This is a genomic window from Parabacteroides sp. CH2-D42-20, from assembly GCF_003670185.1.
Taxonomy (GTDB): domain Bacteria; phylum Bacteroidota; class Bacteroidia; order Bacteroidales; family Tannerellaceae; genus Parabacteroides; species Parabacteroides distasonis.
The window spans coordinates 57672-115342 of the sequence record NZ_RAYG01000008.1; the positions used below are offsets into that span (position 1 = coordinate 57672).

The window sequence follows — 57671 nt, forward strand, 5'->3', positions numbered from 1 at the left end:
CTAGCATGGATCGTTTCTTTCATTGTTTATCAAACGGGGAATTTCTTTGTGGGTTTATTCAGCTAAGAACTTTCCTATGTTTTATTTAGTTATATATAGGAGGTAAATTTATAGGTATGTGGCAAGATATAGCAGTTTGCGTTATTGGTATCTCGGTTATCGGATATATCGCATATAAGGTTTATCGAATGCTTACGAAACCGAAATCCAGTGATCCTTGTTGCGGATGTAGTGGGTGTTCGTTGAAAAAAGAGTTTAGAATGAAGGAATAACAAAATATTTTTTATATTTGCGTTATTCTAATACACCATAGGTTATGAATAACACGGCCTTACAAATATATGCCCTTTTTATCCTGCTGATCTTATCAGTAGGCTGTAAAGATGATTGGAAAAACCTTAACTTGCGTAGCGGAGAGAATGAACCTTTTTATTGGGAAAACAATAAGCTCGCAGCTCAGAGACTAGCGAAAATCATGTACAATAAAACAGATAGTGGAAGTTATGAACGTTTTAAGATCGTCCATATTTCGGATTCTCATTTATCCTCTTGGTCTCCGAGCAATAATTACGAGTTACCTATAAATCTACGACAATCCATCCAATTCGCCAATCAACAAGAACTGCGAATCAATGCGATAATCGCTACGGGTGATTTTATCTCTATTGATAAGAAAAAGAAGGCGAAAGAATATATGCACTCATTTATTCATTACCTTTATGATGAAAATCATGTTCCCACCTTTATTTGTACAGGAAATCATGATAGCAATTCCGAGGAAGAGATAGGCAGTACCTTCTTTTATAAAAACGAGATCAACGAAATATTATTCGCCAACAGTAATTATTCGAAGAATCGAAATAGTGCCGAGAATTATTACTATTCGGATGTAGCAAACCCTCAAGGAGGTACGATCCGTTTCATCGCCCTCGATATGTTAGACCAACCAGCATCCCAATATAATACTTTATCTTACGCATATTTCTCCCAGAAACAAATAGACTGGCTTATAAACACCGCATTGAAAAATGGCATGACAGACCATCATAGCGTCATTATCTTAACTCATTACCCATTTCAACGCCGTAGTGTAAATAACGATACCTATTTATGTGATGGGGATTATGTCCATTCGTGGAATATGATTCCCGAAATCATTGAAGCCTTTCGTACTCGTTCCTCATTAGAAAAAGTATATCCAAATCAATTCAACCTAGACCCCATCAATGTCAAAGCAGATTTCAGTGACCGCAAAGGAGAATTTGTCTGCTATCTAGGTGGACATATCCACTGCAACGCCTATTTTGACGTGACTGGATTAGAAAACGAAAGCACGGAACTCGTTCCACAAAAAATGATCCTTTGTACCAATCAAGCTCCAAGTGAAAAAGGCGTGGTATACAACAGGGTCATACGTGAAGAGGATAGCCTATCAAGTAACAGTTTTTGTATCTATGCCGTAGATACAAAAGAAAAGAAGATTTACATCACCTATTTCGGTGCCTATAAACCTTCTAATGATTGTAACTATTCGGAGATTCATACAATCTCGTATAATTAAAATTTACCGACCTATACAATGATAGATAAAGCCGGCTTCCTCTAACTCTGTCTTGTCATAAATATTACGTCCGTCTAAAATTAAAGGCGTGGACATCAATTTCTTGATAACAGACCAAGAGGGCATACGAAATTCTTTCCATTCCGTAACAAGCAACAGAGCGTCCGCGTCTATCACGGTCTCATAAATATCTTTGCCATATGAAATCATCCCCACAGGTAAACGTCTTTGAGCCTCGGGCATTGCAACCGGATCATAGGCGGAAACTACACATCCAGCTTCTTTCAACTTTTTGATTAAGACTAGCGAAGGAGCCTCTCGCATATCATCCGTTTCCGGCTTAAATGCCAATCCCCATAAAGCAATTCGCTTACCTTGTATATCTCCTCTAAAATGTTTCATTAATTTACGGAACAATATCGATTTCTGCTCCTCGTTTACGGCTTCCACCGCTTCTAGGATACGCATTTGGTAACCACTGTTGGCTGCGGTCTTCACAAGCGCCTTAACGTCTTTAGGAAAACAAGACCCACCGTATCCACAACCCGCATATAAGAAACGACTACCTATACGGGCATCCGTACCGATTCCTTTACGTACCATATTAACATCCGCCCCAACTATCTCACACAAATTGGCAATATCATTCATAAAACTGATGCGAGTAGCCAACATAGCGTTCGCCGCATATTTTGTCATCTCCGCAGATGGCACATCCATGAAGATTACACGGAAATTATTTAACAAAAAAGGACGATACAATTTCGCCATCAACTTCTGAGCACGATCAGACTCAACCCCAACAACAACCCGGTCTGGACTCATAAAATCCTTGATAGCCGCACCTTCTTTCAAGAATTCAGGATTAGAAGCGATATCAAATTCAATACTCACATCTCGCAAGGCTTGTTCCTCCTTGATCGCTTTCTTGATTTTCTGGGCAGTGCCTACCGGAACCGTACTTTTCGTAACAACCAAGATATATTTATTCATATAGCGTCCTACCGTACGGGCAACCTCAAGCACATACTTCAAGTCTGCGCTACCATCCTCATCGGGAGGTGTACCAACCGCACAAAACAGTACCTCGACCTCATTCAAACATTCTTTTAAATCAGTCATAAAATGAAGACGACCAGCTTGGGAATTGCGTGCCACCATCTCGTCTAGCCCCGGTTCATAGATAGGAACTATGCCTTTCTTTAGATTCTCAATCTTTACCTTATCCACGTCCACACAAAAGACCTCAGTCCCCATTTCCGCAAAACAAGTACCCGTTACCAACCCGACATAGCCTGTACCTACAATCGCTATTTTCATATATATCTATTACTTATGTTTATAGTGCATTTAAAAGAGATACAAAAGTAAGACTATTTCAAGAATTATACATAACTTTGGAAGCTTTTTTGGCATAAGCATGAACTAAAAAAGGAAGTCAATATGAAAATTATCTCTGAAAATCAGATTAAGGATTTAGGAATTACGCCTGCGACCTGTGTAGATTGGGCGAAAGAAAGTTTCTCTATAAAAAACAAGGCTCAATTACCCGCAAAAATAAGTGTACACCCCCAAGGTAATGACTTTTTCACTTCCATGCCCTGCCTCTTACCCCAAGAATTCTCTAGGTTTGGAATCAAGGTGGTTCATCGTATTGTAGGTGGCATACCTGCTTTAGGAAGCGATATCCTACTCTATGATTCCAATACGGGAGAACTATTAGCCCTATTGGGTGGAGATTGGATAACCGCTATGCGTACAGGAGCTGTCGCCACTCTCGCTATCCAAACATTAAAAGCGACCGATGCCACTACTTACAGTTTCATCGGCTTAGGAAATACAGCTAGAGCAACTATGTTATGTTTACTTGATAGCCAAAAAAATACGCATCATACAGTTCAGCTATTAAAATATAAGGATCAAGCGGATTCCTTTATAGAGAGATTCGGGGCTTATCCCAATGTTACATTCTCGATCATAGACAATATAGAGAATCTCATATCCAACTCAGATGTTATTATCAGTTGTATAACAGACGCAAGCACCTTGATCTGTCCGAAAAATGACCTATTTAAAGAAGGATGCCTAGTCGTGCCGATACATACGAGAGGATTTCAAAATTGCGATCTCTTTTTCGACAAGGTATATGGCGATGATACCGATCATGTGAAGGGGTTCCGTTATTTTTCCCAATTCAAACAATATGCCGAGCTAGAAGACGTTTTATCAGGTAGAACGGCTGGCAGAGAAAATGACCATGAACGGATATTAAGTTACAATATAGGTCTTGGTCTACATGATATTCTATTCGCAAGTAAAATTTATGATAGTTTATCTGCGCAATCTCCAGAGATTAAGATAGAAAGAGAGGTATCAAAATTCTGGATATGATATCGGTTTACATTATATGCAGCGTTTTAGATAATAGAATCATCTTATAAAGACAACCCCTTCTCGGTTATGTACAGTCAAATTAATATTTTGACAGTAAAATCGACAGGGGTATTTGTTTATACAATTAAAAAAGAATAAGATATGCAAGCGATCATATTAGCGGCAGGCATGGGCAAACGCCTTAAAGAGTTGACAAAAAACAACACAAAATGCATGATTAAGGTACATAATCAAACCTTAATCGAACGTATGCTTAAACAACTGGAAGCTCTATCCCTGAAACGTATAATTATCGTGATAGGTTATAAAGGAGAAAAGGTACGTGAGCTTATCGGAGATAAGATAAACAACACTCCTGTTCTTTATGTAGAGAACAATGTATATGATAAAACAAATAATATATACTCGCTATATCTCGCTAAAAACTATCTGGTGGAGGACGAGACAATTCTACTTGAATCCGATCTAATTTTTGAGAACTCCATTCTCAGCAAATTGATAAACCATCCCTATCCAAATTTGGCAGTAGTTGCCAAATACCAAAGTTGGATGGATGGTACCGTCGTACGGCTGGATGAGGATAACAATATATTGAACTTCATCTCAAAGAAAGCGTTTCAATTTTGCCAAAAGGAGTCTTATTACAAGACCGTAAATATATATAAATTCAGTAAGGAATTTTCCACTAATAAGTATATTCCGTTCTTGGAAGCTTATTGTAAAGCCCTCGGTAATAATGAATACTACGAACAAGTTCTAAAGGTAATATCCTTATTAGACAGACCGGATTTAAAGGCCTTGACGATTACAACCGAAAAATGGTATGAGATAGATGACCAACAGGACTTAAATAATGCGGAAGCCTTATTTTCGGAAGGCAAGCAAGCTTTATCTTTATACGGCAAACGTTACGGTGGATACTGGCGTTTCCCTATGTTATTGGATTTCTGCTATCTTGTCAACCCTTATTTTCCAAATACCCGATTGAAGGAAGAAATGAAAGCTAATTTCGATACTCTCCTTACCGAATATCCTTCCGGTATGCAAGAAAACGCTCAACTAGCCGCCCGTTATGCGGGAATATCCTCCGAACAAATCATCGTAGGAAACGGAGCGGCCGAGTTAATCAGTGGTTATATGCGTATGACCTCTAAGTATACCACAGGAGTTATATTACCAACATTCGAGGAATACCCGAACCGTTTGGCCCCTAAGCAGCTGGTGTATTATACTCCCAGCAACCGAGACTTCTCTTATACTGCTTTAGACATTATATCTTTCTTTGATAACAAAGCGATTGAGCAACTTTTGATAATTAACCCTGATAACCCATCTGGAAATTTATTATCTAAAAATGAGATATTTGCGCTAGTCGAATGGTCCGAACGAAAAGGGATTCGTTTAATCATAGATGAATCTTTCCTTGATTTCGCAAATCCTGAAAATAAACTTTCCCTGTTAGATAAAGAGCTTTTAAACAAATATCCACATTTGATTGTCATTAAGAGCATATCAAAGTCATACGGCGTTCCCGGATTACGATTAGGTTTTTTAGCGTCGGGAAACAAAGATCTCATACGAGCGTTAAAAAAAGATATATCAATTTGGAATATCAACTCCTTCGCAGAATTCTATATGCAGATTTTCATAAAATACAGTGATGACTACGACAAAGCCTGCCATAAATTCTTAAACGAAAGAGAGCGTTTCTTCCAAAATCTACAGGCCGTCTCATATCTTAGGGTTATTCCCTCAGCCGCAAATTATTTCTTATGTGAAGTAACCGATACTTACACATCGGAGGAACTTTGTAGCTCTTTATTGTCGGGAAATAGTATCTTGATAAAAAACTGTGGAACTAAAGCAGGGTTCGAAGGGAAACAATATATCCGAATCGCTATCCGGAATAAGGAAGACAATGATAAGCTAACAGAAGCGTTGACTTCATTGAATAAATAAGGAAATTCAATCCGGTCTTTATTATATGGAAATAAAAAAGAAGCTCAAGAATCCTATGGTTATAAATTTTATCTCCTTGGCATTGCTCCAAGGAGTTAATTATTTATTACCTTTATTATCATTCCCTTTTCTTTTCAGAGTACTCGGTGTAGAACGCTGGGGGCTCGTGACGTTCGGCTATGCCTTGATGCAATATTTCATTATGTTCACGGATTTTGGCTTTAACCTATCAGCCACGAAATATATCTCTGAGCATAAAACGGATTTAGGTAAAATCAACTCTTACCTAAATAGCACAATGCTTGGACGTTTCTTTTTATGCGGGGTCAGTTTCGCCATACTACTCATCCTGATCACTTGTTTTGATAAGTTTAAATCAGAGTCTTCTTTTTATCTCCTATATTTTGGTATGATCATAGGCAATGTTATGTTCCCTATGTGGTTTTTTCAAGGCATGGAGAATATGAAATACATTACGGTATTCAATATCGTAGCGAAATCATTGAGTTTCCTTCCCTTTTTCATCTTCATTCGAAAACCGGAAAATTATATATACGTACCGATATGCTATAGTTTTGGCTTTATTCTTGCCGGGATCGTTAGTATCTTTATTGTTTACTTCAGAATGGGGATGAAATGGTACTTCACATCGATCGAAGAAGTTAGTAACTCCTTAAAAGATAGTTCCACTTATTTTCTCTCCCGGGCCTCGACCTCTTTGTTCACCACAAGCAACTCGTTTCTATTGGGTTTGATTTGCGGAAACACAGCAGTGGGTTACTATTCGGCAGCAGAGAAGCTATATCAAGCGTACAATCAGTTATTGACACCATTCACTGGGGTTTTATTTCCGCATATAGCGAAAAGTAGAGATGTCTTGTTCTTTAAAAAAGTATTCTATAGAATAACATTCTCCAATTTCTTTTGCGTAACGACCGTACTTTTATTCTCAAGTTACGTATTAAGATTTGTCTATGGGACAGCCGATCCGGATATCTTAGAAGTATTCCGGATACTTGTAATCGCTTGTTTCGTAACCATCCCCTCTATGTTACTAGGATATCCATTTCTGGCGGCCATGGGGCACCCTCTATATACGAACTATACAGTTATGACCACCTCCATGGTACACATCACTGGATTAGCGATCCTATATGTTTGCGGAATGATCGCCCCTATCACGGTAGCAATGATGGTAGTCGTGTCTGAGACACTTCTTTTCCTTTTCCGTATTTGGGGGATACGTAGGTTCGGGCTATTCCGAGCGTAAGAAGCTGAGGCAAATTTGACAAGCGATTTAAGAAAAGACATATCTTAGCTTCATCAACCAAGTATCTTAGGTTCGTTGGCAAAGTATGTTAAGTTACTTTGCCGATGAAGTTAACTTACTTTTTTGCCCAACTTTCCCACAAAACGCAAATTCCCGATAAAAGGTCGTAATAGCCATAAAGATTTAAAAGTTTATGGCTATTACAACATATAGTTCATTGTATTAAAATGTGTGTATTTGGATGCACATTAAAAGTAGTAGAAGAAAATTGCTTTGCGGTCACGTACACGGTTTCTACACTATCAAGCCCAGTAAACCTAAACAAAGAAAGGCAAGGTCTCACGTCTACTGTTCGTAAAACATAGTTCGATGAGCAATCAATATATTGCAACGCAGGATTACCAGATAAATCTAACGACTGCAAAGCACAGGACCTACAATCCAAGTTTTGCAGGCTAGGATTACCTTTTATATTCAACATCTTAAGTTGAGAATTTGATGGACACCTCAAGGTTTCCAATAACGGGGAATTACTCGTATCCAAACATTCTATATCCATGTTAGAACATAGAAGATAAATTAAATTAGTTTTCTCGCTCAAGTCTAATTCTTTAATGCCCACCCATTCCATTGTTACCTCTTCCAACGCTCCGCAATCAGCGAACGACAACTCATCTTGATATAAATGATAAATTTTCAAGTATTTAAGAGATTGACATCCATTCAAACGTAAAAAAGCACTAGGATTATAATTATAAAATTCCAGATGCTCAAGGGAAGCACATCCACTAAGATCCAAGCCGGAAAACTTTCAGTTGTATATAGTTTTAGGCCTCGGATACTTTTATTGAAATCCAAGCAAGTTAATCCATAGCAATCTAAAAACAAATTAGGACAATCACTAACATCGACTTCCCCCGCATTTCCCTCCAACCGGGTATTATCAAGGCTCGTACAACCTTTAAACTGTAATGAGGTCAGGAGGCTAGAAGTTATATACAATGATTCCAACGCTGAACAATTCTGGATATCAACAGAAGAAGGTTGGGCATCCGACCGATAAGTCAAATTCCGCAAATTAGGATAAAGACTTCCTTTTAGTTCTTTTATCGTCATATTATATACCGTGATACTTTCTAAAGCATGATTCTTACTTAAATCCAAAACACCATCTCCACTATCAATAAATATTCCCTTCAAACGAATACAATCTGATAGGTCTATATTGCCAATGCGTCTACTTTCAAACGTTTCCAAGCCAACACACCCTTCCAAGTTAATCGAATACGCATAATCAGCGGCTAAACTTTTTAAAGACTTACAACCTTTCAAGTTCAATGCATAATTCTTACCTGTAGGAGTAAATTCCTCTAATGCTTCGCAACCACTCAAATCAATATCCATTAAACCAATAGCTCCCGTAAAAGCAATGCGCTTCAAACGTTTATTATTCTTTAAATCTAAGTTTTGGAAACTAGCCCCATCTGAGTAATATGCGATAGATGATAGCTGCTCCAAGGACGGCAAATCATTAAGAATAACTCCTGTTGTCTTTATTTTGAGGCATAAATTCTTTAATTGCTTACAAGCATTTATATCTATCGATTCAAGAACCACCGTAGAACAAGTCAAACTATCTAACTTACAATCTTCGGGAAGCTTCAGATAATTGGTATGGGAATTACATACCAAGATCTTTAATGCTTTATTCTGACTAAGATCTACAGAATCAACCAGTGCGTAAGTCAATGACTCTAACGAAGTGAAAAACTCAATCCCTTCATTGATCCGTAAGATTTGAACTCTTCTCCCGGATCCATAATGTAATCTTCCCATTCAGCCCTCCTTTACTAGGAGGAGTTGGGGTCGGATCAGGAATCGGGTCTTCTTTTCCACATCCCACAATAAACACAATCGCAAACACATAGGCAAACCATTTCAATGTTTTCATAATTATCTCCATCTAATATTATTAGATATAAATGGAAAATAGAAACATATATTATCGTATATTCCTTATCTAATATGTAATGTATTTGAAGAAAATATCATTTTACCATTTCTTCTACCTATAGTATAACCAATATCTGATAATCCAGCTGTCGGCATATAACCACATTCTGGAGAATAATTTGAAGTAACAATAAAATCCTCAGACTCATAAACGTCAATTTCACCCTGCCTCGTATCAACAATATATATTGTATGCGGCAGAACGCCTACCAACTAAGCCGTTGAAGTATCAAACGCCATTTTAATATTAGAAGAAAGAATTCGTATCGCACTACACCCTCTAGCCACACAATATTCATTAGTTCTTGATATTGCTCTCAGATTCTCAGGTACAACATCTGTTGTATCCTGCATATTTATAGACAAACATGCTCCATCTCTCACTCCCAAATTAGAATTTAACAAATCTTCATTTGAGCAAGAAACAAATAAAGTCAAACAAAATAAAAATATGCATATAGATAATTTTCCTAAAAGAAAAAAAATTCAATAATATCTCAGTTCTTCATTTTCACCAGATACAAACAAAAATCTATCAATCAACAATTTACACACTTTCATACAAACCACAAAAAGCAAATAAATGCAAAAAGGATGATGAAACATAGTTTATTCCAAGAATAACCCATAACTTTGTTTCATAATATAAATATGTACAAGTTACTCAACGTACTCTTATAAAAGTATGATACAGTCTTTGATTAATAAACATTTTTTCAATCTGCTTCTTTTCACCTTGACTTTTGGTATATTGTTATACGATGCCATCGGGTTTGATTACACAGATGAAATTTGCGCCTTATTCCTGTTCGTTTTATTCGGTATATATCTGTTTTCCACATCCGACTGGAACTTCAACAAGGGCTTTTTAACAACCATTGGTATTTTCCTGTTCTATTTTTGCTACTCCCTATACATTGGAAGTAATACGAAAACAGCGATAATATCAGATATGTTAATCCAGATCAAGCCTTATCTCGCTTTTTTCTGCGTATACTCAATGATGCCAAGATTTAGCGAATCCCAGAAAAATATCATGAAATCAATATGTCTTGTATTTTGGTTTCTCTTGCTTCTGATGGGACTAGGGAAAGCTGTAGAGCCTAGGATTTTATTCCATCTCATGGGACATCCGGCTTATTATGCGGCAGCCGTTGTATGCGTTTCCCTTTGTTATTTGTATTGCAGTAAGTTCACTAATCTTGATAAGATTACATTTGTTGCTTTATTGTCTATTGGACTAATATCTGGTAGATCTAAATTCTATGGATTTTTCGCTCTAGCCACATTTATCACGTTCTACTTCTCAAATATAAAGCAGTTCAAGTTAGACGCAAAGAATATTACGATCATATTACTAACTATTGTCGCAGTATTATTTGTCGCTAGAGAGAAAATCTATTTCTATTTCTATCAGACATTAACCAGCGAGGTAGACAAAGACATGATCGCCCGGTATGTATTATATGCGACCGCCCCACAGATATTAATAGATTACTTTCCTTTCGGTAGCGGGTTCGCCAGCTTTGGGACTTTCTCCTCAGGAGTGTATTATTCGAGTATCTATTCAAAATATGGAATAGATGGAGTATGGGGTATGAGTAAGGACCATTACAACTTTATAGCGGATACCTACTACCCTTCTTTAGCTCAATTTGGCATTGTAGGGATTATCTTATACATCACTTTTTGGATCTATATCCTTATGAAGGCAATTAAATTCCATAAAAGGACATATAATATGAAATGCTTATCGATGGTATTGATGATCATTGGTTTCTTTATCATTGAGGGCACTACCGACTCAACATTTACAACGCATAGAGGCTTTTTTGTCCTTATGCTATTAGGTTTAATATTATCAGATTTGAAGAACGGGGTGACAGATGAAGTTCATCCAAATGCAAAAGAGTTACAAGATGAAAATACTTCAGATAAATAAATACTTTTTCAAAAAAGGAGGTGCGGAAACTGTCTTTTTCAACACGATTCAGCTCCTCGAGAGACATGGGCACACAGTTATCCCATTCAGTCTTAAGAATAAGAAGAACGAACCTTCTCCTTATGAGTCGTATTTTGTAGACTATCCAGAACTATCGGAGTCTTCTTTACCCAAGAAAATAAAAAATTTACCGGCTTTTATCTATAATAAAGAAGCCGCACGTAAATTAGAGAAGTTGATCCAAAAGGAGAAACCGGATGTAGCACATATACATCTGATGTTTAATAGTATGTCTGTATCGATCTTACCAGTCCTCAAGAAATACAATATTCCTATTATCATGAGTGTCCACGACTATCGTTTAGTCTGTCCTGCATACACATTCACGGATGGAAAAAGGAATTTTTGTGAGCGTTGTAAGACCGGGAATTACTACAATTGCATAACACACAAATGCTCAAAAGGTAGCCTCATCAACAGTTTCATGTTGAGCATGGATAGTTATTTCCGATCAAAATTCTATTCTCCGATCGATTACATCAATCGATTCATATTTGTCAGCAAATTCTCTATGAATAAGCATATTCAAGTAGAGAACCGATTCAAGGATAGATGTACTTATTTGTATAATTTTACCCCGAAGGTAAAAGATTACAGTTCAACAAAAGGAGATTATATCTTTTTCTTTGGAAGAATATCCGAGGAAAAAGGTATCCTCACCTTATTGAATGCGATCAAGCAAGTTCCTGATATAAAATTAAAATTAGCTGGAACCGGACCTTTATTGGAGCAACTAAAGTCTCAATGCCCTCCAAACGCAGAGTTTCTGGGATTCAAACAAGGAGAAGAACTGCGGGAACTTATTCACAATGCCTCTTTTGTTGTAGTCTCATCCGAATGCTATGAGAATAACCCGATGACAATCATTGAATCCTATATGATAGGAACTCCTGTTATTGGTAGTGATTTGGGAGGAATACCAGAGCTGATTATTGAAAACAAAACCGGATATACATTCAAGCCAAAATCATTCGATGACCTAAAAGAAACGATTACAAAGGCTTGTTCTATATCAGAGGAAGAATATGCGAGAATGTCGGATGAGGCGAAGAAATTCGCAATGGATAACTTCTCAGAAGAAAGCCATTATCAAAAACTCATCAAAAACTATCAACTCATTATCGATCAGAATAAGCGATGAAAAATGTCTATGTATTTGGGACAAGAGGCTTTCCGAATGTACAAGGAGGCGTAGAGAAGCATTGTGAGCAACTTTATCCGGAACTGACTTCTAAATATAACATTTCTATATTCAGAAGGATTCCATTCTTAAAGAAAAATGCGGAAAAGGTATATAAAGGCATACGATTCATAGATCTACCTTCTACACGAATAAAAGGGTTTGAGCCTTTTTTCCATTCATTCTTGTGCACTATATATTGTATTATTAAAAGACCAGATATCGTACATATCCATAACATTGGTCCCGGAATGTTTATACCACTCCTTAAACTCGCTGGGTTGAAAGTTGTCCTTACGTATCATAGCGCAAACTATGAACATAAGAAATGGAATTACATATCCCGAAAAATATTAAAATTCAGCGAATGGATAGCTGTTAATGGTTCTACAGCCGTAATCTTTGTCAATAAAAAGCAAATGTGTCTTTTCAATGATAAAATTCAGCGTAAATCCACTTATATACCGAATGGAGTATATCGCAAGCAACTAGCGACAAGGACTGATTATATAGAGAAACTTGGGTTACAACCTCAAAAATATATTTTAGCTGTTGGACGTATTACACAGGAGAAAGGATTTGATTATCTGATTGATAGCTACGTACAATCTTTACCTCATGACTTCAAGCTCGTTTTAGCTGGAGGAGTAGACCATAGCTCCTCCTATTCGTCCGAGATCAGCGAAAGAGCCCAAAAACAGAATGTAATCATGCCCGGATATGTGGATGGAGAATTTCTAAGGCAATTATACTCCCATGCTAGACTCTTTGTATTACCTTCCTATAATGAAGGTTTCCCATTAGTACTTTTAGAAGCGATGAGTTATCATCTACCTATATTGGCAAGTGATATACCCGCTAATAAATTACTTGAGCTAAATCCAGGGGACTATTTCAAAACAGGGAGTGCTTTGGATTTATCTAAGCACATAAAACAAAAACTGGCTCAAGAATTTACCAGAGTTGACTATCCACTTGACGAGTATACGTGGCAGAATGTCAGCGACAAAGTAACTACAATCTTTGACAAGATATAAAAATATCCCTCAAAATAGCTAAACAGTATTTTGAGGGATATTTTTATATAATTGGCTTTATTTCATGAGCATGTTGCGCAGCCAAACGCTGCTTCTCAGGAGGTGGAGTCATATAATTAGGACCATATAATGTCGTTAAATATACATCTGGTCTATGAGGCGCAAAAAACTTTGAATCCTCAAAGTCTATCTCTACTACAGGAAAGATATCGTCAAATCGAAGATATCTTTTCCACAAGGTATCGAAACCATGACCAAGGCGGCAGTCTGTACCTAATCCCCTATTCTTATCAATAAGCTTCTTTGCGAATTTCATATATTGAAGAACCAGTTTATGGAATACGGGATGAAAAAAAGCCAATATCTTTTTATCTATAGACTCATCCTTGAAATATATCGCATCCAAGCTCTTGCATATAAACGTATTATAGACCTTCACCATTTTTTCAAACATAAAAGGCAATTTCTGTTTATGATAACGATCCATAGGAAATATATCTATAAACAACCCCTTCTCGCACTCTTCATCCTCATATCCCGGAGATAATATAAAGCTTTTCTTGTCTCTAACCTTACAAGGTAAAGGCAAATAATGGTAATGAGGATCAGTCTCTCTGGTCTGCAACATCATATCTTCAGGGAACTCATTCACGGCAATCTCTACAAAACGCTCATAATCCTCACGAATCATACAGATATCCAAATCATCGTCCCAAGGTATGAAACCTTTATGACGAACCGCACCTAATAAGGTACCCGAGCACATCCAATAAGAAATATCATGCTTTCGACATATATAATCAATAATCTTAAGCATCCTCAACATCACTAATTGCGCTTGACGCAATACCGTTTCTCCTTCTTGACGATTGTCAGGATATAATTTCGAGAAATCAACAACACTCATAAAATATTACTTAGAATCTTTACTTTGCTTTTTATATTCTTGGATAAGAAGAGACGATTGTCTTCTTACAAATAAGTAAGATATAGGTATCACCAATGTTAAGACCAACATTCCAATAAGCGCAAATAACTTACGAGGACCGACAGGCTTGCTCTTTACATAGGCAGGATCAATCACCCTAGCCTTATCTCTTGTCTGACCTAAGATAAGAGCGGTCTCCTCTCGCTTCTGAAGTAATATCAAATAAACGCCTTGAATAATTTCCTGTCTACGCTTCAACTCTACAAACTGTCTTTCCGCAACCGGATAATTATTCATTTTACTATAAATTTCCTGCTCCTTCGCTTTTACATCCTTTATTGACCGCTGCATTCCTTTTTGAGCATTACCGATGGTTTCTATTACGCTTCCACGTAACTTATCCGCTTGCTCAGTCAAAGTTCCGACCAGCGGGTTATTGATACTCGAATTTTGAATTACGCGTGCACGTTCTAGCAAAACTTCATTATAACTAGTTAACGCACTTCCTTTCTCCCCTTCCTGAGCGGTCAATAAAACAGGTACCAAATTATATTTATTCGCAGGATCTTTCACGAATTCATCCATCATATTGATGACATTGGATTGAGCCTCCAATTCTATCAACTTTGTTTGTAGTTCTTTCATTTGCTCCACATAGAATTGAACGTCATGCTCTATATCCATCAATTGGTTCTTGCTCTTATATTCTTCAATCTGGTTTTCGACAGCGGCAAGTTCCGCTATAATATTCTCAATCCTCCCATCTAAGAAAACCAAAGATTTACGAGCCTCTCCTTTTTTATACGCCTCAGCTTCTTTGTTATAGATCGCAATTAATGTATCTAGCATATCCGTACCCCGATTCTTTTCATAATCAGTGCAACTCAACTCTATTACATTTGAAGTCTTGGAGCTTCCTTCTATTAAAAATTCTTTCTCCAAATCCTCTGCGACCCACCCCGCAGGATTATATGTAATATCAAGTTTCGCAGAGGTAACATCTTTTTTTCCCGATGCAAAGTCCAAGATGAAGTTTCCCATTGGCAACTCAATCGAAGCAGGCAATGATGGAAAACTAAAATGTTTCTTTTTCATATTAACAGACTCCGCTGAAACCTCCGCCTTACCATTTTTCACGAAAACCAAGAACTCCACAGCTTCTGCCAAGCGTGCGTTTGTAGCAGAATCGGCAACCATCCTTAAAGGAGATTCATCATATAAACGATAACCCAAAGAAAATGGTTCGCAATAATCGACATTCACGCCTAATTTCAGAACCATATCCCGAAGCATTTTATTAGAAGTCAATGTCATTAATTCATCATCTATATTAACGACACCTCCAGAAACAGATCCCAGCCCAAAAGATTTCATCAACCCGGCAGCCTCTCCCAATCCAAAGCTACCTCCTCCGAGGTCTTTATCTTCCTGAATCTGGATACGAGCCATCATCTCATAGGTACGAGGGTAATAAATCAGATATAAAACCGCAGGTATTATAGAAAACAGAAATACCCCTAAAAATAATTTCCAGTGCAATAGATATCTTACGATAATACTTTTAAGTCCGATTGTTTCGTTGTCTTTCACTTCCATCATCTAATTATTATTTAGTAATAGCCAATATAACAGTCGTTATCACAGATACAGCGCTCAAAATTGAGGAGAACACAGTTATACTATATTGTTGGGCCTGACTGTAACGGGCGTTTCTCTTCTTCGCATTATTCGGTTCCACATAAACAACATCATTTTGTTGAAGATAATAATAGGGGGAAGTAAATATATCCGGCTCGGTAATATCCAAACGAGCAAACTCCTTCTCTCCATTATTATCCCGTATAACCAAGATGTTCTTACGGTTTGCGTTAATTGTCAAATCACCGACTTGACCGATAGCATCTAAAATTGAAAGACGATCATTTTTCACGGAAATCGCACCCGGCCGAGAGACCTCACCCATCATCGTGACCTTATAATTTACAATCTGTACATTAACCAAAGCATCTTTCACATAAGGAGAAATCATTTCTTGCATTTTATCACTTAACTGTTGCTTGGTCAATCCCGCCACATGGATCTTTCCCAAAACAGGGAAATTTATGTCACCTTCCTGATCAACCAAATACGTTCTTAATTGACCGGAAGAAACCGTCGTAGTCTCACCTTGAGTCGCATAAGCATATACAGGGGGATTAAAGGGAGTAACGACTGTCGGATCCCATGCCGTAACGGTTATCGTAAGTAAGTCATCAGGGCAAATCTTCGAGGTATAAGCTTGATTCATCTTACTCACCTGTTCGGGGGTCAAGGCATCCACTCCTTGGAAATAAACCACATCTTTAGGAACAGAACAAGCCCCTAACAATAAGACAAACAATGCCACTACTGATACTAATTTCACTCTCATAATCTTTGTTTTCTTCAAATAAGGTGCAAATATACGTTTTTTAGTTTGAACATGAGGTCTCAAAAGGACCACAAGTATAAAGATACTTCTATAACGATGCAATTGTCTAGATATTGCTGCATGCTAAATCAAAATTATAGTTGTTTTTACCGCTTTTTCATGATTATTGCGTAAGTTTGTGACAAAACAAAAACATATGGTTGAGATAGGAAAATACAACACGCTGAAAATAGTGAAAGACCTTGACTTCGGGGTTTATCTGGATGGAGGTAACGGGGTGGAGATCTTGTTGCCGACTCGTTACGTACCTAAAAACGTGAAGCCCGGGGATGAGGTCGAGGTGTTTATTTATCATGATAATGAAGGGAGGTTGATCGCTACTACCGCACGTCCTCTGGTAACGGTCGGGGAGTTCCAGTTCATGGAAGTAAAAGACGTGAATAATGCTGGCGCATTTTTGGAATGGGGAATCATGAAAGATTTGCTCGTTCCTTTCAAGGAGCAGAAAATGCCGATGAGAGAGGGGAAATGGTACTTGGTCTATGTCCGGCTGGATCATGTGACAGGACGTATCATGGCATCCGCACGTATCGAGAAGTTCTTGAACAATACCCCTATCGATTACGAGCAGAATCAAGAGGTTCAGTTATTGGTAGCCGACGAGACGGATCTTGGCTATAAGGTGATCATCAATAACCAGCATTGGGGATTGATCTATTATAATGAGGTATTCCAACGTCTTGAGAAAGGCGAGCATCTGAAAGGCTATATAAAAGAGGTACGTGAGGATGATAAGATAGATGTGAGCCTAACGCCGCAAGGCTACCAAAAGGTAGAGGGGATCGCCGGCGTCATTCTGGAAGCGATGAAAACACAAGGGGGATACATCCCGGTACACGACAAGAGCGATCCGGACGTGATCTATTCCTTATTCCGCTGTAGCAAGAAAGCTTTCAAACAAGCGATCGGGGCACTCTATAAGCAACATCTTATCACGCTGGAAGATGGCGGGATACGGCTCGTGAACGAGAAGTGACCCATTTATATAAAAAAAGTCAATGGAATCCGTTACAGAATCCATTGACTTTTCTTTATAAATCCATTGAGTTAGCGAACGGATTCCATTGACTTTCTAATCCAGCTTCAATACGGCCAAGAACGCTTTTTGCGGAACTTCTACCGTACCGATCTGCTTCATTCGTTTCTTTCCCTCTTTCTGTTTTTCCAGCAATTTACGCTTACGGGAGATATCGCCTCCATAACATTTCGCCGTCACGTCTTTACGGACAGCCTTAATTGTCTCACGAGCGATAATCTTAGCGCCTATCGCCGCTTGGATAGCGATATCGAATTGCTGGCGGGGGATCAACTCTTTCAGTTTCTCGCACATACGACGTCCGAAAGTAACGCTATTATCCACGTGCGTCAATGTAGACAAAGCGTCTACCGGCTCACCGTTCAACAGGATATCTAATTTAGCCAACTTACTGGGACGGAAATCATGTAAATGGTAATCGAAAGAAGCGTACCCTTTTGAAATACTCTTCAACTTATCATAAAAGTCGATTACGATCTCGCCCAACGGCAAGTCATAATGAATCTCGACACGATCACCTGAAATATATTCTTGCTTAAGCAGGATGCCACGTTTACCCAGACAGAGTGTCATGATCGGGCCGATATAGGTAGTGTTCGTGATCACGGAAGCACGGATAAACGGCTCGTCGATATGATCAATCAAAGTCGGGTCCGGCAAGCCTCCCGGATTATGTACCTCGATCTCCTCCCCTTTCTTTGTATGCACGATATAAGAAACGTTCGGTACAGTAGTTATCACATCCATATTGAACTCACGATCCAAACGCTCCTGAACAATCTCCATATGCAACAAGCCCAAGAAACCGCAACGGAACCCAAAACCCAACGCGGCGGAACTCTCCGGCTGGAAAGTCAAGGAAGCGTCGTTCAACTGCAATTTCTCCAATGACGCACGAAGGTTCTCGAAATCCTCGCTATCGATTGGATAGACACCGGCGAAGACCATCGGCTTCACCTCCTCAAAACCGGCGATCGCGTCTTTAGCCGGGCGAGACACATGAGTGATCGTATCACCGACACGCACCTCCCGGGACGTCTTGATACCGGAAATGATATATCCTACGTCTCCCGTCCGGATCTCCTCACGGGGGCACATATCTAATTTCAATATACCTACCTCGTCGGCGTCATACTCTTTTCCTGTAGCGATAAACTTCACATGGTCACCTTTACGGATCACGCCGTTTACCACCTTGAAGTAAGCGATAATACCACGGAACGGATTAAAAACGGAGTCAAAAATCAGACACTGCAACGGGGCCTCCGGGTCACCTTTCGGAGCCGGGACCTTCTCCACGATCGTATTCAAGATCTCAGTCACTCCCTCGCCTGTCTTTCCACTCGCCCGTAAGATATCCTCACGAGGGCAGCCCAACAGTTCCACGATCTGGTCCTCTACCTCCTCCGGCATGGCGCTAGGCAGGTCGATCTTGTTCATCACCGGAATAATCTCTAAGTCATTCTCTATCGCCATATACAGGTTAGAGATGGTTTGCGCCTGAATACCTTGGGCCGCGTCCACGATCAGCAACGCACCCTCGCAGGCGGCGATAGAACGGGAAACCTCATACGAGAAGTCCACGTGTCCCGGAGTATCGATCAGGTTCAGTATATATTCTTCACCCTTATAATTATACTTCATCTGGATCGCATGGCTCTTGATCGTAATACCACGCTCACGCTCTAAATCCATGTCGTCAAGGACTTGAGCTTGCATGTCTTTACCTTCTACTGTCTTGGTATACTCAAGCAAACGGTCTGCCAAGGTACTTTTCCCATGGTCAATATGAGCAATAATACAGAAATTGCGGATATTCTTCATCTGCTAAATTTATTTTTAGGTACGCGAAGATAGGAAATTTAGCCTAAATACTATACTTTTGGCATACCATTTGTTGTTAATAGTATATGACAATACAAGAAATAAATAAAGCATACAACCGAATTATCGGTTCATTAGACGAAAAGGAGCTAAAGAATGCGTTCGATTTTCTCCAAGGTTTAATAGCGGGAATACGTGAGTACTCATTCCAAGACAGGTTGAACGAGCTACAAGATACTTATAAATATATGTTGCGATACCGGATCGAGGGGGCTAAAGATCCGATGCAAGACCAGATATACAACAACTTGATCGCATCCAGCTATGAGTTCGCGGATATAGTGAAGCACAAGGCCTTATCGGTAGATTCGCCTCTCTCCTATTATAGCCGTAGGCGAATGATGCAAAAGGAGCTTACCAACTATGACCAGCTCCATAAGGTTTTGAGAAACGCCTCTTTGGTGAAGATAGAGACTCCGACCGGAACCATTACGGAGCAGCAGCAAATCGAATCCGCCACGATCCTATTGTTCAATAAGATCTGGACCTCAAATCCTCTCAATAAGGAAGAAATAGCCTCCATCAGGAACCTATTGAATGACCAAGAGTTGCCTTTTATCATCGGTAGCCAAATCGTATCGGCATTAATGCTGGGGTTGCAAGCCGCTTTCGATAAGGAGAAACTGCTATTATTATTCGATGCGGCCAATCTCCAAGAAGATGAGATTCGTTACCGCGCGTTGATCGGGATTCTCTTGACGCTCTATACCTATAGGAAACGTACGGCACTATATCCGCAGATAGCGGATCGGCTAGCGGCTTTATCCGAGGGATTTCCTAATTTCACGAAAGCGATCCGCACGATTACCCTTCGTTTTATCCTAGCCCGTGAGACAGAGAAAATCACCCGTAAGCTACAAGACGAGATCATCCCGGAGATGATCAAGCTAGGCCCTAAAATCAGTCAAAAGATAAACTTAAAGGATATCAATCCGGAACTTCTCGGAAACGAGATGAATCCGGAGTGGCAGAATATGTTATCGAACAGTTCCTTAGGGAAGAAAATGGAGGAGTTCAGCGAACTACAACAAGAAGGCGCGGACGTAATGCACTCTACTTTCGTGCATCTAAAGCATTTCCCCTTTTTCCGGGAACTGGGTAACTGGTTCATGCCATTCACGACCGAGCATTCCGCTTTTGGCAATCAGTTGAGCAAGAATCAAACGGAAAAGGATATGCTAGATTCCATGACTCTTGCGGCATTCATGTGTAATTCCGATAAATATTCCTTATATTTCAGTATGATGCAATTGCCGGATCAAGCCCGTCAAATGATGATGGGACAGTTTGGTAGTCAAGCCTCCGAGATGATTCAGCAAACGAAGGAGGAATTGATCAGTAAACGGGGAAAACTGGAAATCATATCCGGACAGTACATACAGGACTTGTATCGTTTCTTCAAACTTTATCCGGGACATCTGGATTTTGATGACATATTTACATCTGCGCTAGACTTTCATAACCTGCCAATTTTGCAGCCTTACGTCAGTGATGAGGAAAGTTTGACAACTATAGCGGAGTATTATCTCCGGAAGAATTACTTCCTTGACGCGCTCACGATCTACAATCGCTTATCCGATGCAAATCAAGAAAGTGATATCTTATTCCAGAAAATCGGTTACTGCAAACAAATGAATGGCGATATACAAGGCGCCTTGGAGGCTTATTTACATGCGGATCTTATCAATCCGGACAGTAAATGGGTTATTCGCCGGATCGCCGGTTGTTACCGTACCTTAAAGCAACCGGAAGAAGCGTTGAAATACTATCATCGTTACGAGGCTTTCAATCCGGATGATTTATCGATCCAAATATGTATCGGCCACTGCCATCTTGAACTCAAGAATTATAATGAGGCGCTGAAATATTATTTCAAGGTAGATTATCTGGACAATAAAAGTACGAAGGCTTGGCGTCCGATCGCTTGGTGTTCTTTCTTGACCGGTAAATACGATCAGGCCCGTAATTATTACAAAAAGATCATGGATAATCAACCCAACACCCAAGATTTCTTGAATGCGGGACATACGGAATGGGCATTACAGAATATCAAGGGAGCGCTTGCTTTTTATAAAAAAGCCGTGGAGAAAGAGTCCGGTGATTTCTCGAAGTTCCAAGAGCAGTTCAATCAAGATATTCCCGATCTTCTTGTAGCGGGAATCGAGGAGGCGGAAGTGCCGTTGATGATGGATCAACTCCGGTATTCCTTGAGCGATATATTCTAACTAGTCATCCAACAATTTGAGAAGACAAAAAGAAATATCGTATGAAAGAGATGATATTAGAGACAAAGCGACTCCTATTAAGGGAATTAAAACAAGATGATTTTAATAATATCTGTAAGCTTTTACAAGATCCGATTGTAATGTACGCTTACGAGGGAGCGTTCAGTAAAAAAGAGGTACAAGAATGGCTTGATAAGCAATTAAGGAGGTATCAAAACGATGGTTTGGGCTTATGGGGGATGATAGAGAAAGACAGCGGAGAGCTTATCGGTCAATGTGGTCTCACCTATCAAGAATTCAATGGTCAACAGGTTCCGGAGATCGGTTATTTGCTTAGGGCGGAATACTGGCATAAAGGTTATGCTACCGAGGCCGCCATAGCTTGTAAGGAATACGCCTTCAATATCCTTAACTTCGACAAAGTATACTCCATCATACGGGACACAAATATCCCCTCTCAAAAAGTAGCACTAAGAAACGATATGAGGGAAATCGCAAATTTCATAAAACATTATCGCAATATCGATATGCTTCATTTAGTATTCTGCGTGAATAAGTTATAGTTATCAAGCGGAAAGACTGGGATTCGAACCCAGGGAGCGGTTACCCGCTCACCGCATTTCGAGTGCGGCCCGTTCGACCACTCCGGCATCTTTCCTTGTGGTTGATGTGTACAAAAGTACATAAAATATAGTATCGTTATTCTCTTGAAAGGCTAAAATTACTTTATCAAATACAAAAAAGGGCATTCTTCACAGAACGCCCCTCTTTAAAACATATAACTAATACCTCTAAATTACTTGAAATAACGATTATATAAACCTTCAAATCCTTTGCCATGACGTGCCTCGTCTTTGCACATCTCATGTACGGTATCATGGATTGCGTCCAAATTCTGTTGTTTAGCCAATGTAGCGATACGTTTCTTGTCCTCGCATGCGCCAGCCTCAGCTTCCATACGCTTTTTCAAGTTAGTCTTCGTATCCCAAACTACGTCGCCAAGAAGCTCTGCGAACTTAGCAGCGTGCTCAGCCTCTTCCCAAGCGTAACGCTTGAATGCCTCAGCTACCTCAGGATAACCCTCACGGTCTGCTTGACGGCTCATGGCCAAATACATACCAACTTCGGTACATTCTCCCATAAAGTGAGCGTTCAGACCTTCCAAAATCACTGGGTCTACACCTTTAGCAACACCTAGTACATGTTCGTCAACGAATTGTAACGCACCTTCTGTCTCTACTAATTCTTTAAATTTGCTTTTTGGTTGTTTACATTGAGGGCAGAACTCAGGAGCCTCATCACCTTCGTGTACATAACCACATACTGTGCAAATCCATTTCTTTTTCATATATCGCAAAATTTTTATTGGTTGTATGGCACAAAATTAACTAAACTATCCGATACTACCATAATTCATCGATAGATTAATTCTATGTGTTAATCGATAAAAACTATGGAACTTATTTTTGACAGTGATTGTTTACTAAGTAAATATTTATTTATATGGATACATCTAAGATTATTAGTTTATTAGGAGACAAAAGTGATTATTATTTAAATCACGTATGTAAGACTATTGATAAATCGCTGCTTCATCTTCCATCACCCACTTGCGTGGACGATGTGTGGGTCAATTCAGATAGAAACATACAGACTCTCAATAGTCTGCAAACCTTGTTGGGGCACGGAAGATTAGCTAACACCGGATATGTTTCTATCCTCCCGGTAGATCAAGATATCGAGCATACCGCAGGGTCTTCCTTCGCTCCAAACCCCATTTATTTCGATCCGGAGAATATCGTAAAATTAGCGATCGAGGGTGGTTGCAACGCAGTCGCTTCTACGTTCGGCATACTAGGGTCAGTCGCACGAAAATATGCCCATAAGATTCCATTCTTGGTAAAACTAAATCATAATGAGCTTCTTACTTATCCGAATTCTTACAATCAAATCTTATTCGGCACGGTGAAGGAAGCATGGAATATGGGCGCCGTAGCTGTAGGGGCCACGATCTATTTCGGATCAGAGCAAAGCCGACGTCAGCTAGTCGAGATTGCCGACGCATTCGAGTATGCCCATGAACTAGGTATGGCGACCGTATTATGGTGCTATTTACGAAACAGCTCTTTTAAAAAGGATGGCATCGACTATTCCGCGGCAGCCGATTTGACCGGACAGGCTAATCACCTTGGCGTCACGATCAAGGCCGATATCATCAAGCAGAAGCTACCGGAGAACAACGGAGGTTTCACCGCTATCAATTTCGGGAAGATCGATCAAAAGATGTACACAGAGTTAACGACAGAACATCCGATCGACCTCTGCCGTTACCAAGTTGCCAATAATTATATGGGACGTGTCGGGCTTATCAACTCCGGCGGGGAATCTCATGGCGCCTCAGATCTTAAAGACGCTGTCGTCACTGCTGTCATAAACAAACGTGCGGGTGGCATGGGGCTGATTAGCGGAAGAAAGGCGTTCCAACGTCCGATGAAAGACGGCGTGGAGTTACTTCATTCAATTCAAGATATTTATTTGGATAAGGATATTACTATCGCTTAGTTTGTTATTGCGTTGAGAAAAGAAGGCCGTCCATCAAAGCTATATACTTTGGGGACGGCCTTCAAATTTTATTTCTTCAACCACATATCCAACCACTCAAAGAATGTGCGTTGCCATAGAACGCCATTCTGGGGTTTCAATACCCAATGGTTCTCATCCGGATAAATCAACAACTCGGCCGGTACCCCCCGAAGAACCGCGGCGTTAAACGCTGCCATTCCTTGATTAGCCAAGATCCGGTAATCCTTCTCTCCATGGATACAAAGGATAGGCGTATCCCATTTGTCCACGAACTTATGCGGAGAGTTCGCGAATGTACGCTGAGCCGTAGCGTTTTGCTTTTCCCAGTACGCTCCACCCATATCCCAATTGGCGAACCACATCTCTTCCGTTTCCAGATACTGCATTTCCATATTAAAGATACCATCGTGGGCGATAAACACCTTGAAACGTTTATCATGATGACCTGCCAACCAATATACGGAGAATCCACCGAAGCTGGCGCCTACACAACCCAAGCGATCCTTATTTACATACGGTTCCTTGGCTACCTCGTCAATAGCGGTGAAATAGTCTTTCATGCATTGTCCGCCATAATCGCCGCTGACAGCCTCATTCCATTCCAAGCCAAATCCGGGAAGACCCCGACGGTTCGGTGCCACGATAATATAGTCATTAGCCGCCATGATCTGGAAATTCCAGCGGTAAGACCAGAACTGGCTCACAGGGCTTTGCGGGCCACCCTCACAGAACAACAAGGTAGGATACTTCTTATTCGGATCGAACTGAGGCGGATAGATAACCCACGTTAGCATCTGCTTGCCATCCGTCGTCTTCATCCAACGTTCCTCTACCTTACCCATCGTAAGCTGGTCGTAAATATGTTTGTTTTCGAACGTAAGTTGAGTTACCGTATGATCCCCTGTCAAATCGATCGAATAGATCTCGTCTCCCATGCTCATGGAATGACGTTGAGCGATCAGCTTATCGCCCAGAAGAGCGACAGAGGCGTAATCGTACATACCTTCGGTCAGCGGGGTAATCTTATTGCCATTCGCCAAGTCTATCTGATAAACCTGCGACTCGCCATGCCAAACGCCCGTGAAATAGATACGCTTGCAATCAGCGCTCCAGCAATAAGAATCCACATTGGAGTCAAAATCCTTGCTTACGAATGTTTTCTCACCCGTCTCCAGATTCATTACCATCAAGCGATTTTGATCCGCCTCGTAACCATCACGTTCCATACTTAGCCAAGCGATACTCTTTCCGTCCGGAGAATAGGTGGGATTCGTATCATATCCCTTGTTCTCTTCCGTTATATTGGTCGTTTGCTTCGTATTCAGATCATATACATAAATATCCGAATTCGTAGAGATCGCATATTCTTTACCCGTCTTTTTGCGGCTGGTATAGGCAATCTTGTCCGAGGTAGTGTTCCAAGCCAATTGCTCGATACCGCCAAACGGCTTCATCGGGCTCTCAAACAACTCGCCCTCCATTACATCCACAGGATTGCTGATCGATTTGCCATCGAAATCGGCGACAAAAGGATGCGGAGCGGTAGTCACCCACTCATCCCAATGCTTGTACATTAAATCCGTAATGATAACACCTGTCGCCTTATCCAAATCCGGATATTTATCAGCGGTACTATTCACGGTTTTCACTTGCGAGATAAACAAGACCTTTTTCTCATCGGGAGAGAAAGCGAAACCCTCGATATCCTTGTCATAATCGGAAAGTCGCTTACGGTCCGTCCCATCCGGATTCATCTCCCAAAGCTGGCTGCTACCACTCTCGTTACATAAGAAAGCGATCTTGGTTCCTCCTTTGATCCATACGGCCTCGTTCTCAGCGAATCCGGTTTTCGTGATTTGCTTATTATCCGATCCGTCCGCGTTCATCACGAAGACCTCACGGTTGCTCTTGTTTTCCGGTACACTATAGTACGCCACCGTATACACCACTCTTTTCCCGTCCGGAGATACGTTCATACCGCCGATACGTCCCATGGCCCACAAAGCCTCCGGGGTCATGCGGCCGTCTTTGATCCGGATGTCCGACTTCCCGATAAGGTTCTTATCGCCGGTCTCCTTCACGTTCACATCCGTAGCCGGATTGCAAGCACCTAACAGTAGGGATGTTGCCATAATCATTGTTCCGATAGATTTATTCATGCCGTTATAATATATTACAATTTGAGTGCGAAAGTACTAAATATAATTTATATCTTCGCGTTACTAATTATAAGAACTGAACAGTATGAATAAGATTTGGTTATTTGGAGCCGCTGTATGTATGGTATTAGCACTCGGCTCATGTAAACCTAAACAGAGCGCGTACAAGGCTGCTTACGAACAGGCCAAAGAAAAAGAGTCGACAGCTCCTGTTGAGGTTGTAGAACAAGAGGAAGAAGTTGTTGAGGTCGCTCCTGTCTCAAAACCCAGAACCTCTACGGCTACCACTCGTACGGAAAAAATCAACGCCGCTCAAGGTGAGGACGCCAGCCGTCTGAAACGTTATAGCGTCGTTGTCGGTAGTTTCAAGAACAAGACAAACGCTTACGCATTAAAAGAACGTATGCAGAATGATGGTTACAACGCAGTGTTGGGCGAGAACGAGCAAGGGATGTTGCGTGTGATCGTCGCTAGCTTCGACAATAAAGCGGACGCCGCCGATAGCCGTGACGCCATCAAGGCTAAATACGCTCCTAACTTCCAAGATGCTTGGTTATTGGAGAGAGCTTATTAATTGTAAGCTATCAGAAAAGATAAAAGCGGAAGGTCTCGTTAGCCTGTAAGAAGAATCTTGCAGGTTATCGAGACCATTCTATTTGAAGGAAACATAAGGACATAAAAATAGCCCGACTTCAACAGCCGAGCCACTTTTCACCAATCTAATCTAACTTAACCTAAAACAAAAACCATCTTTTTCTTTTTGCCTTTCTCTTCTTATATCCTAACAACCTTTTTACCTTAAAAACGTAATACCTATTCGAAATTGTATAAACTCAAAACATCTAAACACATATGATATAAACGAATTACTCTTCATAAACCGGCCACGCACCTTCTTTCGTACAAACGAAAGCCGCTGTCTTTACAGCGAAATGATGGGCCTCGCTTAAGGACTTCCCCTTTAAGAGCGAAATGATTAGAGCCCCCGAAAAAGCATCCCCCGCCCCGACCGTATCCGCCACCGTGACCTCCGGCGTGGGCAACGTAGAGATCTCCTCTCTCGTATAAATCGTACTATGGGAGCTCCCCGCAGTCAAGACAAACATCCGAAGGCCGTATTTCTCAATAAACCATAAAGCCACTTCCCTCTCAGTTCCATTCAAGCCGAATAAGTCCCGAAGAACGTTAAACTCCTCATCATTCACCTTCAACACATTCGCTAAGTACAAAGACTCCTCGATCAACTCCTTATCATAGTATCGCTGGCGAAGATTGATATCCAGCAAACGATAAGCGTCTTTCGGCGCAAACGACGAGATCGCTTGTATCGTCTCCCGGGACTGACGGGAACGCTGGGCTAATGTACCGAAACAAATAGCGTCCGCTTTCTCCGCCAAATCAATCGCGTCGGATGTAGGCGATATATGATCCCAAGCCACTCGCTCATGAATCGTATAAGTAGGGATACCTTCTCGTAACTCTACCTGAACGGTTCCCGTCGGGTAAGGCACTTTCTCGATCAAATGCTGGATATGATTCTTATCCAACTCATCAACGATCTCTTTACCCAACTCATCATCTCCGACAGCGCTGATAGCATATCCCTCAGCACCTAGGCAAGACGCATGATAGACAAAATTAATCGGGGCCCCCCCAGCCTTTTTCCCGGAAGGAAGCATATCCCATAATAATTCTCCAATCCCAACGACAATTGGTTTACGTCTTGATTCAGTCACCTGTTCCATGGTCTTTCTATTAAAAACAACTTTTGTACTTATCGACACCGCAAAAGTATATCATCGTTATAAATACAACGATAACTATAGCTACAAGATAAATCACACAAGTTACATAAAAGATTTATTTTCAAGGGACAATAACAGACGTTACCCGTATGTAACATCTGTACAAGCAGCATCCTTACAAAGACTCTATAAACTCGGTTGGCGTTATATTATAAACCGCTTTAAAGCATTTGGAGAAATAGGCCGGCGAGCCGAATCCCGTGGCATAAGCAACCTCGCTAATCGTTCCGGATCGCTGCTTCAATAGGGCGGATGCCTTTTTCAAACGATAGTTACGCAAAAAGTCCGTAGGGGTAATCCCGGACAACTCCTTCACCTTTCGATATAAATGCACACGAGACAGGCCCAGTTTCTCACTGCCTTTCTCTATACTGAAATCGGGATCGCTATAATTCTCCTCTATCAAAGCGATAAACTTACGCATAAACAAATCATCCAGACTCTCTACCTTCCCTTTTGTCTCGATGGAAAGTCCCGCAGGCGATTGAGACTCTTTCAAGAAAACCTCTCGCAAACGATTACGTTCTTCCAACAATTTAATGATACGTAATTTCACGATCTCGATATTGAACGGTTTCTGGATATATTCATCCGCTCCCCCCTCAAATCCATACAAGCGTTGACTGTCATCCGAAAGAGCCGTAAGCAAGATTACCGGGATATGACTGAGGGCCATATCCGACTTAACCCGGCGGCAAAGCTCGAAGCCATTCATCTCCGGCATCATCACGTCACTGACGACCAGTGATACATTTTCCTTCAATAGAATATCCAAGGCCTTGGCACCATTCTCCGCTACAAGTACATTAAAATTCCCGGACAACTCATGCTGTAAATAAGCGCGAATATCCCAATCATCCTCAACGATCAAGATCATATAATCATATTTCTTATTCAACGTTTCTTGAACTTGGGATATATCCAAATGCGCTACACCAGAGGACGATTCTGTCGCATTCGACAGAAAGACACAAGATTCATCAAAATGAGATTTACCTTTCGGGATCTGAACGGTAAACACTGTCCGTTCGCCTTGCTCGCTTTCCACGTGGATCGAGCCTTTATGCATAAGGACAAATTCCCGTGTCAGATGCAGTCCGATACCCGTTCCCGGAGCATAGCTTTGCCCGCTTGTAAAAAAGCGCTCGAATACGGAGGCTAGGTTTTCCGGGGGAATACCCTCTCCATTATCTTCCACCGATAAGACAACCTCCGTCTCCTCCTCCCGCAAACGAATCGTAATCTTCCCCTGCTCCGGGGTAAACTTAAAAGCGTTCGAAAGCAAGTTCGTTAATATCTTCTCCATTTTGTCCGTATCCACCCAAACAAAAAGAGAATCCATTTCATGCAGGAAGGTATAATCAATTCGCTTACTCTGGGCCAGAGTATTAAAATAAGATTTCACCTCTTGGATTAAAAAGACCAAATCCATCTTAGTAACCCGCAATCCCATCTTATTATTCTCTATCTTCCGAAAATCCAGCAATTGGTCGATCACACGTTTCAAGCGTTCCGCATTCTTCTTAACGATGCGGATATCATCCGCGAAAGCGCCTGCCGGGGCATCTTGCGCCATCTTGTTCAGAGGCCCTAGAATCAAGGTTAAAGGAGTCTTTATCTCGTGAGATACATTCGTAAAGAACTGCAATTTCTGTGTCGTGACTTGCTCGATACGCTGGTTTGCTACCGAGAGTTCCTCTTTCTGTTGTTGTACCAAACGATTTCTCTCATTCAACAAATGATTCTTCTGGCGCACTTTACGATTAATATAAACCGTGTAAATAGCGGAACCACCCAACAAAAGCGCCAATATCAAGATAATAATCAAGGAACTATAAAGAAAGTTATATTTCGAGAGCAATTGCGACAAATTCGCACGCTGTTTCTCGATCTGGCGTTGATATTCTACCAACCGGTCTGATTGTAAATAAAGGGTACCGGCGTTGGTCTTATCGATCATAGCGGTGCTTAATGCATACTTTTTCGTATAAGCTTGTCCGCTTAAGATCTGCCATGCTACCTTAATAGCCACCCCACCACCTGTCGGATAATAAAAAGAGGCATCCAACTTACCCTGCGCAACCGCCTCCACGCCTAAGCCTCCTCCCAAGAGTCCATCCACGCCTATAAATTCCATGTGCCCCACCAGCGACGAATCTCGCTCCTCAATCGCCTCACGGGCCCCTAAGGCCATCATATCATTATGAGCGAAAACGATATCGACATCCTCTATGGAATCCAGCTTCAAGACTTCCTCATAGGCATTCTTCCTGTACCAATACCCATCCAACTCCCGGATTTTCACATTCGGATCAATAGACATCGCATCGACAAAACCTTGATGTCTTTCTGTAGCGGAGGAAGAGCCTCTCCGTCCCCATATCTCTAAAATCGTTGTCTCCCCCTTGATCAAGGAGCTGATGTACATTCCGATCGAGCGACCGATCTCGTAATTATCCGCTCCAATATACGTCGTATATTCATCGCTATTAATTTTCCGGTCCAATATGATAGTGGGAATACCAGCCCTGTACGCCTCAACAGCGACAGGCGTAACAGGCTCGGTCTCATTCGACGATATAATCAGCAAATCCACCTTTTTCTTGATAAAACCTTTTATCTGGCTGATCTGAGTATCATTATCTTGAATGGCATCCATCACGACCAGCTCGATCTCCGGATGATTTAAAGCCTCCACTTCCATATCACGTATCATGGATTGACGCCAAATATCCGTCATCGAGCATTGAGATACACCGATGACATATTTCTTTTCTTTTTTACCGGGCGAACAGGCAAAGCAAAGAATAAGGAATAGCCAAAACAGGATATAAAGCGGGTTTCCTTTCATGTGGTATATTTAATTCGATCGTTTATTCTACAAATATACGAAAACTATTCCGAAATTACCCCCAAACAAGTCAAGGTATCGTTTAACAACGGGGTAAATCTATGGATACCGATTTCATTCAAATGATCAGCGTCCCTATAGCAAGAATCAGGTAACGGTACAGCCGTATAATTCAAATAAAAGACCGTTTTATCATCCACGTATTCCCGAGCCAAAGAATCCGTCAATTCTCGATAACTCGAAGGAACCCGTTCCATATATTCCGTGGAAACAGGGGCATTGTACAAAATAAGAGACAGATCCCGCTTCTTACATTCCTCTACGATTCGCCCCAACATCTCTTGTTGAAATGAGGATGGCAATAAATAAGCACCCTTATCATCATAGTAATGACGATCGATAATAACGTCTAGTGTTCCCCCGGTCGCCCCCGTGAAAATACGCTCGATCACATTCCTTTTAATCTCAGCTACGCAATTCTTGAACGGAACGCCAAACTCATACGAATACATGACCTCCTTACGGGTTACCGGCGAAACAGCCTCCTGTACCAAAAGTCGCAAATCCTCCCGCTCCTTTAGATGGGGATAAATAGACATATAGGCAGGAAACTCATCTTGATAGGAATCATCGGCCACGGTAAACGTGTGGTAACCAAACCCCAATATCACGGTTTTCAAATGGGGAAGGTAAGGCGCTTTCAAGCATAAATCGATATAGGTATTGAAATAATTCTCACTGGATTTAGCGTCATTCCTCGATTTCCCCAGCATATCGGCGGATATCGAATGTAAAGGATGGGAATCGCCCAAAATCAATACCTCCACTTCCGGATCACTTTTGAGGCTGGGTACGCTTATATGAAAATAAGAGCGGATCAGCAGGCAACTAAGCAACCCTAAACATCCTACCACCCCTAAATACCGGAATATAGCTATAAAGAACCTTCTCATACTTATCAGAATTGAAAATAAATGAAACCTTGTGGATTACTGGCGTCGAAACCATAGATGATAATCAGCAATACCGTATAGATAACATACCGAACCGGAAGGCTCAGGTCCTCTATCATCAACCCATGCGCCTGTTTTCGGCCGATCCATTCCACGACGAACATAAGAGCCGTGAAAAAGAAACATTTCTTCAGCAGGAGTTGCCCGAATCCCAAGCCCACAAGCTGAGGAGCCGAGAATAACGAGACATTGAACATCCGCTCGAGATACACAGCCGCTTGGGATATATCTTCCGACCGGAACAGAATCCATCCCAATAAGACCAGCAAAAACGTAGCTCCCATCTGTGTCAATTCCTTCACAGAGGGGAGGAAACTGTTTTCCGCCACGGAATCTCTATATCTCCTATTTTGACCCAACAATAACAATGGCAGAAACAACAATGCATGATACGCTCCCCATGCCACAAACGTCCAGTTAGCCCCGTGCCAGAACCCACTTACCAAGAAAATAACAAGGGTATTCCGGAAGCTCTTCCATTTCCCTGCCCGGCTTCCCCCTAGGGGTATATAGATATAATCCCGGAACCAAGTCGTCAAAGAGATATGCCAACGCCGCCAAAACTCCGCTATATCCCGGGAGAAATAAGGATACTTAAAGTTCTGCATAAGGTCTATGCCAAACAACCGGGCACAGCCGATCGCTATATCCGAGTATCCGGAAAAATCCCCGTAAATCTGTATCGTAAAGAAGAAAGCCCCCAGAAACAAGGTACTCCCATCCAACGTCTGGTAATTCTCAAACACACCGTTCACGAACAAAGCGCAGTTATCGGCAACCACCACTTTCTTGAAAAATCCCCAAAGCATCTGGCGTATACCATCCAACGCCAGATCACAATCGAAATTACGAGGCCGGAGAAACTGAGGTAACAAATGGGTAGCCCGTTCTATCGGGCCCGCCACTAATTGGGGGAAGAAACTGATATAAGCGAAGAATGCCACAATATCATGAGTCGCCTTGATTTTACCTTGGTAAACATCAATCGTATAGCTCAAAGCCTGAAACGTATAAAAACTGATCCCGACAGGGAGCAAGATATTCAACGTCACGTAATCGGCATCCCAGCCCAATAGGTGAAGGACATTTACCAAATTCTCGGTAAAAAAATCAAAGTACTTAAATACGCCCAAGATCGAAAGGTTCAGTAAAATATTACCGGCACTTATCCACTTTTGGACCGACCGGTTGCCAGCGCATTTCTCCAAATAGACTCCACTCAAGTAACTGCATAACGACGTAAACAGGATCAGCAGCAAAAAGCGCCAGTCCCACCATCCGTAGAACAGGTAACTAACAGCTACCACAAATAGATTTTGCCACCGCAAAGACTTGAAAACAAACCAGTAACCAAAGAAAACCAATGGCAGGAATATAAGGAACTCTATGGAATTAAATAACATAAATATTTAATTTTCAGACTCAAGAATATGTATCATCAAGGCGCAAAGATAAGGAATATCAAGCATTGACCAATAAATATTTCGTATATTCGTGGCTCAGAAATACAATAAGATACAGAGATGAAGATAATCAACGAACAATTACTCGACGAGACCCAGGCCAAAGCCTTGCAGTCTCCCCGCCTGCGAATGAACTATAATTTCCATGAGAGATTGGATGATCCGATCAATCGGTTACTGAATGCCATGGAGCCCGGTACGTATTTGCGTCCGCACCGGCATTTAAATCCGGCGAAAGACGAGATCTTCTTGTTGCTACGTGGGAAGGTAGCGGTATTCTTGTTTGACGAGGAAGGGAATATCACGGAGAAAACGATACTGAATCCAAAGGAAGGCGCTTATGGAGCGGAGATCAAGGCCGGAACATGGCACGGGCTTCTGGTACTGGAATCCGGATCGGTTATTTATGAGATAAAGCAAGGGCCGTTCGCACCGCTAGCACCGGAGAACCTAGCGCCTTGGAGCCCCGAGGCGGAAGATACGGAGGGAGTAAAGAAGTATCTGGAATGGCTCGAGAGCCAAATATGATCGATGATACTTTTAGTATAACAAGCTAGCGATCAGCCTCGTATAACAAGAGCTATCCGATGGTTTTAACAATGCCCATTCTAAAGTGTTTACGATGCCCATTATAAGGAGCTTACAATGGGCATCGTTACCTCCTTATAATAGGCATTGTTATTATTTCTGGAAAACCTTCGTCGATTTAATCATCACGTCGTGTAAAGGACGATCGTTCTTATCCGTCTTTACCACGGAGATCTTCTCTACGATATCGAAGCCTTCCACTACCTCGCCAAAGATCGTTACCGAGCCATCCAGATGCGGAACGCCACCGATCGTCTTATAAATCTCACGCCGTTCGGCCGGGATCACTACCGGGCCTAATACCGCCAACGTATCTTCTACCAAGATGGACGCACGAGCATGTAACTCATTCTCCAAGGAATCGGCGGCCAAGGAAGGATCTTGCTTTTTCAGCTCATCCCGGAATTTATAGTACAACCAGTTCCGTCGGATCTCATTGATACGAGCCTCTTTCTCCGCAAGCTCCTTGTCGTCCAAGACTTTCCCTTGCACAAAACAGAACTGCGTACCGGCGGAGGCACGTTCCGGATTCACGGCATCGATCTCTTTCGCGTCGATCAAAGCGCCTTTCTTATTAAAATGATTGGGTAATATCTCGGCGGGAACGGTATAACCACCATCGCCATCCCCATACAAGGCACCCGGCTCATGCGCCTTACTCTCCGGATCACCACCTTGCACGACAAACTCCTTGATAACACGGTGGAAAAGCATACCCTCATACTCGTTCGACTGGCAGAGCTTTATGAAGTTATCCCGGTGAAGAGGCGTATCGTCGTATAGCAGGACGGTGACGTCTCCCATCGTCGTCTTGATTTTCACATATACGGGTTTATTCGGGTCCAAAGGCTTATCCCCACAAGCTACCAACGTGAGCAAGAGCAGGAACAGCGAGAAAATTTGTCGTTTCATACCTGTTTTATTTATCGAATTAAGTAGTTACAAAGCCGGTTATTCCTCCGCATAGACCAACATCTGGCAATTCTTGCAGTCGAAGCGCAAACGCAAGAGCGTTTCCTTATAGCGCAGGAAGTAAGGCTCCTTATAGGGAGACTTCTGCTTCTGGTAAGTAGGGCACCATCCCATACTGTACCGCAGGCAATGTTTCGTGAACATCAAAGGAACATCCTTCCGGGGAGACAACTCGAAAGCGTCTTCCACGGCAGTCACGCCATGCGCCTTATAAAAGGCACCAGCCTTGCTATTGGAGACATTCCCTAAATAAGTCAGACGCTTCTCTGGGAAAGGGATTTCCAAAGTCTCGCCTACACACGGCTTTATCGGACGAGCCTCTTCCCTGCGGTAACGAATCCGCCGGGTAGAGATAAGCCTCTCCACCCCTTGCCTACGCATCTCGGCCAATAAAGAAGAAGGGACAAACCAGTTATCGGACATCGCCACGGTGACCTCCGCCGCCTCAAAAGGCGTATTTCCCAACTTAGAGAGCTGGGTACGGATATTCTCCGCCTGATCCCGCCGGGCCGGTTCTTTCTCGAACGGCTGGGTAAGCATGATACGGGCTCCTGTCTCGTCTGTCATACTTAACGTGAAGCCAAAGGCATTATCTTGAAATTCCATCCGGACAGAGAGCTTCCGCTCGGCGGATGGCTTGGATAGCAGTTTATCAAACTCTTGATCGAAATTCCGGTACAAAGGCATCTTCGGACGGATCGCCGGGCGATCCAGCGTAAAGATCCGGTTCGCCTCCACACGGTTTACCCGGAAGCCCTCCAACTCCCCTTTCTCGTTGAAGAAGGTAAGCCCATCGCCATTATTCAATTGTTTCAGTCCGGCGATCGTGAAAGAGTTTCCTTTCAGTTCTTTCACCGTACCCACCGGCTCCCCCAAGGACTTAGGCGTATCAAAGCTGGTGATATCCTTCGTACGCTCCTTCCATAAGAAAGGCGTGAAACCCCGGTTGAAACTTTTCTCCGCCACGGGCTCGAACGTGTAAGTGCTATGCCCGGCCGAGGCACGACGGTATTCCGGCCGACGGACCAAGATAGCGTCTAGTTTCTTCCGATACCAAGCCGTTACGTTCTTCACGTAAGATACATCCTTCAAACGACCCTCGATCTTCAAGGAAGAGACACCGGCATCCAACAACTCCTCCAAGTATTCGCCCCGGTTCATGTCCTTCAAGGATAAGAGATGCTTACCCGATACGATCTCCTTCCCATCCACGTCGATCAAGCTATAAGGCAGGCGGCAATACTGGGCGCATTCCCCCCGGTTGGCGCTTCGTCCGCTCAAGGCGGCGCTCAGGTAACACTGGCCGCTATAGCTTACGCACAGCGCCCCGTGTACGAAGACCTCCAGAGGCACGTTCGTTCGCTCGGCGATCTCCCGTATCTGGTTCAGTGATAGCTCTCTCGCCAATACGACTTGCGTGAAACCTACCTCTTGCAGGAATCTCACCTTCTCCGGCGTACGGTTATCCGTTTGCGTACTGGCGTGCAAGGGGATAGGCGGAAGGTTCAACTGGGTGATACCCATGTCTTGAACGATCAAGGCATCCGCCCCGGCCTCGTAAAGCTGCCAGATCATTTGCTCGGCCTCTGCCAGCTCCTCTTCTTTCAAGATAGTGTTCAAGGCCACGTAAATACGAGCCGAATAGAGATGGGCGTAATCGCAAAGCTGCCGTATATCGTCCAGCGTATTACCGGCGGCGGCACGGGCTCCGAACTTCGGGGCACCGATATACACGGCATCGGCGCCATGGTTAATCGCCTCCCTACCGCAAATCAGATCCTTAGCGGGAGATAACAGTTCTATCGAACGGGGTTCTTTTCTCATTTACAAGCTTCCTAGTTTTTTAATATCTTCCCGGCGGAACGGGGTCTCTTGGTATACGTAATAGTTCAGCCAATTGGTGAATAGCAGGTTCGCGTGCCCCCGCCAACGTACCACCGGGCCTTGCGCCGGATCGTTATTCCGGTAATAATTACGAGGCTTGTTGATGGGCAATCCCTTCCCCAAATCACGCATATACTCATCATTCAGCGTATAGGGCGAATACTCGGAATGGCCGGTGATGAAGAATTCCCGTCCGCCACGAGCCATCGCCATATAGACGCCGGATTCCTCGCTCTCGGACAATAAGGTGAGCTCGGGCACCTTCATGATATCCTCCCGGCGAATCTCGGTATGACGGCTATGAGGCACGAAGAACTCGTCATCGAACCCCCGGAAGATCGGAACAAACGGTTCCCGGAGCGAATGACGGAAGACTCCGAACATCTTGGCCGGCAAATCATATTTAGGCACCCCATAGAAATGGTATAGCCCCGCTTGCGCCGCCCAGCAGATATAGAGCGTGGAGGTAACATGCGTACGGGCCCAATCGAATATCTGCGTGATCTCCTCCCAATAACTAACTTCCTCGAAAGGCATCTGCTCCACGGGAGCGCCCGTCACGATCATCCCGTCGTAGAAATCATCCGCCATCTCATCGAAATCCTTATAAAATTCCTGCATATGCTCGATGGGCGTATTCTTCGGCGTATGTCCCTTGATCTTCATAAAATCAAGTTCCACTTGTAGGGGTGTATTACTGAGGAGGCGAACCAAGTCCGTCTCGGTCGTTATCTTAAGGGGCATCAAATTCAATACGACTACCCGAAGGGGGCGGATATCCTGCTCCGACGCACGCAAGGAATCCATCACGAAGATATGTTCCTTCTTCAGCAGCTCGATAGCCGGTAAGTTCTTTTGTAAATTTAATGGCATTTTCTATCTCTGATTATTATATGAGCGCAAAGATAATGAGAATTTTCTCATTATCGCTTATACTTCGCCACCATGATCACGGGGTTGTCCTCCTCGTGCATACCTGCGGCGATCTCCTTTAACTTGCCTTTGAGGTGTCCTTCTTGATAGGCCTCGACAAGTTCGGGGGTATTTATCCGCCACGTGAAGGCGATCTCGTCGTTATTGAAGACCGTGAGGTCGAAAATCTCGTCCACGAGGTTGGCGATCGGTACTTCTTTCGTAAAATCATCGTTATATAGGACATACTCGGATACTTCCTTTGTCTCCCTATCGTACACCAAATCGGTTCTCATCAACCGATAGTAGGTATCCATCATCGCCAAGTTCAACTCTTTCTTTACGGTCTGCATAAAACAATAACGATCCGTAACCACACCCGGGAAAAGAAAGATCTCCGGGCTCATGGATTGAATAGAGGGAGTCCTTACGATAAAGGGCTTTAATCCATCAGCGGGCGAATAGGTGTAGACCGTGTCGCAAGATGGCTCCGTAAGTAGCCAACGATCCCCGTAAGGGACGATACAAGGGTTATTAACCATACCTATGCCCTTTTCGTCGAACAATACTTGCGACACCTTTTTCTCAAAAGGAATCTTAATCTCCTCTACCACGCTCCCGTCTCGCTTGGATACTATCAAGAATATATTCCTAGGCTCAAGATCCTGATGATCTCTATTAAAATTACGCCCGCTACTAGCGTCTTGGCAGATGAAATGATCTCCGTCTAAATTGAAGATCGCTTTATAATAAACCCATGATTTCGTATCTTCGTCTTCTCCTTCCTTAAACAGGAAACTTCGTTTAAAATTCCCGAACAAGTCATAAGTCATTATCTTTCTTTGCTGCAGATTACCAACAAACATTTCTCCTTTCTCATCGTCCAGATAGATACCATTCGTCGCATAATACTCCTCGTTACCCTGTCCCCTCCGGTTAATCTTTCGTACCGCTTTTCCTTTCCGGTCATAAATAAAAATATTCCCATCAGCAGCAAACATATTCCGTACGATCATCACATCCTTCCCAATCGCCTGCAACCAGCCTAGCGTCACGAACTCGTCGGTAGTCTCCAACGGAATATATTCCACATCGAAAAGATCTTGCAAGATCAGTTCCTTTTTGGGATAATCTTTCGATACGTCCACCACGATAAGATCCTCTTTCTCTTGGGTAGAAGAGGTACCGCAGCCAACCATACCTCCCGTTAATAAAAACATTCCCGCCGCTATCAAGCTCTGTCTCATAATAGTCTTTTCTTTTAGTTTAAATTTAAGGATAAAGGCAAATAACATTCACCTTGCGCAATATAGGGAATTTTTAATGGCTACGCAAAGATTTGTTCGAAAAACTCGTAAATATCTCACTATTTAATGGTTATTATAAATAAGAAAACCAATGGAACCCATCCTATAACTCAATGGGATCTTGTTCGTATTCCATTGAGTTATAGGATGGGTTCCATTGGTTTATAAATTGATATCCATATATCTGCTTTAGGTATAAGGATTAGAAACCTCCCCCTAAAGCCTTATACAGGTATACCACCGACAGCAACTCATCCAGCACGGCATTGTTCAAACCGATCTGGGCGTCCAGCAAACCACGCTGGGCATCCAATACGTCCATGTAGCTGATGACACCGTTGATGTATTGCAGTTGGGCGAGTTCCAGATATTTACTGGCGGAGGCTTCCAGATTCATGCGGGAAGCACGGATCTCCTTCACCTTGCGGACGGTCACGATAGCGTTGTTCACCTCCTTGAAAGCGCCTAATACGCTCTTCTCGTAACTATAGACCTCTTGCTCGTAACGAGCCTTCGCCGCTTTCACTTTCGCTTTGTTCTTCCCCATGGCGAAGATCGGCTGCAACAGGCTTCCGGCAATAAAACCTGCCGGACTCTTCAAGATACTGCTTAACTCATCGCTCTCGAAACCGTAATTGCTTGTCAAACGGATCTTCGGGAATAAGTCCGTTTGCGCCACACCTACCTGAGCGTTCGCCGCCCGAAGCTTAAACTCCGCTTGACGCATATCCGGCCGGCGCTCCAGCAAAGAAGACGGTAAGCCGATCGGTAAGGCATCCGGCAGGTGCTGGTCGCTCAAGGAGAGGCCACGGGGGATATCATCCGTATATTCGCCCAACAGCATGCTGAGGTCGCTCTCCTTGATCTTGATCTGACGCTCCAGCGAGGGGATCAAGGTCTCGGTACGGGCCAACTCCACTTGGGCTTGGTTGTAAGCCGTCTCGGAAGTAAGTCCACCCTCATAGCGAAGCTTCGCCAAGCGAACACCCTCACGACGTGCGTCTAAGGTTTGTTGTACGATCGACAACTCTTGGTCCAAGGCGCAAAGTTGATAATAATTGGCGGCTACCTCGGCGATGATGGTCAATCGCAAGGCACGCTGCCCCTCCACGGTCTGCATATAGGAAGCGATGGTAGCCTCGTTCGCCCAGCGGAGGTTGCCCCATAAATCCAATTCCCAAGATAAAGTCAGTTTCGCCCCAAACTCAGGGTCGGGAGACGGGCTATCCCCTCCATAGTTCAAGCGTTCCTTTTGCGCATAGATATTCACACCCACCTCCGGCAGCATATTCGCGAAAGAGATCCGTTTGGCGGCGATCATCTCCTTCACCTTGGCGGCGGCGATCTTCATATCCTTATTATTATCCAGAGCCTTTTTGATCAAATCTTTCAAGGTCTCATCGGCGTAAAGGCTCTCCCAAGGGATATTCTCCACGGACGCCGTATCGGTCGTATCCGTATAAGCCTCGATCCGGTCCGGCAGGTTCAACTCCGGACGTGCGTAACGCTTTCCGATCTTGCAGGAAGAGAACGCCAGCATAGAAACGACACACACCACGGTTACCACTTCTTTCTTTTGAGCGATACGTTCCATCCGCATCTTCCCCTTCACTTTATAAATCAAGACAAAGAAGAAGGGAACCAACACGATACCTACCGTAATCGCCACCAGCATACCGAAGAACACGCCCGTACCGATACTATGGCGGGAAGCTGAGCCCGGCCCGCTAGCCAACACCATCGGAAGCATACCCAACACGAAAGCCAACGAGGTCATCAAGATCGGGCGGAAACGCATCTGGGCGGCATGGATAGCGGCTTTCACCACATCTACCCCGTTATCCACCTGTACCTTGGCGAACTCGACGATCAAGATAGCGTTCTTCGCCGCCAAACCGATCAGGGTTACCAGACCGATCTGGAAATAGATATCGTTCTCCAACCCCGTCACCCAGATACCCAAGTAAGCACCCAACGTGGCGACCGGCAAGGAAAGCAATACGGCGATCGGCACGATCCAGCTCTCATACTGAGCCGCCAAGAACAAGAAGACAAACAAGAATACCAACGCCAAGACAAATCCCGTCTGCCCGCCGGCCTGTTTCTCCTGATAGGAAAGACCGCTCCACTCCAGACCGATATTCTCGGGCAGATGCTCCCTAGCGATCCGTTCCATCGCCGCCATCGCCTCGCCCGTACTATATCCCGGGGCGGCTACAGCGTTGATCGAGGCCGTGGTGAACATATTGAAACGCTTGATCGTTCCCGGGCCGGTCGTATATTGGGTCGTGCCCAAGGCGGTCAAGGGAACCATCGCCCCGTCCTTGCTGCGCACGAAGAACAAGTCCAGATTATCCCGGGTAGCCCGGTAAGGCGCCTCCGCTTGGATATATACACGGTAAATACGGTTGAACATATTGAAGTCGTTCACGTACACGGAGCCTAGATAAGCTTTCATGGTCGAGAAGATATCGGACAAAGGGATGCCGAGGAACTTCGCCCGGTCACGATCCACGTCGAAATACAACTGCGGGATCTCGCTCTGCATGGCGGAAGATACGCCTTGAAGCTCCGGCGCCTGCGAGGCGTAATACAGGAAGGTATCCGTGGCGCTTACCAGATTATCCCAGCTAGCGTCTCCCCTAGCCTCCAACTGCATCTCCAAACCACCGCTCTCGCCCAAGCCCGGGATTACCGGCGGACGGTTCACGTACGACTTAGCCTCGGGGTAATAATAGAATTCCCGGCGGGCATCGGCCATCACGTCCTCTACCTTCATACCGGAGGATTTACGCTCTTCCCACGGTTTCAGGATCACCGTCAGCGTGGCACGCCCTTGGTTCGTACCGACACGGGGACTGCTACCCGTTACGTTCTGCACGTAGGCCACGGCCGGATGATGGTCGAGGAACTCGATCGCACGGTCTGTCACGGCACGTGTACGCTCCAAGGTAGTCCCCTCGGGCATCTCCAGCTCAACGGTGAAGAACCCTTGATCCTCCTCCGGGATAAAGCTGGTAGGCAACACCCGGTTCAAGACGAAGATAGCCACCAGCACCATCCCGAACCCTGCCAAGATACGGCGGGGATTAGCGATGGAGATACGCAACAACTTCGTATATTTCTTATTTCCTTTCGCCAACCACAGATTGATCTTACGGAAAATAAACGCTTTCTTCTTATGAGACGGACGCAAGATGATGGCGCACATCGCCGGACTCAACGTCAAGGCCACTACCGTGGACAGCAACACGGAAACTACGATCGTAACGGAGAACTGACGGTACAACTGCCCCGTGATACCTCCCAAGAAACTCACCGGCACGAACACGGCGGCCAATACCATGGAGGTAGCGATCAAGGCACCGGATAATTCCCGCATCGCCTTATGCGTAGCCTCACGGGCGGTCACACGTTCCTCGGCCATGATACGCTCCACGTTCTCCACCACCACGATAGCGTCGTCCACCACGATACCGATCGCCAAGATCAATCCCAGCAAGGTTAGCATATTCAACGAGAAGCCGAAGATCAACATGAAACCGAACGTACCGATCAAGGAAATCGGGACGGCGATCGTCGGGATCAAGGCCGCACGCCAATTCTGCAACGAGAGGAACACCACGAGAACAACCAAGAAGAGGGCCTCGAACAAGGTCTTATACACCTCATGCACGGATTGGGAGATATACTCCGTCATATCAAACGGGAAATTATACTCCAAGCCCTCCGGGAAATTCTTGCTGATATCCTTCATCGCCTCTTTCACCTTCGTGGCGACCTCCAGAGCGTTCGCTCCCGGCAACATATAGATACCCAAGATAGCGGCGTTCTTCCCGTTGATCCCACTCTCCGTAGAATACGAGGAAGCCTCCAGCGATACCCGGGCCACGTCGCTCATCCGGACGATCGAGCCATCCGGGTTCGCCCGCACCACGATATCCTCAAACTCCTTCACGGTGGACAAACGTCCCGGGGCCGTGATAGGCAAGGTGACATCCACGTCCAGCACAGGTTGCTTACCCAGCTCGCCCGCCGCCGATTCCCGGTTCTGGTCTTTCAAGGCATCCTGCAAGTCCTTTACCGTCAATCCCATATTGGCCAACCGATCCGGATACACCCAGATCTGCATACCGTAATAACGGCTACCGATATTCGATACACGGCCTACGCCCGGGATACGGCGCAATACGTCCAACACGTTGATCGTGGCGAAGTTACTCAGATAGATCTCGTCGAACTTCGGATCGTCGGACATCAAGCTCAAGGTCATCAGCTGGCTGGGTGCCTGCTTCTCGATCGTGATACCATTCTGGATCACCTCGGCGGGCAAACGGCTCTCGGCCAGTTTCACACGGTTCTGGATCTCGACAGCCGCCAAGTCCGCATCGGCGGATACATCGAAGGTTACCGTAATATTCAAGCTACCCGAGTTCGAGCTACTACTTTGCATATAAATCATGCCGGGCGTACCGTTCAGCTCCTGCTCGATTGGGGTAGCGACCGCTTGAGACACTGTCAGGGCGCTCGCTCCCGGATACGTGGCGCTGATCTTCACCACGGGGGGCGTAATCTGCGGATACTGGTCCACAGGCAATAATGCCAGTCCGATGATTCCGACAATCACGATCAGGATCGATAAGACGGTCGAAAAGACAGGACGGTCTATAAAGAATCCCGGTTTCATTGTTCTTCCTCCTCTCTAAGCGCTTGGATAGCCTTCTCGTCGCCGGCCTCTACCGCATGTACCTTCACGCCCGGTACCAATTTATGATAACCCTCTACCACTACTCGCTCGTTCTCGCCCAAGCCTCGTTCGATCACGACCTTGTTGCCGATCTCCGGGCCGGTCTGCACGAAACGCTTCTCGGCGATATCGTCCCTACGGATGATATAGATGAACGCACCTCCTTTCTCAATCGAGAGCGCTTTCCGGGGAACGACAATCGAACGCTCTCGGACATCCAGCAGGAGCTTCACTTTCGTGAACTGTCCGGGCAATAATTTCTGGTTCGGGTTGGATAGTTCCGCACGAACGCCAAACGTACCGGTCTTCGGGTCCACCAGCGGATCGGCGAAGTCCACGATACCTTTTACCGGGTATTCAGAGTCGTCCGCTAAGGTAACCGTCACGGTAGGCTGCCACGAACGGGTCGTATCCCGCTCGCCAAACTTCACGTTACGACGCTCGGCACGCAGGTAATCCAAGGCGGTCATCTTAAAATCGACCAATACCGTGTCGCTCTTCACGACAGCCGCCAATTTCGAATTGACACCCGGGCCCACCAAAGCGCCCACATCCACGAAACGCTCACTGATATACCCGGACAGCGGCGAGGTCACTACCGTATAGCTCAACTCCATCTCCGCTTGATCCAGATCCGCCTTGCTCATGGCGATATTCGCCTCGGCGTCTTCCAGAGCGGCCGTGGCGTTATCCAAATCCAGCTGGCTGGCGGCGTGTTGCTCGTACAACGGTTTCAGGCGTTCCACGTCACGTCGGGCCTTGGCCGCTTGGGCTTGGCTTTTCTTCAGTTGGGCTTTCGCCTTCTCTACCCTAGCACGATATTTATCGGGATTAATCATAAACAGGGGCTCATTCTGCTTCACCCGTTTACCTTCCTCAAACAACATTTTCTCTAGGAATCCCTCCACACGGGCATGTACCTCGACAAAGCTGGCGGCACGGATACGTCCCACGTACTCACCATAAATCTGCACGTCTTCTTTTGAGGGTTTGTCTACGATCACGATGGGCAATTGCTGCTCTTCCTTATGGTGGCAACCCGTCATCGCTACTACAAGGGCTATCAAGATAACCTGTACTTTTGCCAATCTTTTCTTGCTCATTCTACCTATATAAATTACTTATGTCACATTTGTTATTTAAGAAAGAAAGAATCATTCCATTTTTCTCGAGGACATCGATAATTAACGTTACTTTACTTAATAACAAACCGTATAGCGTTTATGTTAACATTTATACTAAATTCAGGGCGTATCCAACTGGGGAATAAATCCACAACCAGCCGGGTAAGTCTACACTTCAAAAACAAAAATCCTTTCGAATGAAATGTTTTTTTCCATCCGAAAGGATTCTACAGATATCAGATCTTCATCTATTATCTTATTGATCAACCGACAACGCTTTCCATAAATTATCGTCCGGCACGGGAGCGACAATTCGCACGTTCTCTTTTGAAACCGGATGGATAAACTCCGCGCTACGGGCGTGCAAGCTAATGCCTCCATCCTTATTGGAACGATCGAAACCATATTTCAGATCCCCCTTGATCGGACATCCCATCTTCGCCAACTGACAGCGGATCTGATGGTGCCGCCCCGTCTTCAAATCGATCTCCAACAGATAATAATTATCCGAATGGGCGATCAATTTATAACGCAGGATAGCTTTCTTGGCATTCGGCCGCTTGGTATCGTAAGCGTAACTCTTATTTTGCTTCTCGTTCCGCACCAGCCAATCCACCAACTCACCCTCATCCTGCGGGGGACGGCTCTTGACGATCGCCCAATACGTCTTGCGCACCTCACCGACACGAAACATCTCGTTCAAGCGAGAAAGGGCCTTGCTCGTCTTGGCGAAAATCACGACCCCGCTCACCGGACGATCCAGACGGTGCGTGACACCGACAAAGACATTCCCGGGCTTGCAATACTTCTCCTTCAGCCATACCTTCAGCATCTCCGAGAGAGGCTTATCGCCCGTCTTGTCGCCTTGCACGATCTCACGGCAGGTCTTATCTACCGCTATAATATGATTATCCTCGTAAATAACCTCCATATTACATGTTCATACCGCCGTCAACCTGAATAACCTGTCCGGATACATAAGAAGACATATCCGAAGCCAAGAAGGTAGCGATATTAGCCACATCCTCCACCGTACCGCCACGGCGCAAAGGAATCTTCTTGCACCACTCGGCACGTACCTCGTCAGACAACTGAGCGGTCATATCCGTAATAATGAATCCCGGGGCGATAGCGTTCGCACGGATGCCACGAGAACCCAACTCCTGAGCGACAGACTTAGCCAAGCCGATCATACCGGCCTTGGAAGCGGAGTAGTTCGCTTGTCCGGCGTTGCCATGAACACCTACGACAGAAGACATATTGATAATGCTACCCGCACGTTGCTTCATCATGACCGGGGTACAAGCGTGGATAAAGTTGAAAGCGGACTTCAAGTTCACGTTCAACACAGCGTCCCATTGTCCCTCGCTCATACGCATCATCAAGCCGTCTTTCGTGATACCGGCGTTGTTCACCAAGATATCGATACGTCCGAAATCCTTTACGATCTCGGCCACCACGTTATGAGCCTCCTCAAAGTTAGCAGCGTTAGAAGCGTATCCTTTCGCCTTTACGCCCAAGGCCTCGATCTCGGCCTGTGTAGCCAAGCCATTCTCATCGATCACTAGATCCGTGAAAGCGATGTTAGCGCCCTCTTGGGCGAACTTCAAGGCGATAGCCTTACCAATACCACGAGCGGCACCTGTTACGACAGCCACTTTACCTTCTAATAGTTTCATATTACTCAAATTTTTTAATATCAATGTTTAATCAAGCAAGCTCCCGTTGAATAGCCACCGCCGAATACCGTGATAGCGATCAAGTCGTCTTTCTTGAAATTCTTATCGTTCTGGGCATATACCAAGGCCGAGCTTACGGAACCCGTATTTCCCAGCTCCTCGATATTGTGCAAAAATTTCTCGTCCGGCAAGTTCAATTGCTTGGCGATATTCGCCATGATACGCATATTCGCCTGATGGCCGATGAAATAAGTAAGGTTATCCAGCGTATAACCGTTCTTCTCCAACAAATGAAGGACATTCTTAGGCATATAGGTACAAGCTTGGATAAATACGTCACGCCCCTCCGGCATCAAGATACCGCCGTCACGAGGACGCAAGTGAACCGCCTCCATCGCTTTCGACAAATGGCCGAGACCTTGCGTGTAGACCTCTACGATCTCAGCGTCGCCCTCACCGATCCGCTCCTTGGAGATAAAGAAAGCGGCGGCGGCATCACCCCATAAATGGCCCGCCTTCGGGTCTGTCTCATTATAATAAGCGGAGTTCTTATCAGCGGAAAGCACCAAAGCCTTGGAAGCCTTCCCCATGGCGAAATATCCCTCCACAACCTCCAAGGCGTTCAAGAAAGAAGAACAAGCCGAGGATAGATATAAAGCTTTCGCGTCAGCGATAGTATACTCATGTTGAACCGTATGCGCGGCCGTCGCAACCGTATCATAAGGAGAATACGAAGCGGAGACGATCAAGTCTACCTCCGTGATATCGTAAGGCAATTTGGGAAGAGCGTCCTTCACAGCCTCAAGGCTCATGGTATTGATATTCTCCCCCTCTTTCGCTTTCGAGCGGGTATGAATTCCCGTCCGTTGCTCAATCCACTCACTTGTCAACCCGCTCAATTCAAGAAAATGTTGGTTATCTACCCGTTCTTCAGGCACATAAAACCCTGTCGCATTAATAAACATTCCTTAGTGTCTTTGATTTACTTAATCTTTATTCCGTTGAATATTAAATTCATCACATTGTCTCTACGTTTAATCCGCTGGCTGATATTATCACCCATGATCCCCCGGATATAGGGCACCTCCAGCCCTTTCAAGGCATGATGGAGCACGAGGGCGGTAATGTCCGTGTCCGGCATGCTGAATATACCCTCCTTCACGCCATCGTCCAATATTCCCTTTATGATCTCCACTTCCCGAAGGTCGAAGCTCTTGCGTACCTTCTCCACCCGCCATATATCACGGAAGAAGGTAGCCCGCAACGTACCGTTCCGAAACACCAACGCCTTTACAGCGTCCAAGCGGCTATAGATAAACGTCAGCAGCTTCTCGTCCGCCGGCAGATCCTTGCTGGCCACGTCCACCAGCATCTTATGAAGCTGGTCCAGCTCCGACTCCACTACCGCCAAATAGATCTCGTTCTTGCTTTTAAAGTACGTATAAAGCGTACGTCTCCCCTTACGAGATGCCTGTGCAATATCGTTCATCGTCGTGTTATCAACCCCCATGCGGGCAAACAATTGTCTGGCCACATCCACCAACATGTCACGTGTTTTAGAAACTGTCATCGGCATTGTATTGCACATTTTGATTAAAACTGTGCGCAAAGTACTTAAAAAAGATCGTATCTACCAAGTATATTAAAAAAAACTTGCAATAAATTTGTTTTGTAAGAAAATATCCCTACCTTTGCACTCGCAATCAAGAAATGATAGCAACTATATCGCGGAGTGGAGCAGTGGTAGCTCGTTGGGCTCATAACCCAAAGGTCGTAAGTTCGAGTCTTGCCTCCGCAACTAAGAAAAGCCTTCCGGTCTGTGACCAGAAGGCTTTTCTTTTTTCGTAACCCAATGGTTTACGGGGTGGGAATCATTGAGTTTTTCCCGTAATCCATTGACTTACGTACCGCAAACCATTCGCTTACGCCCAACAAGTCATAGGCTTACGTCCGGGGTCTCTTATTGGTTTCCCGGACGTAGGGCCTACATCTCCTATCTCAAGGCAGGCAAGATATATTTCCATATCAAGTCGATCTCGGCCTGCATATCGCCGATATTCGCCGTCATGGCGATTACCGCATCTTGCTCGGGCAATATAATAATGTATTGTCCATTGGCTCCATCGGCACGAACGGCGTTATGGCGGCAACGCCACATCTGGTAACCGTAGCCTTGTAACCAGTCGCTATCTTTCGGCTTCATCTTCAAGTTCTCCGGTCTCATACCGGCGGGCAAAGAGGCTATTTTGGAGGTAGTAGCTTCCTCTATCCAGCTTTCGGGGAGCAATTGCTTATCGTTCCATTTTCCCTTTTGCAGGAAAAACTGACCCATTTTCGCTAGATCCTCGGTCTTGAGATACAAACCCCAACCGCCGCAATTGATGCCTTGGGGACTCTCTTCCCAAGTAGCGCCGACGATACCCAGCGGACGGAACAGACGGGGATAGAGATAATTGATCACCTTCTCCCCCGTCACCTTCTGGATGATAGCGGAAAGCATATACGTGCCGAGGCTGTTGTATACGAAATAGGTTCCCGGTTTATGTACCAACGGCGCCGAGAGGAAGAGCTTTGCCCAATCGGCCTTCTCGTTCCCCTTCTGCCGTACTAAAGCGGTGGGATCGACATCATGACCGGAGGACATGGTCAATAGGTGACGTATCTCCAGCTCTTTCAAGTAAGGGCTTACCTCGGCCGGTAATTGGTCGGGGAAGAAGGAGATCACCTTGTCCGTGACCTTCAATTTACCCTCCGCGACGGCAAAACCGATAGCCGTAGCCGTAAAGGTCTTGCTAACGGAGTTCAAGACATGCGGCGTATGGCGGTCGCCCTCACCCAGCCATTGCTCCTTTACGACCTTTCCATGCTGGAGGATCATGATACTATGCAAGTCTTGATCCGCCTTTTTCACCGCCCGCAGATAATTGCCGAACGCCTTATCCAAGGTTTTCGAGGCTTCCGCACGAGGAAGCTCCTTGGTCAGATCGTTATAACTGATCAAGTCTATGTTCTTATCCTTCAAGGCTTGCTTCACCTTCGGACTGGTAAAAAGATCGGTCACGCCTTGACGGTCCATCGCCACGTTCTCGTAGCCGATATGCCCGACGGTTTTCATCTCCTCGTTATCCAAGGCCGGGTGATCCAAGAACATATAGCGTTTACCGGGTTCCAACTTATCCAACATCCGGATGAAACTGGCCTCCTTCTCGGCCGGGGTCTTGGAGGCTCCATCATACCCGGAATAGGTGAAATCGTATTCCTGCATCGCCTCTACCCGATCCACGACCGGCAGATGATATTCCTCGGACAAGCGGCGCATCAGCTTCACCACCTCCGGATCGAAACCGGTCGATCCCATATGGCCGGAGATATGGCTGATCTGGGGAATGTTCTTCAAGGCCATCTCTATCTGGGCCCGAGCCTCCTGCTCGATCTCGGCCAAGCTCCATGTATTCTCCAGAATGGCCAGACCCGGGTAGGCGGAATTCGGAGACATCATCGGCAAGAAATAGCCATTGCTATCGGTCAAGCTGGGACAATGCGTCAGCGGACGCCATTTCACGTTATCCCATTCGCTGGTAAACGTCAGGTGAAGCCCGACATCTATCCCCGGGTTCTCCCTCAACAGCCGGGCGGCCTCGGGGAACCACGAGGTGACAACCATAACCTCTATACAGGTCTCCACCCCATTCTTATACCCTTCCATACACGCTATATTGGCGGAACGGAACGACCCCATGTCATCCGCACGGATGATCAGGCGGGGATTCGTGGCAGGCTGGCTGAATGCCGGCCACGTAGCGGCGAACAACAGGCAGCCGCAAAGGATTCTTTTTACATTTGAAGTCTTCATGATATTGATAAATAAGTAACATCTTTTCTATACTTGGGGATGGACCACACAAAAGGTGCCGGAAGATTTGCTCACCAACTTATCGTCGCAATAAATCTCGCACTCACAAAAATGTATATTCCGTCCCGCCTTGATCACGGTACCCTTGGCGATCAGCTCATTGCCCCAAGCGGCCCGTAAGAAAGACATTTTCAACTCTGCCGTCAGCACGTCTTTCTCCAGCGGGGTCATCGTATAGGCGGCGAAACCGGCGATCGTATCCGCCAAAGCAGCCAAGACACCCCCATGCGTCACGCCGCTATATTGTCTCTGCTCGTCATGCAAGGGCATATGCGCCTCCACACGACCTTCCTCGATAACCGTGAAGTCGATCCCCAGAAAATTCACATAAGGATTCGTCTTCGCACGGTTAATCAACTTTTCTTTTATTCTCTCATCCATATCTTTTCTATTAACGAACCGTTATCTTACAATCATCCAGATTATCGATAATGGCGAGGCTCTCCACACGTATGCCCTTTTCACGCAGCAGATTCCCGCCATCTTGAAACGCCTTCTCTATAATAAAACCCATACCCTCAATCACGGCTCCCGATTGCTCCGCCAACTCGACCATTCCCATGGCGGCGTTTCCGTAAGCCAAGAAATCATCGATAAACAGGATATGATCCTCCGGAGTCAGGAAATTATTGCTGATACATACCGTATAGTCACGATCCTTCGTGAAGGAATGGACCACGGTAGAGAGCATGTTCTCCATCGTCTTCGGTTTCTTCTTCTTTACGAAGACCACCGGCAGTTGCATGATATAACCCACCATAATGGCCGGGGCGATACCGCTCGCCTCGATGGTCACGATCTTGTTAATCTTACGATCTTGAAAGCGACGGATAAATTCCTCGGCGATCTTATACATCAACATCGGGTCCATTTGATGGTTGATAAAACTATCCACTTTAAGGATACCACCGGGATAACAGCGGCCGTCTTGCAAGATGCGTTGCTTCAATAATTCCATAATTTGTTATTCTGTTTGATCTTCTTTTACACGTATAAATAAATTCGCCAGAATGGCCGTCAAGCCACCCGTCGTTATGCCGGAGGAGAAAATGCCACGGATCACTTGAGGAGCGGCCCCTAGAATATCCGGCATCAGCTCCACCCCCAACCCCAAGGACAAACTAACCGCCAACACCAACGTGGCCTTCCGGTTGATATCTTGGGCGGCGATAATACGGATACCTGCCGCCGCCACCGTACCGAACATCAGCAGGGTAGCCCCTCCCAGCACCGGATCGGGCATCAAGGAGAAGATAACGCCGACAACCGGGAATAAACCCAACAAGATCAGCATACCCGCTATATAATACCCCACGTACCGGCTGGCGACTCCCGTCAGCTGGATAATCCCGTTATTCTGGGCGAAGATAGAGTTCGGGAAAGAGTTGAAAATTCCGGAGATAAACGAGTTCACCCCATCCGCCAGCACCCCGCCGGAGACTCGCCTCAGGTAGCCTTCTCCCTCGATCGATTTCCCCGATATCATCGAGTTGGCCGTAATATCCCCCGTAGCCTCGATCGCCGTGATCAGATAGATCAAGGCGATCGCCACAAATGAAGATATATTAAAATCCAATCCATATTTGAAGGGAACCGGGATATTAAACCCTCTCAGGTTTTGCGAGGAGACAACCTCCATATCCACCATCCCCATGGCGAAAGCGATCGCGTAACCGATACACAACCCTAGCACGATGGAACTCATCCGCAAGTACTTGTTCTTACAACGATTGAAGAACAAGACACTCAACAAGACGCACACAGCTACCCCGATATTACGCAAACTACCGAACGTACCGTTATCCATAGCCGTATACCCCCCACCGCAAGCGACCACTCCAACCTTGATCAAGCTCAAGCCGATGAGCAACACCACGATACCCGATACCAAGGGAGTAATCACCGAGCGCAGATACTTAAAAGTACGGCTCACGATCATCTCTACCGGAGAGGCGGCGATACAAACGCCGAAAATAAGGGGAAGCCCTCCCGCCAAACCAGCCGTGATAATCGGGCCGATAAACGAGAAGCTGGTCCCTTGGATACATAGCAGCCCCGCCCCGACCGGTCCTAATTTACGACATTGAACGAATGTGGATACCCCGGAGGCAAACAGAGCCATGGAAACCAAGAAACCGGTCGTCTCCAGATCCAGTTTCAGCGCCCCGGCGATAATCAAGGGAGGTGTTATGATCGCCACGAAAATAGCCAGTAGATGCTGGATGGCGGCAAAAAGCGTCTCTTTCAAAGGCGGACGGTCATCGATCCCGTAAATCAAATCCGTATTCATCCTGTCTCTTATAGTTTCAAGTCTAATAAGGTCTCCCCTTTTGCGTTCAACACTCGTACACTCATCTCGTCTCCTTTCTTCCGCAATACCATCACCGTAGCCGAATCGAGCTTATACCCCCCGCCTACGATCACCGGGAAGTTGTTTCCCAACGAGCCTTTCGGGTGGAAGGCGTATTGATGCGTATGGGCGGATATATTCACGTTGAAAGGGGCTTTCGCCAACAGGCTTCCCCAAAGCTCCGGACAAGGCTCATAGGCATCCCCGTTTCCGTAGATAGGGATATGGTTCAATAAAACCCGCTTCGAGGCTTGCTTAAACTCCTTGCCGTTCAATTCTTTCGAGAGGAAATTCACTTGATCTTTCCGGAGACCGGTGAAATCGTTCAGGCCATAATACACCCATGTGCTATCCGGTTTATCCTCGCCGCAATCCAGCATGACGAAACGGGTATCTCCCCAGCTGAACGCCCCATATGTCTTATCGCCCACATAGTCAAACAAGGCACGCAGGCCGATCGAGTAAGCGTTGCGTATCTCGTGGTTGCCTCTTAGGAAGAAAGCGGGTACATGACTGGCGCCCACCTTCCCGCATAAATAAGCCAAATGATACAAAGCTTCTTTCTCATTGGCGGGATCGTCTATACAATCCCCGTTAAATACCACGAAATCATAAGGGATATCACGCACTTGCCCGTATAAGGCGTCTAGGGTCGGGATATGCTTATGCAGGTCGTTAAAGATCAAGGCCGTGAAATCCTTTTGGGATGCGGAAGGGAGCGTGAAGGTGTAGAACGGGGATACCGCCGTCTCGCCAAACTCTTTCTTATAGGCTTGGTAAAGCATGATTTCCTGCGAGCATACCCGGTAGTAATAGGTTTGCCCCGGTCGTAGGTCCGTCAGCCGAATCTTATTATGCAAGCCGTTGCATATCACTTGACCGTCCACGATGGTGCGGGCCTTCTTCAAATTCAGCGTGTCCGTACCGTATTCTACCCAACTATACGTAGGGACACGGGTCTGCCACATCACCGTTATGCCGCCCTCCGTAGGATTTTGCAGATAGGGCGCCGCATAAAAGATCTCTTCCGGCCTGGCCTTCAAGCGAACCTCCGTTACGACCGGGCGATGATCCGATGCCACCGCCTCTTCGGGAACCCATGCGGACAAACGGGTAAAGGGCTGTCCATTCTTTACATAGCCCGCTATATAGTCCAAACAGCTATCCGGCGTGGAAGCCGGGAAGGTAGCCTGTTTAGGATTGCTCAACAGTAGAAAATCCTTGCTGATTTCCGTGATAAAGGGGGAATGCGCCGTAGCGTTCCAATCCCCGGCGATAAACAGGGGTTTATGCGCGGAAGCGGCTTCCCGCCGAAGGATCGGCAAGGAGAGCATCCGGTCTTCCGGCGTCAAGGAAAGGTGCGTGCAGCAGAAGATATATCTCTCAAACTCGACCCATAGCAAGACCCGTTCCTCCTCCCGTCCGGGAAGGGCGATATAGCGGTAGCTCACCGGCTTCTCCTTGCTCAGCATACCTACTCCGTATTTACCGCCATCAAAGTCGATGGCCGGGGCGTAGGTAGGGAACATCAGGGTGCGTTCTCCCAACGTCCGGAGCACGTCGATCCCGCCGCTTCTTCCGGTCACGCTATCTACCTCCTGTACGGCGACTACATCGGGGGCTACCTTACGTATAGCCTCCGCTATACGCCCGAGGTCCGTCACCTCATCCATGCCCCTTCCGTTGCGGATATTATAGCTCATGATACGCAACGTATTCCGCTCGGCATCGCCGCTTTGCTGTGCCAATGCCTTATTTATGGGCAAGCATCCGATCATAACGATCGCCCAAATAAACCATTTCCTCATAGGATTCGATCTAATGTTTATATTCATTTTATATCTATACCTTAACCGAATATCTCTTTCAATGACTGCTCGAACTCAGCGATATCCTCGCCGGAAGTATCCCAAGAGGTAACGAGACGGGCCTCGTTGATCTCCTCGTTCCACATATAGAAGAAATATTTATCTTGCAACTTCCTCAACGCCTCGGCAGGGATCGTGAAGAAGAGCTGGTTGGACTCGATCTTCTGCGTAAAATGAATCTCCGGGTATTGTCGTAGCACGTCCGCTAGCTTGGCGGCGCTGATATTCGCTTTCATGGCGTTCTCCAACCAGAGGTTATTTTCCAGATAAGGGATGAACTGGGCGGAGAGATAACGTAGCTTCGAGGCTAGCTGGGCGGATTGCTTCCGGTAAAATCGCAGGTTCTCCGTGATCTCCGGGCGGAACGAGACCACGGCCTCTCCCATCATCATACCGTTTTTCGTGCCTCCGAAGCTCAAGATATCCACGCCTGCGTCTACAGTCACTTGGCGCATCGTGCAATTCAGATAAGCGCAGGCGTTCGCCAAGCGTGCTCCGTCCATATGCAGATACATATCGTACGAATGTAAGAGATCGGCGATCGCTTTCACTTCCTCTATCGTATAGATCGTACCTAATTCCGATACTTGGGAGATATAAACGGCCTTGGGTTGCGAATGGTGGCAAACCCCGAAGTTCTTCAGATGGGGACGGATCAATTCCGGTGTCAGCTTACCGTCCGTCGTAGGAATCGTGACGATGGCGCAACCGGTCATCCGTGCGGGAGCACCACATTCGTCTACGTTGATATGGGCGGTCTCGGCGCACAGGATGCTATTAAACGGACGGGTTACGGCTTGCAGGGCCACGGAGTTCGCCCCCGTCCCGTTAAACACGAAAAAAGGAGAAGCATCCTTGCCGAACACTTCTTGTATCTTACTTGTAGCGGCCTCTGTCCAAGGATCATCACCATATCCAACCGCATGATTATCATTTGCCTTGATGATCGCATCCATTACCCGGGGATGCACGCCGGAATTGTTGTCACTAGCGAAACTTCTCATCTTTAAATCTGATTTTTCGCCAAAAGTACGGATTTAAGATGAGAATGAGGATATCCAAGTAACTATTTATCGCTATCCATTATGTTATTCTTATTTGTATGCGTATATGAATATATCAGATAAACGACACAAGGAATAACCACTATACTACAAAAGAATAAATAAGGTCCCATAACTATTTCCTCCTTTTTTTACTGTTTTCAGCCCTTTCTCCTTCCTTAAAATAGCGGGTACCCGCCCAAAAAGTAATTATAGCAACAATTGCCGCATTTATATAAATAATCCAACTCTGCTGTTGATAATTACTGATGAATGTGCTAATGATTCCGCCAGTCACTACATACTTAGCGATATCCATCAACCATTTTCCGATTTCTTTTTTCATAGTAAGATATTTTGTTTGTCAAGGCAAAGATAAATAGAATAATCCATACCGCACGTTATTTTACCTGAAATTGTTCCGTCGCGTAGAGGGCCTCGCCGGTTTGGGTCAGGCCTTCGATGGTGATGGTGAAATCACCGGTCAGGTCGGAGGTGGTAAAGGGGATGGATATAGAGGACTCGCCGGCTGTCCGGATATCGGGTCGCCAAAGTAAGGTATGGCGGAAATCCGGAACGGGGGATCGCTTCTCGGCCTCTGTCCGGTAAGCGGGCATATAGAAGATGCGCTGGGCTTGCGTGCCCTCATAATCAAAGAACTGGGTGGAGTTATCGACTACCAGACCCGGGTAATTATGCTCGTAAGAGGAGAAGGAGGCTATACCGTCGAATATCTGCCCTCCGAATACGTACTTACCTTTATACACATCGATCTTCCGGATTTTTAGGGGATCGTACTTAAAAATGATCTCGTGATCGGTGATAGGGATACCATCCAATAAAACCAATGAGTTACCGATCGTATACCCGATCCGCTCCTCGGTCAGGACCGCCAACCGGCGAACCCCATCCATCTTACGGAAGCGGAGGCCGGGGATAAACTCGATCACGACCTCCTCCATCGTCGTGAAACGGGTGTACTCATCTAAAAGATAACTCCAATCCGGTTGCCACTGGAACCAAGGCTTCTCCGCTTTTTCCCGAACCAAGGAATCAGACCGGTAAGCATGCAACACCTGTAGCCCCACGCTCCGCTTCACCAACTCATCTTGCCAAGCGGGATTCAATCTCAAGGCGGGAAGCTCCTTCTCCGGATGCGTAGCGTAAGGAGATTCGATGTCCACCCGGTAGCGAGAGGAGGAAGGGGATAAAGCCACCGTCACGATCTCGTGCGTCCCAGATATATGTTTCGTAAAGAAAGTCACCTCCCCGGCAGCGCCCAGTTGCCCCCCGAAAAGGCGGATCTCCCCCCCGGAAAAGCCCAATAAAGGCCTCACCGCCTCTTTAGACGAAGGTTCGCCCGTAGACAGATCGATCACTTTCCCCGTCAGGATCGGCCCCTCGTATTCCGCCAAGAATTTACGATCGGCAGGCGATGATCCCGTAGTAGG

The 57671-nt window shown here is 45.0% G+C and carries 46 protein-coding genes and 2 tRNA genes (2 of these 48 cut by a window edge); 15 read left to right on the forward strand and 33 right to left on the reverse strand.

Annotated elements, in window-relative coordinates; all coding sequences use genetic code 11:
• The 3 genes in view from feoB to D7V92_RS06515 are tightly spaced (at most 50 nt apart) and all read left to right on the forward strand, a layout consistent with a single transcriptional unit that may run on beyond the window.
• Positions 1–66, forward strand: the 3' portion of a protein-coding gene (gene feoB / locus D7V92_RS06505) for a ferrous iron transport protein B (protein WP_087343854.1). The gene continues 2424 nt to the left of window position 1, outside the view; 66 of the gene's 2490 nt are visible here — the last part of the coding sequence; its start codon lies beyond the left edge, outside the window; it ends in the stop codon at positions 64–66.
• A 50-nt stretch (positions 67–116) separates the two neighbouring features.
• Entirely contained in the window at positions 117–272 is a 156-nt protein-coding gene (locus tag D7V92_RS22605) for a FeoB-associated Cys-rich membrane protein (protein ID WP_085931154.1), read from the forward strand.
• Between the two features lie 44 nt (positions 273–316).
• Complete coding sequence (locus tag D7V92_RS06515) at positions 317–1561, forward strand: metallophosphoesterase (protein WP_121772531.1); 1245 nt, start codon at positions 317–319, stop codon at positions 1559–1561.
• Between the two features lie 3 nt (positions 1562–1564).
• Here the strand turns inward: D7V92_RS06515 and D7V92_RS06520 are convergent, their stop codons facing one another.
• Complete coding sequence (locus D7V92_RS06520; protein ID WP_008771832.1) at positions 1565–2881, reverse strand: UDP-glucose/GDP-mannose dehydrogenase family protein; 1317 nt, start codon at positions 2879–2881, stop codon at positions 1565–1567.
• A 123-nt stretch (positions 2882–3004) separates the two neighbouring features.
• On the opposite strand from D7V92_RS06520, the gene D7V92_RS06525 reads away from it, so the two are divergent.
• The 3 genes from D7V92_RS06525 (at position 3005) to D7V92_RS06535 (ending at position 7184) form a co-directional block, all read left to right on the forward strand.
• The gene (locus D7V92_RS06525) at positions 3005–3952 is read left to right on the forward strand and encodes an ornithine cyclodeaminase (protein ID WP_036629485.1); all 948 of its coding nucleotides are present in this window, start codon (positions 3005–3007) and stop codon (positions 3950–3952) included.
• A 144-nt stretch (positions 3953–4096) separates the two neighbouring features.
• Positions 4097–5914, forward strand: coding sequence for an aminotransferase class I/II-fold pyridoxal phosphate-dependent enzyme (locus D7V92_RS06530; RefSeq protein WP_121772532.1), 1818 nt, complete (start codon positions 4097–4099; stop codon positions 5912–5914).
• 55 nt (positions 5915–5969) lie between these two features.
• Complete coding sequence (locus D7V92_RS06535; protein ID WP_128576990.1) at positions 5970–7184, forward strand: oligosaccharide flippase family protein; 1215 nt, start codon at positions 5970–5972, stop codon at positions 7182–7184.
• A gap of 723 nt (positions 7185–7907) precedes the next feature.
• Here D7V92_RS06535 and D7V92_RS06540 read toward each other — a convergent pair.
• The 3 genes from D7V92_RS06540 to D7V92_RS22710 all read right to left on the reverse strand — a co-directional run bounded on the left by D7V92_RS06540 (position 7908) and on the right by D7V92_RS22710 (position 10985).
• On the reverse strand, positions 7908–9020 hold the full coding sequence (locus tag D7V92_RS06540; RefSeq protein WP_233572805.1) for a hypothetical protein: 1113 nt from the start codon (positions 9018–9020) through the stop codon (positions 7908–7910).
• A complete protein-coding gene (locus tag D7V92_RS06545) occupies positions 8965–9135 on the reverse strand; it encodes a hypothetical protein (RefSeq protein ID WP_233572806.1) in 171 nt (56 codons plus the stop codon). The genes D7V92_RS06540 and D7V92_RS06545 overlap by 56 nt, the downstream gene beginning before the upstream one ends.
• A gap of 1757 nt (positions 9136–10892) precedes the next feature.
• Entirely contained in the window at positions 10893–10985 is a 93-nt protein-coding gene (locus tag D7V92_RS22710; RefSeq protein WP_220445888.1) for a DUF2770 family protein, read from the reverse strand.
• A gap of 131 nt (positions 10986–11116) precedes the next feature.
• Here D7V92_RS22710 and D7V92_RS06555 point away from each other — a divergent pair, with 131 nt between their 5' ends.
• Entirely contained in the window at positions 11117–12340 is a 1224-nt protein-coding gene (locus D7V92_RS06555; RefSeq protein WP_048927487.1) for a glycosyltransferase family 4 protein, read from the forward strand.
• On the forward strand, positions 12337–13416 hold the full coding sequence (locus D7V92_RS06560; protein WP_121772534.1) for a glycosyltransferase family 4 protein: 1080 nt from the start codon (positions 12337–12339) through the stop codon (positions 13414–13416). The genes D7V92_RS06555 and D7V92_RS06560 overlap by 4 nt, the downstream gene beginning before the upstream one ends.
• Before the next feature lie 43 nt (positions 13417–13459).
• Here the strand turns inward: D7V92_RS06560 and D7V92_RS06565 are convergent, their stop codons facing one another.
• From D7V92_RS06565 to D7V92_RS06575, 3 genes are read right to left on the reverse strand one after another with little or no spacing between them, the layout of a single operon-like run.
• Positions 13460–14323, reverse strand: coding sequence for a phosphorylcholine transferase LicD (locus D7V92_RS06565; RefSeq protein ID WP_008771823.1), 864 nt, complete (start codon positions 14321–14323; stop codon positions 13460–13462).
• Between the two features lie 6 nt (positions 14324–14329).
• Entirely contained in the window at positions 14330–15943 is a 1614-nt protein-coding gene (locus D7V92_RS06570) for a GNVR domain-containing protein (RefSeq protein WP_121772535.1), read from the reverse strand.
• Positions 15944–15950: 7 nt separating this feature from the next.
• Entirely contained in the window at positions 15951–16754 is an 804-nt protein-coding gene (locus tag D7V92_RS06575; protein ID WP_008771821.1) for a polysaccharide biosynthesis/export family protein, read from the reverse strand.
• 196 nt (positions 16755–16950) lie between these two features.
• On the opposite strand from D7V92_RS06575, the gene D7V92_RS06580 reads away from it, so the two are divergent.
• Positions 16951–17790: a S1 RNA-binding domain-containing protein gene (locus tag D7V92_RS06580; RefSeq protein WP_121772536.1), complete on the forward strand. Its 840-nt coding sequence runs from the start codon at positions 16951–16953 to the stop codon at positions 17788–17790.
• 96 nt (positions 17791–17886) lie between these two features.
• Here D7V92_RS06580 and lepA read toward each other — a convergent pair whose 3' ends face one another.
• Complete coding sequence (gene lepA / locus D7V92_RS06585) at positions 17887–19674, reverse strand: translation elongation factor 4 (protein WP_005868105.1); 1788 nt, start codon at positions 19672–19674, stop codon at positions 17887–17889.
• A gap of 86 nt (positions 19675–19760) precedes the next feature.
• Between lepA and D7V92_RS06590 the strand changes: the two genes are divergently transcribed.
• Positions 19761–21959, forward strand: coding sequence for a tetratricopeptide repeat protein (locus D7V92_RS06590; RefSeq protein ID WP_121772537.1), 2199 nt, complete (start codon positions 19761–19763; stop codon positions 21957–21959).
• A 41-nt stretch (positions 21960–22000) separates the two neighbouring features.
• Complete coding sequence (locus tag D7V92_RS06595) at positions 22001–22522, forward strand: GNAT family N-acetyltransferase (protein ID WP_121772538.1); 522 nt, start codon at positions 22001–22003, stop codon at positions 22520–22522.
• 8 nt (positions 22523–22530) lie between these two features.
• Here D7V92_RS06595 and D7V92_RS06600 read toward each other — a convergent pair.
• Positions 22531–22617 (reverse strand) — tRNA-Ser (locus D7V92_RS06600).
• A 138-nt stretch (positions 22618–22755) separates the two neighbouring features.
• Positions 22756–23307: an NADH peroxidase gene (locus D7V92_RS06605; RefSeq protein ID WP_005856013.1), complete on the reverse strand. Its 552-nt coding sequence runs from the start codon at positions 23305–23307 to the stop codon at positions 22756–22758.
• A gap of 155 nt (positions 23308–23462) precedes the next feature.
• On the opposite strand from D7V92_RS06605, the gene D7V92_RS06610 reads away from it, so the two are divergent.
• Positions 23463–24521, forward strand: coding sequence for a class I fructose-bisphosphate aldolase (locus D7V92_RS06610; protein ID WP_008771817.1), 1059 nt, complete (start codon positions 23463–23465; stop codon positions 24519–24521).
• A 68-nt stretch (positions 24522–24589) separates the two neighbouring features.
• Here the strand turns inward: D7V92_RS06610 and D7V92_RS06615 are convergent, their stop codons facing one another.
• Positions 24590–26701, reverse strand: a complete 2112-nt coding sequence (locus D7V92_RS06615) for a S9 family peptidase (RefSeq protein WP_172681029.1) — start codon at positions 26699–26701, stop codon at positions 24590–24592.
• An 85-nt stretch (positions 26702–26786) separates the two neighbouring features.
• Between D7V92_RS06615 and D7V92_RS06620 the strand changes: the two genes are divergently transcribed.
• Complete coding sequence (locus D7V92_RS06620) at positions 26787–27275, forward strand: SPOR domain-containing protein (RefSeq protein WP_005856008.1); 489 nt, start codon at positions 26787–26789, stop codon at positions 27273–27275.
• A gap of 292 nt (positions 27276–27567) precedes the next feature.
• Here D7V92_RS06620 and D7V92_RS06625 read toward each other — a convergent pair whose 3' ends face one another.
• From D7V92_RS06625 to D7V92_RS06640, 4 genes are all read right to left on the reverse strand, one after another.
• Entirely contained in the window at positions 27568–28446 is an 879-nt protein-coding gene (locus D7V92_RS06625) for a carbohydrate kinase (RefSeq protein WP_005856006.1), read from the reverse strand.
• A gap of 175 nt (positions 28447–28621) precedes the next feature.
• Positions 28622–31357: a substrate-binding domain-containing protein gene (locus tag D7V92_RS06630; protein ID WP_121772539.1), complete on the reverse strand. Its 2736-nt coding sequence runs from the start codon at positions 31355–31357 to the stop codon at positions 28622–28624.
• 44 nt (positions 31358–31401) lie between these two features.
• Entirely contained in the window at positions 31402–32310 is a 909-nt protein-coding gene (locus D7V92_RS06635; protein WP_121772540.1) for a hypothetical protein, read from the reverse strand.
• 5 nt (positions 32311–32315) lie between these two features.
• Positions 32316–33773: an MBOAT family protein gene (locus D7V92_RS06640; RefSeq protein ID WP_008780333.1), complete on the reverse strand. Its 1458-nt coding sequence runs from the start codon at positions 33771–33773 to the stop codon at positions 32316–32318.
• 120 nt (positions 33774–33893) lie between these two features.
• Between D7V92_RS06640 and D7V92_RS06645 the strand changes: the two genes are divergently transcribed.
• Positions 33894–34361 (forward strand): WbuC family cupin fold metalloprotein, encoded by a 468-nt coding sequence (locus tag D7V92_RS06645; RefSeq protein WP_005855998.1) that lies wholly within the window; start codon positions 33894–33896, stop codon positions 34359–34361.
• A gap of 153 nt (positions 34362–34514) precedes the next feature.
• Here the strand turns inward: D7V92_RS06645 and D7V92_RS06650 are convergent, their stop codons facing one another.
• The 10 genes from D7V92_RS06650 to D7V92_RS06695 form a co-directional block, all read right to left on the reverse strand.
• A complete protein-coding gene (locus tag D7V92_RS06650) occupies positions 34515–35333 on the reverse strand; it encodes a peptidylprolyl isomerase (protein WP_005855996.1) in 819 nt (272 codons plus the stop codon).
• Positions 35334–35372: 39 nt separating this feature from the next.
• On the reverse strand, positions 35373–37217 hold the full coding sequence (locus tag D7V92_RS06655) for a U32 family peptidase (RefSeq protein ID WP_121772541.1): 1845 nt from the start codon (positions 37215–37217) through the stop codon (positions 35373–35375).
• On the reverse strand, positions 37218–38150 hold the full coding sequence (gene metA / locus D7V92_RS06660; RefSeq protein ID WP_005855991.1) for a homoserine O-succinyltransferase: 933 nt from the start codon (positions 38148–38150) through the stop codon (positions 37218–37220).
• A 50-nt stretch (positions 38151–38200) separates the two neighbouring features.
• Positions 38201–39436, reverse strand: coding sequence for a 6-bladed beta-propeller (locus tag D7V92_RS06665; RefSeq protein WP_121772542.1), 1236 nt, complete (start codon positions 39434–39436; stop codon positions 38201–38203).
• Between the two features lie 262 nt (positions 39437–39698).
• Positions 39699–44183, reverse strand: coding sequence for a multidrug efflux RND transporter permease subunit (locus D7V92_RS06670; RefSeq protein ID WP_121772543.1), 4485 nt, complete (start codon positions 44181–44183; stop codon positions 39699–39701).
• Positions 44180–45346 (reverse strand): efflux RND transporter periplasmic adaptor subunit, encoded by a 1167-nt coding sequence (locus D7V92_RS06675; RefSeq protein WP_008778262.1) that lies wholly within the window; start codon positions 45344–45346, stop codon positions 44180–44182. The genes D7V92_RS06670 and D7V92_RS06675 overlap by 4 nt, the downstream gene beginning before the upstream one ends.
• A gap of 277 nt (positions 45347–45623) precedes the next feature.
• A complete protein-coding gene (locus D7V92_RS06680) occupies positions 45624–46298 on the reverse strand; it encodes an RluA family pseudouridine synthase (protein ID WP_121772544.1) in 675 nt (224 codons plus the stop codon).
• A gap of 1 nt (position 46299) precedes the next feature.
• Complete coding sequence (gene fabG, locus D7V92_RS06685) at positions 46300–47046, reverse strand: 3-oxoacyl-[acyl-carrier-protein] reductase (RefSeq protein ID WP_121772545.1); 747 nt, start codon at positions 47044–47046, stop codon at positions 46300–46302.
• Between the two features lie 20 nt (positions 47047–47066).
• Positions 47067–48011: a 3-oxoacyl-ACP synthase III family protein gene (locus tag D7V92_RS06690; protein WP_005868085.1), complete on the reverse strand. Its 945-nt coding sequence runs from the start codon at positions 48009–48011 to the stop codon at positions 47067–47069.
• 17 nt (positions 48012–48028) lie between these two features.
• Positions 48029–48622, reverse strand: coding sequence for a TetR/AcrR family transcriptional regulator (locus D7V92_RS06695; protein WP_005855975.1), 594 nt, complete (start codon positions 48620–48622; stop codon positions 48029–48031).
• 150 nt (positions 48623–48772) lie between these two features.
• Between D7V92_RS06695 and D7V92_RS06700 the strand changes: the two genes are divergently transcribed.
• A tRNA-Met gene (locus tag D7V92_RS06700) sits at positions 48773–48844 on the forward strand.
• A gap of 195 nt (positions 48845–49039) precedes the next feature.
• Here the strand turns inward: D7V92_RS06700 and D7V92_RS06705 are convergent.
• From D7V92_RS06705 to D7V92_RS06740, 8 genes are all read right to left on the reverse strand, one after another.
• A complete protein-coding gene (locus tag D7V92_RS06705; protein ID WP_121772546.1) occupies positions 49040–50899 on the reverse strand; it encodes a ChbG/HpnK family deacetylase in 1860 nt (619 codons plus the stop codon).
• A gap of 27 nt (positions 50900–50926) precedes the next feature.
• Complete coding sequence (locus D7V92_RS06710; RefSeq protein WP_005855973.1) at positions 50927–51340, reverse strand: PaaI family thioesterase; 414 nt, start codon at positions 51338–51340, stop codon at positions 50927–50929.
• Between the two features lie 10 nt (positions 51341–51350).
• Positions 51351–51917 (reverse strand): xanthine phosphoribosyltransferase, encoded by a 567-nt coding sequence (xpt, locus tag D7V92_RS06715; protein WP_005855972.1) that lies wholly within the window; start codon positions 51915–51917, stop codon positions 51351–51353.
• A 6-nt stretch (positions 51918–51923) separates the two neighbouring features.
• Complete coding sequence (locus D7V92_RS06720; protein ID WP_121772547.1) at positions 51924–53249, reverse strand: nucleobase:cation symporter-2 family protein; 1326 nt, start codon at positions 53247–53249, stop codon at positions 51924–51926.
• Positions 53250–53257: 8 nt separating this feature from the next.
• A complete protein-coding gene (locus D7V92_RS06725; protein WP_121772548.1) occupies positions 53258–55144 on the reverse strand; it encodes an endonuclease/exonuclease/phosphatase family protein in 1887 nt (628 codons plus the stop codon).
• 14 nt (positions 55145–55158) lie between these two features.
• Complete coding sequence (locus tag D7V92_RS06730) at positions 55159–56181, reverse strand: low specificity L-threonine aldolase (RefSeq protein ID WP_005868076.1); 1023 nt, start codon at positions 56179–56181, stop codon at positions 55159–55161.
• Positions 56182–56356: 175 nt separating this feature from the next.
• Positions 56357–56566, reverse strand: coding sequence for a DUF6722 family protein (locus D7V92_RS06735; protein ID WP_005855965.1), 210 nt, complete (start codon positions 56564–56566; stop codon positions 56357–56359).
• A gap of 55 nt (positions 56567–56621) precedes the next feature.
• Positions 56622–57671 carry the 3' portion of a hypothetical protein gene (locus D7V92_RS06740; RefSeq protein WP_233572807.1) on the reverse strand. The gene runs 51 nt beyond the window's last position, so the window shows 1050 of its 1101 coding nt (coding positions 52–1101); its start codon lies off the right edge, out of view; the stop codon is at positions 56622–56624.

Coding starts and splice junctions, on each gene's coding strand:
- D7V92_RS22605 (WP_085931154.1), top strand. CDS start 117: ATGTGGCAAGATATAGCAGTTTGCGTTATTGGTATCTCGGTTATCGGA.
- D7V92_RS06515 (WP_121772531.1), top strand. CDS start 317: ATGAATAACACGGCCTTACAAATATATGCCCTTTTTATCCTGCTGATC.
- D7V92_RS06520 (WP_008771832.1), bottom strand. CDS start 2,881: ATGAAAATAGCGATTGTAGGTACAGGCTATGTCGGGTTGGTAACGGGT.
- D7V92_RS06525 (WP_036629485.1), top strand. CDS start 3,005: ATGAAAATTATCTCTGAAAATCAGATTAAGGATTTAGGAATTACGCCT.
- D7V92_RS06530 (WP_121772532.1), top strand. CDS start 4,097: ATGCAAGCGATCATATTAGCGGCAGGCATGGGCAAACGCCTTAAAGAG.
- D7V92_RS06535 (WP_128576990.1), top strand. CDS start 5,970: ATGGTTATAAATTTTATCTCCTTGGCATTGCTCCAAGGAGTTAATTAT.
- D7V92_RS06540 (WP_233572805.1), bottom strand. CDS start 9,020: ATGGGAAGATTACATTATGGATCCGGGAGAAGAGTTCAAATCTTACGG.
- D7V92_RS06545 (WP_233572806.1), bottom strand. CDS start 9,135: ATGAAAACATTGAAATGGTTTGCCTATGTGTTTGCGATTGTGTTTATT.
- D7V92_RS22710 (WP_220445888.1), bottom strand. CDS start 10,985: ATGATAAAGAAACCAATGATCATCAATACCATCGATAAGCATTTCATA.
- D7V92_RS06555 (WP_048927487.1), top strand. CDS start 11,117: ATGAAAATACTTCAGATAAATAAATACTTTTTCAAAAAAGGAGGTGCG.
- D7V92_RS06560 (WP_121772534.1), top strand. CDS start 12,337: ATGAAAAATGTCTATGTATTTGGGACAAGAGGCTTTCCGAATGTACAA.
- D7V92_RS06565 (WP_008771823.1), bottom strand. CDS start 14,323: ATGAGTGTTGTTGATTTCTCGAAATTATATCCTGACAATCGTCAAGAA.
- D7V92_RS06570 (WP_121772535.1), bottom strand. CDS start 15,943: ATGATGGAAGTGAAAGACAACGAAACAATCGGACTTAAAAGTATTATC.
- D7V92_RS06575 (WP_008771821.1), bottom strand. CDS start 16,754: ATGAGAGTGAAATTAGTATCAGTAGTGGCATTGTTTGTCTTATTGTTA.
- D7V92_RS06580 (WP_121772536.1), top strand. CDS start 16,951: ATGGTTGAGATAGGAAAATACAACACGCTGAAAATAGTGAAAGACCTT.
- lepA (WP_005868105.1), bottom strand. CDS start 19,674: ATGAAGAATATCCGCAATTTCTGTATTATTGCTCATATTGACCATGGG.
- D7V92_RS06590 (WP_121772537.1), top strand. CDS start 19,761: ATGACAATACAAGAAATAAATAAAGCATACAACCGAATTATCGGTTCA.
- D7V92_RS06595 (WP_121772538.1), top strand. CDS start 22,001: ATGAAAGAGATGATATTAGAGACAAAGCGACTCCTATTAAGGGAATTA.
- D7V92_RS06605 (WP_005856013.1), bottom strand. CDS start 23,307: ATGAAAAAGAAATGGATTTGCACAGTATGTGGTTATGTACACGAAGGT.
- D7V92_RS06610 (WP_008771817.1), top strand. CDS start 23,463: ATGGATACATCTAAGATTATTAGTTTATTAGGAGACAAAAGTGATTAT.
- D7V92_RS06615 (WP_172681029.1), bottom strand. CDS start 26,701: ATGAATAAATCTATCGGAACAATGATTATGGCAACATCCCTACTGTTA.
- D7V92_RS06620 (WP_005856008.1), top strand. CDS start 26,787: ATGAATAAGATTTGGTTATTTGGAGCCGCTGTATGTATGGTATTAGCA.
- D7V92_RS06625 (WP_005856006.1), bottom strand. CDS start 28,446: ATGGAACAGGTGACTGAATCAAGACGTAAACCAATTGTCGTTGGGATT.
- D7V92_RS06630 (WP_121772539.1), bottom strand. CDS start 31,357: ATGAAAGGAAACCCGCTTTATATCCTGTTTTGGCTATTCCTTATTCTT.
- D7V92_RS06635 (WP_121772540.1), bottom strand. CDS start 32,310: ATGAGAAGGTTCTTTATAGCTATATTCCGGTATTTAGGGGTGGTAGGA.
- D7V92_RS06640 (WP_008780333.1), bottom strand. CDS start 33,773: ATGTTATTTAATTCCATAGAGTTCCTTATATTCCTGCCATTGGTTTTC.
- D7V92_RS06645 (WP_005855998.1), top strand. CDS start 33,894: ATGAAGATAATCAACGAACAATTACTCGACGAGACCCAGGCCAAAGCC.
- D7V92_RS06650 (WP_005855996.1), bottom strand. CDS start 35,333: ATGAAACGACAAATTTTCTCGCTGTTCCTGCTCTTGCTCACGTTGGTA.
- D7V92_RS06655 (WP_121772541.1), bottom strand. CDS start 37,217: ATGAGAAAAGAACCCCGTTCGATAGAACTGTTATCTCCCGCTAAGGAT.
- metA (WP_005855991.1), bottom strand. CDS start 38,150: ATGCCATTAAATTTACAAAAGAACTTACCGGCTATCGAGCTGCTGAAG.
- D7V92_RS06665 (WP_121772542.1), bottom strand. CDS start 39,436: ATGAGACAGAGCTTGATAGCGGCGGGAATGTTTTTATTAACGGGAGGT.
- D7V92_RS06670 (WP_121772543.1), bottom strand. CDS start 44,183: ATGAAACCGGGATTCTTTATAGACCGTCCTGTCTTTTCGACCGTCTTA.
- D7V92_RS06675 (WP_008778262.1), bottom strand. CDS start 45,346: ATGAGCAAGAAAAGATTGGCAAAAGTACAGGTTATCTTGATAGCCCTT.
- D7V92_RS06680 (WP_121772544.1), bottom strand. CDS start 46,298: ATGGAGGTTATTTACGAGGATAATCATATTATAGCGGTAGATAAGACC.
- fabG (WP_121772545.1), bottom strand. CDS start 47,046: ATGAAACTATTAGAAGGTAAAGTGGCTGTCGTAACAGGTGCCGCTCGT.
- D7V92_RS06690 (WP_005868085.1), bottom strand. CDS start 48,011: ATGTTTATTAATGCGACAGGGTTTTATGTGCCTGAAGAACGGGTAGAT.
- D7V92_RS06695 (WP_005855975.1), bottom strand. CDS start 48,622: ATGCCGATGACAGTTTCTAAAACACGTGACATGTTGGTGGATGTGGCC.
- D7V92_RS06705 (WP_121772546.1), bottom strand. CDS start 50,899: ATGAAGACTTCAAATGTAAAAAGAATCCTTTGCGGCTGCCTGTTGTTC.
- D7V92_RS06710 (WP_005855973.1), bottom strand. CDS start 51,340: ATGGATGAGAGAATAAAAGAAAAGTTGATTAACCGTGCGAAGACGAAT.
- xpt (WP_005855972.1), bottom strand. CDS start 51,917: ATGGAATTATTGAAGCAACGCATCTTGCAAGACGGCCGCTGTTATCCC.
- D7V92_RS06720 (WP_121772547.1), bottom strand. CDS start 53,249: ATGAATACGGATTTGATTTACGGGATCGATGACCGTCCGCCTTTGAAA.
- D7V92_RS06725 (WP_121772548.1), bottom strand. CDS start 55,144: ATGAATATAAACATTAGATCGAATCCTATGAGGAAATGGTTTATTTGG.
- D7V92_RS06730 (WP_005868076.1), bottom strand. CDS start 56,181: ATGAGAAGTTTCGCTAGTGACAACAATTCCGGCGTGCATCCCCGGGTA.
- D7V92_RS06735 (WP_005855965.1), bottom strand. CDS start 56,566: ATGAAAAAAGAAATCGGAAAATGGTTGATGGATATCGCTAAGTATGTA.